Here is a 44,264-nt window from a genome sequence, read left to right as displayed (position 1 = left end):
CGACATCGATGTCGGCATGGCGCTGCGGTCGGGCTCCCACTCCATAGAACTCATGGAAACCAAGGAACAGATAAATGCCAACCATACGCTCCACCCCGATTCCTGGTATCTCTCAGCGACAAGCTTGATCGCTAACAGATTCAATGACTTTCCATTGTGCTGGGTTGGTTTCCACGAACCGGGCGTTCCCATAATGTCGGAACAAAACGAGGTTTGGGGAGTCCCTCTCTTAACGCTGAATCCGTCTAAGAAGCTGCATAGAGATTGGATTATGGATTGAGGTATCGGCCACGCACTTTTAACCCATAAACCCAGAAAACTCAGCCGTGGAGCGCGCCAGGCGTTCCAAGCGGGATTCGGTCATCGAGGCGATCTGGTCCACGATGACGCGCTGGCGCTCCGCGTCAGTTTCGGCGCGGTTAAACCAGAGCCTAAACATCGGGTCGAGCGCACCCGGCGCCCCCGCGGATAAGTAGTCAAAGACGCGGTAGATGCGCTCACGCTGGCGGTCCTGGCGAGCCAAGTGCACCGGTTCGTCCATGACGTAGAGCACCGCGATGGTCTTGAGCAGCTTGACCTCCCCTTGCGCACGCACCGGCACTGCCAGATTGCCGTGCTGGCGGCCCAGCTCCAGCTGTGGCTCTTTGGCCGCGCGGGTGGCCTGCACCGTGGCCCCGACATAGCGGCCCACGAGCTCGGAGGTCATCTTCTTCAGCGTGGTGTAAGAGCGCAGGGAGAAATCGAAGTCGCTGACCTCCCGGATGATGGGCAAGGTGCGGAGGGAATCGGCGGCGTCGAGAAGCTCGTCTGCGGTGCCGCCGAAAGCCTTAGCGCCCTTCTCCGCAAGCGCAGCGAGTTCCACCAGGTCCCACAGCACCGCGAGTGAAATGCGGCCGGAAACGATGCCGTCCTCCACGTCGTGAACGGAGTAGGCGATGTCATCGGACCAGTCCATGGCCTGCGCCTCCATCGAGGGGCGCGCGTCAGTATGTCCCTCGCGCAACCAGGCCAGGATGTGTGCGTCCTCGTCGTAGCAGCCGTACTTGCGGTTGACCGTTCCATCCGCATTGGTCTTGGTGCGTGGGTACTTGCAGGCGGCATCGAGCGCCGCACGCGTGAGGTTGAGCCCGTAGGAGTTGTCCTGCGCGTCCACCACCTTCGGCTCTAGCCGAGCCAAGATGCGCAAGGTCTGCGCGTTTCCCTCGAATCCGCCGCACTCTTGGGCCACCTCATTGAGAGCGTTCTCTCCGTTGTGCCCATAGGGCGGGTGGCCGATGTCATGGGTCAGGCCCGCCATGTCGCACAGGTCGGGGTCCAAACCAAGCCCGGAGCCGATGCCGCGGGCAATCTGCCCCACCTCCAGTGAGTGGGTCAGTCGCGTGCGCGGGGTATCGCCGTCGTGGGGGCCGACTACCTGCGTTTTGTCCGCGAGGCGTCGCAAAGCAGCGGAGTGCAATACGCGAGCCCGATCGCGAGCAAAAGCCCCTCGGTGCTCTTCAGCGGCTGGGGTGCCTGGCTCGCTGAAGGCCGATCCTTTGGGGCTCTCATCAAAAAGACGTGCTGCGTCGTGCGCGCTGTAGGAATAACTCACATCTAGCAGTTTAGGCGCTAAAACTGCCATGGTTCATCCGCGGCATACCACCTAAGGCATAAGAAATCGCCCCCGCCGCCTCTCCGAAGAAAGGCAGCAGGGGCGAGAACTCAATGTTCGAGTTTACTTGCTAGACAGTGCGCTCCACAGGTCCTCCACGAAGTAGAAAGGCGCGTTTACCAGATCCTGGAGAGCGGTCAGCACGACATCAATGACATTCTTGAATACGTCCATCACAAGTATTCCTTTCGTTGTTTGCACTTGCGCAATCCACTTTAATCTATCGACAGTCGTATTGGAAGCAAAACCGACTAGGAATTTCCTGCAATTTTTGTCAATTGCCTGATTTTACACCCGCACGCTGGAAGATCATGGTCTAGATTTCCTGCGAATTTCCTCATGCCGAGCTCTGCGGGAGGGCCTCATCATCGCTTCCACGCGGTGCAGCGCACTCCGCAGACGCTCCGCGGCCTTCTCACCTAAGACTTTGCGCGCGGCGAATACGGCGAGCCCGCCCATCTCGTGGGCAAGGTAGCGCCACCAGGCCCGGGCGAAGGTTGGGGTGGGATATCTCGAGGCGCCGCGCACCTGGGTGCTCATCCCCTCGTCGCGCGCGATGAGCCACACCCGCAACCGGTGTAGCGGATCCGTAATGACGATGGCGTTCGCATACCCGTAGCGCTGACGCACCTCCCGCAGGGACTCCACGGTGTCGTTGCCCACGGGCACCGCCAACACACATGCGTCCGGTACGCGTTCGCTGAGGTAGCTCTGCCCCACCTCAGCCTCGGTAAAACGATCCCCTGGCAGCTTGCCGCCCACGGTGACAATAGGGATCTGCGGGTATACCGCATGCGCGTCGACGGCCTCCTCGAGGCGCGCAGAAAGGATGCGGGAGGGGCGACCGTCGTATTGCGCAGCCCCCAACACGATGATGGCTTCAATGTTGGCTTCTAAGCTCAGCGCAGGTTTGGCTCCCCGTTGTGCTGCGCGGCGTAGCAGAGGCACGCAGCGAATAATGCGTCTCACTCTCACCAGGCTAACTGTATTCTGGTGGTCATGAATTCTTGTGCGCGTATTGGCCGTGCCGCAGTAGCGGCGTTGTTCGTGGGTCTGGGAACCCTAGCTCCTGGGATTACCCAAGCCGGAGCTGCCCCCTCCCCGCAGCAGATGGTGCTGGCACAGGCAGATCCCTCGAGTGTGACGCAGAAGGTCACGGATAACGCCGGAGTGTTGTCCTCGAGTGAGAAGTCCCAACTACAGGAGAAGATTACCTCCCTGCAGAAGGATGAGGGACTGATTCTTTACGTGGTATTTGAAAACACGTTGCCGGGTACCGCGCAGGACTATGCAGACGAGTTTATTGACGCCAAGGGCCCCAACTCCGCGGTCTACGTGGTGTCAGTTGAAGACCGCACGGTGGGCGTGCAGACCGGCAACGCTTGGTCTTCCGGGCGCTCGGACGCTATGTACGACGCCGCATCCGCGCACCTCGCCGAGGACGACTTCGGGGGCTCTGCACTCGCGCTTGCCGACGCCGCCGTGAGCGGTTCCACCGGATCTTCCGGTTCCGCAGGTGGCGCAGGTTCCGACTCCGGCTCGGGGGCCGGCTGGCTGGCGGGTGGTGCAGGTGCTCTGGCAGTAGCCGGTGGTGGCATCTGGGCAGCCTCGCGCCGCAAGACCAAGAAGGACAACGCGCAGAACCTCGAATCAGCACGCGCCATCGAGCCGGGCGATACCAACTCGCTGTCATCCCTTCCCACCGAGACCCTGCAGGAGCTGGCCCGCGAAGAGCTGGTCTCCACCGACGAATCCATCCGCCGCGGCAAGGAGGAGCTCGACATCGCCACGGCCGAGTTCGGCCCGGAGCGCACCCGCCCGTTTACCCGCGCGATGAACCACTCCACCACCACGCTGCAGAAGGCCTTTGCCTTGCAGCAGCGCCTGGATGACTCCATCCCGGAGTCCGAGGCGGAGCGCCGCCAGATGCTCATCGAAATCGTCTCCTCCTGTGGGCAGGCTGACGACGCCCTCGATGCCCAAGCCGCCGACTTTGCCAAGATGCGCGACCTGCTCATCAACTCCGACTCGAAGCTCGACGAGCTGACCCAGCGCACCGTGGACATCCGCACCCGTATTACACAGGCCGAGCAGACCTTGGCGGGCTTGGTGTCCAAGCACCCAGCCGAGGCGCTGGTCTCCATCGAGGACAACCCACACATGGCCACCGTGTCCGTGGGCGAGGCAGAAAAGCTACTAGAGCAAGGCCGCACGCTCGCCGCGCAGCCGGCCGGCCAGCAGGGCGGATTGGTAGGCATCATCCGCGACTCCGAGCACGCCATCGAGGTGGCAGACCGACTGCTCTCCGGCGTGGAAAACGCCGAGGCTAACCTGGCCGCAGCGCACTCCAACTTGAGCGCGCTCATCGCGGAGGTACGCGGCGAGATCGAGGAAGCACAGCAGCTCGAGGCTCAAGGCAAGAAGCTGGGCACCGACGCTGACTGGGAGGCCCTAGGCGACGTCACTTCCCGCGCCCAGCAGGCCGTCAGCGCCGCCGAAGCCGGCCAGGCCACTGACCCGCTCGGCCACTACACCACGCTGATTGCCATCGACTCTGAGCTCGACGAGCGACTCGACGCCGTGCGCGAGGCGACCGCCACGCAGGCCCGCCAGCTGGACCTCTACACCCAGCAGATGCAGGCGGCTGAGTCCAACATCCAGGCCGCCGAGGACGTCATCTCTACCCGCGGCCGCGTGGTCGGCGCGCAGGCCCGTACCGCGCTCGCGGACGCCAAGCGTCTCTATGCGCAGGCGATGCAGCTTAAAAACAGCAACCTGCGCGGTGCCATCGACGCCTCCCGCCAGGCTGTCGCGGCCGCCCAGACCGCAGCCCGCCGCGCCCAGGACGACATTGATTCCTACCGTCGCCGCCAGCAGCGCCAGGCTGCCGGATCCACCGCAGGTGACATCATCACCGGCATGGTCATCGGCCAGATGCTCGGCGGTGGCCGCAGCTACGGCGGTGGCTTCGGTGGTGGCTTCGGTGGCGGCGGCTTCGGAGGCGGCGGAGGCAGCAGCTTCCGCGGCGGCTCCTTCTAGCTCTGCCTGCGCGCCTTTAACCGCGCAGGCGCCTCGGGGCATCGACAAGCAGGCAGCAATAAGTAAGAAATGCCACGTCGATGTCCGGAACGTTTTCCGCTGCGATGTCAAAAATCTCCAGCACCCCCTTGAACGTAGGGCGGGTGCGTAGGACCTCATTTCCTTCGGCATCGCGAATACGGCGCTCGCGACGGAAGGGGTTCGGCCGGTCCAGTGTGTACTCACGGTCCAGGCACTTGGCCTGCATGTGGCTGACAGTTACGCCCTGCTGAGCCACGTGCAGGGTCTTGCCCGTCGTGGCCGTACCGCGCACCCAAAAGCGCTGGCTACCACTATCCACTGAGTGCTCCAGCAAAATGCGCTCCTGCGCCGCGGCCAATTGTGATTCCTTCACGTTGAGCACATCAGCGCGTACCGTTGCCCACACAGTGCCCTCGGCATCGCTAAGGGTTTCATTTTCCCAGGTTAATTGCTTCCTGTCCATCGGCTTTAAGCAGTACCTAGCGCAAACTAGAAGACGAACAGGGACAACACAGCCACCACCGATGCCAGCACCAAAGTGGCGATGATCGGCATGGCCTTGCCCTGGGTCTTGGCCTCCAAGATGAGGCGAGTAAACCAGCTGAGCGCGACTGTCTCGGCGTCGGAAAGCGCATCCGCGGCAGCCTCCGCATCGAACTCGAGGATGGCCTTGCGCACACCCGAATTCTTGGTGGAGAACTGCGCTACCTTCAACCCGGCTGGGTTCTCAACAATCCAGTCACCGCTGTTTTCATTGATGAAGGCAAAAGATCGGCCGTTCAAGTCAGCCTCGATGCGCTTGTCCCGACCCAGGTTGCCTGTCAAGGCGTAGACACGGTCCTCCACTTGGGCGGTCGCGCCCGTGGAGAAATCACTGGCAAGCTCCCAGCGCTGGCCATCAACGTCCGCGGAATCCGCGGAGAAGACGCCATACGCTGCAGGGCCTGCCTCCATGAGGAGGACGGGGTGCTCGCGGTCAGTGCGGTCCCAGCTGGTGTATTCCATTAGCAGCCAATCAGGCGGGCGGCCAGGTAAGCCTCGAGCTCGTCGATCTTCACGCGCTCCTGCTCCATCGTGTCGCGCTCGCGAACGGTGACGGCACCGTCCTCGAGGGAATCGAAGTCGTAGGTGACGCAGAACGGCGTACCGATCTCATCCTGACGGCGGTAGCGGCGGCCGATAGCACCGGAGGTGTCGTAGTCGACGTTCCAGTTCATGCGCAGCTTGGCAGCCAGCTCACGGGCCGGGTTGGCCAGCTCTTCCTTCTTGGACAGCGGCAGAACCGCAACCTTAACCGGAGCCAGACGGCGGTCCAGGCGCAGAACCACGCGCTTGTCGGTGCCGCCCTTGGAGTTCGGAACCTCTTCCTCGTCATAAGCGTCAACCAGGAAGGCCATCATGGAACGGCCCAGGCCGGCTGCCGGCTCAATGACATATGGAACCCAGCGCTCCTCGGTGGTCTGGTCGTAGTAGGACAGATCCTCGCCGGAGCCCTTCGCGTGCACGGAAAGGTCGTAGTCGGTACGGTTTGCCACGCCCTCGAGCTCGCCCCACTTGGAGCCAGTGAAACCGAATGCGTACTCCACGTCAACGGTGCGCTTGGAGTAGTGGGACAGCTTCTCCTTCGGGTGCTCGTAGAGACGCAGGTTCTCTTCCTTGATGCCCAGGTCCACATACCAGTTGTAGCGATCATCAATCCAGTACTGGTGCCACTGCTCGTCCTCGCCCGGCTTGACAAAGAACTCCATCTCCATCTGCTCGAACTCGCGGGTGCGGAAGATGAAGTTGCCCGGGGTGATCTCGTTACGGAAGGACTTACCGATGTTCGCAATGCCGAAAGGCGGCTTCATGCGAGCAGAGGTCATGACGTTCTTGAAGTTCACGAAGATGCCCTGTGCGGTCTCCGGACGCAGGTAGTGCAGGCCCTGTTCATCATCGACCGGACCCAGGAAGGTCTTGAGCAGACCGGAGAATGCCTTCGGCTCGGTCCAGTCACCTGGCTGGCCGGTCTCAGGATCGTTGATGTCCGCCAAGCCGTTTGCCGGCTCGTGGCCATGCTTTTCCTCGTATGCCTCGAGCAGGTGGTCAGCGCGGTAACGCTTACCGGTGTGGCGGGACTCCACTAGTGGGTCAGTGAAGACCTCAACGTGGCCGGAGGAGACCCATACCTGGCGCGGCTGGATGACAGAAGTATCGACGCCAACAACGTCCTCACGGGACTGCACCATGTGGCGCCACCACTGGCGCTTGATGTTTTCCTTGAGCTCAACACCGAGGGGACCGTAGTCCCACGCGGAGCGAGAACCGCCATAGATTTCACCTGCCTGGTAGACCAATCCGCGGCGCTTGCACAGGCTTACAACGGTATCGATGACGCTTGCCATTATAAAAAGGACTCCTCTGTTAAGGGATAGTCGTGGACAATATTCTCAGTCTATCGTGCCCCATAACGCCCGTGGGCGCTGGGGGGAAAATATATCTGTGGCCTAGGCGACTTTAAGCAGCCTATAGAGTATCGTATAAATATCAAACGATTAACAGAAATTAGATAGAAGGTGATCTGCGTGGCGAAAACCACCGCTGCAGTTTCCCCCTTTGATGTCGGTGCAGCCGCAACGGTTATCAGCGCTTTGGATTCCCCGTTGCGAATTCGCTTGGTGCAGGAGCTGCACGAGCGCGATCACTACGTACACGAGTTGGTCGCCGCCACCGGAAAATCTCAGCCTCTCGTTAGCCAGCACCTGCGAGTACTTAAGAAAGCAGGCATCGTCGATTCGGAGCGCACCGGCCGCGAAGTCCTCTATAAACTGGTAGCCCCAGGCGTGCTTACGCTGCTCGCTGACGCTTCGGCACTCATCAGCCGTTAACTTTATTGGAAACTAGTTGATAAACTAGCGGTCATGGCTCTCCACGAAAGCATCCCTAAGCTTGGGGCTCGTAACACCAAACAACGCACCGCAGTTGTTGAGGTTCTGCGTGAACTTGATAAATTCGCCTCTGCCAAGGATATTCACCATGCCTTGCAGGAACGCAACCACAAGGTCGGTCTGACCACCGTCTACCGCACGCTGCAGTCTCTATCGGACATCGATGCTGTCGACGCACTGCACATGCCCTCCGGTGAAACGCTCTACCGTCATTGCGAATCCGCTAACCACCACCATCACCTGGTGTGCACCAAGTGTGGCCGCACCGAAGAGATCGATGGCGGCCCAATCGAGAAGTGGGCCAGCTCCGTCGCTGCTGAGCACGACTTTGAGCTCACCGGCCATGATGCCGAAATCTTCGGCATCTGTGCAGACTGCCGCGCCTAACGACCACGAAAAAGCCGTATATCCACAAAATAGCCGTATATCCACAAAATAGCCGTATATCCACAAAATAGCTTCAGCTATTTTGTGCCCCCGAAGCGACGGTCGCGTCGTGCATATTCTTCAACTGCGGCGTACAGGTCCTCCGGCGTGAAGTCGGGGAACAGCTTGTCCTGGTAAATCATCTCCGCGTACGCGGACTGCCATAGCAGGAAGTTCGACGTTCGCTTCTCCCCCGACGGGCGCAGGAACAAATCCACGTCCGGCATGGTGGGGTCATAGAGAGCCGCGCTTAGCGACGCCTCATTAATCGCACTTGGCTTCAACTCACCCTTGGCCACCTGATCGGCGAGCTTGCGAACGCCGTCGACAAGCTCGGCGCGCCCACCGTAGTTCACGCACATCGCCAACGTCATGCGCGTGTTGTTCTTGGTCAGCTCCTGCGCGGTCTCGAGCTCCTTGATAACCGAGCGCCACAGGCGCGGGCGGCGTCCGACCCAGACCACCCGCACGCCCTTCTCGTTGAGCCACTCGCGCTGCCGGCGCAGCACGTCGCGGTTAAACGCCATGAGGAAGCGCACCTCTTCGGGGCTGCGGCGCCAGTTCTCGGTGGAGAAGGCGTAGGCAGACAGGTACGGGATGTTCATGGACAGGCAGGCATCGACGACGTCGAGAAGCACAGCCTCCCCGCGACGATGCCCCTCGGTGCGCTTCATGCCGCGCTCCTCGGCCCAGCGGCCATTGCCGTCCATGACCAGCGCGATGTGCTTGGGCAGGAACTCCTCCGGGATGGCGGGTGGGTTAAGGACTCGGTTCGGGTCTGGCGTAATCACGCGCCTTATCTTACTGGTCCATAACCCCTAACGCGGTAACCTTGCGCTCTAGGTGCCATTGCAGGTGCGCGCGGGTCAGCTGGTGTGCCTCTTGACGCTGCTCATGGGTCGGATTGCTGGGGCACCCGTGCGCCAGCAACCACATGTGATGCAGCGTCTCCGGGTCCACCTCCGCCGCGCCCGGTGGGCGGCACTCGTGGCAGGCCGCACCGCCCACAGCCGGGTGGAAGGCGTGGTGGGGCCCTGGCTTTTGGCACTGCGCGCAGTCAAAGAGGCTGGGCGCCCAGCCGGCGTGCGCCATCGCCTGCAAGAGGAAGGCGTCGAGGGCCTGGAGTGGGTCGTCGTACTGCATGACCTGCAGGGTGTGGACCAGCGCGGTGTAGAGGTAAGGGTCGGAGTCGGCGTCGGTGAAAGCCAGGCGCTCGGCCGATTCGAGGGCTGCGCACGCCGCGGTATAACGCTCGTAGTCCTCGATGATGTTGGCGCCGAAGTAGTCCACGGTGTCGGCCTGGGAAATGGTGTAGAGATTGCGGCCGGGATACAGCTGCACGTCGAGGTTCACGAACAGCTGCAGACGGGAGCCGAAGCGTGACTTGGCGCGGCGCACTCCCTTGGCCACTCCCCTGACCAGGCCATGGTTGCGGGTCAGCAGGACGATCACGCGGTCGGCCTCGCCGAAGTCATAGCTGCGGATGACCAAGGCGCGGTCGCGGAAGTTTTCCCTCGCCACGGGCTTAGAAGCCGAGGCGGCCGAGCATCTTCGGGTCCGACTGCCAGTTCTTGAGCACCTTGATGCGCAGGTCAAGATAGACGTTCTGGCCCAGCAGCTGGATGATCTCCTTGCGGGCGGTGCCGACTATGCGCATAAAACGGCGACCGTCCTTGCCCTCGATGATGCGCTTCTGGCCGGGGCGCTCTAGATAGAGGACGGCGTGGATGTTGAGGACGTCGGGGCGAGTCTCATCCGGCAGCATCTCGTCGACGGAGACGGCCACGCTGTGCGGCAGCTCGTCTTTGAGCCCAGCCAGCGCAGCCTCGCGGATGAGCTCGGAAATGCGCTTTTCCTGCTCTTCGTCAGTGATGTGATCATCCGGGTAGAACTTAGGCCCCTCCGGCAGGTGATCGACGATGACCTGGGTCAGCTCATCCAGTTGTACGCGCTGGGTGGCCGAAACCGGGATGACCACGGCGTCGGGGTTGTCCTCGCTGAGCAGCTCATGCAGCGCCAAAAGCTGCGCGCCGACCTGGTCCTTGCTGGCCTTATCCAGCTTGGTCACGATGCCGATGATCGGGGTCTTCGGCGCTACCTTGCGGACGTTCTCCAGAATCCAGCGGTCACCTGGGCCGATCTTCTCGTCGGCGGGGATGGTCAGGCCGATGACGTCCACGTCCGCGTACGTGTCCTTGACCATCTCGTTGAGGCGCTCGCCCAACAGGGTGCGGGGGCGGTGCAGGCCCGGTGTATCCACGACGATAACTTGGGCGTCTTCGCGGTGGACCAGGCCGCGGATGGGGTGACGGGTGGTCTCCGGCTGGTTGGCGGTGATGGCAATCTTCTGGCCTACCAGCGCGTTGGTCAGAGTCGACTTGCCCGTGTTAGGGCGTCCCACGAAGGACACGAAGCCGGAGCGGAATCCCTCCGGGGTGTCGGTGTAGTCGGTGTAGTCGAGGGCCTCCCCGTCGGCGGGGAGGTTCTCAAAGGCGGCGTCAAAATCGGTACTCATTGCTAGTCATCATAGCCCAGCCGCGTCACAGTAGTACATACGCGTTTGCGGCTGCCCGTGGGCCTCTTCACCGGCGTTCTCCTCTCGCAAATACCCAGGGCTGGAAATGCAGCTTTCTGGTGGAATGGAAGGCGTCGGCAAGCGCGGCGAAACGCGAACAGGACCTCTGGGTTTCCAGGGCTGGGTAACTATGCGGCGCGCCTAGGGCCCATCGCCAACATTCGGCGCACCGTCGCGACAAACTCCTCCGGCCGGGCGCGCAACTCCTCCGGGCTAAAGCGCAGGACCACATAACCCATGTTGAGCAGCTCCTTCTGGCGGCGGTGCTCCGCGCGAATCGCCTCCACAGGCTTGTCTTGGTATTTGACATCGCCGTCGATTTCAATGAGCAACCAGCCGTCAATTGCCAAATCAGCGCGGTACTTGCCCACAACGTACTGCGTGCGCACGTTTATGCCCGCACGCAGCAACAACGCGCGGGCATAGGACTCCCACGGCGACTCAGAATCAACCACGGTCGCAGCCACCACGGCGCGTGCCGTCGCTACGCCCTTGACGCGGCCCAGCGCGCCCAACGTATCCTGCATGCGACGGCGGCCCACCTGTGCACGCACATAATCCGCGGCGACCAGCCCCTCTTCGAAGCCGTGCAGGCGGGCCATGTCAATCGCGGTACGTTCCAGCGAGGTGAGCTTAATGCCGTGCACAGTGGTGGTCTGCCCGTGCAGGCGGGCAGCTTTATAAGCGAAGAAATGCCCCTTGGATTTCTGCGGTACCGAGCCCGAGGGCAGCACTGCTGGGTAATCGGTGGGGCGGCTAATGGTGGGAATGCCGTGTATCAGAGCCGCGGGCTTTCCGATCAGCACAGCTTTATGCACGGTCCGTGCGTGGATATACACCCGCGCTATGTCGCGTTCCCAGGGTTTGAGCCGATTCCAGAATTGCTTCGACAGCGCGAAGCACCAGGCCGCGCGCACGATTTTGCCGTGGTGCATCTGCAGCCAGCACGGGTCTTCGTTGGATAGTTGGCGAAGGTCAATAAGGTGGGCGTCGATTGTGTCAAAAAGTAACGCGTTGTCCATGCCTTACTTTTAACCGGCGGTGGGTGCTGGCGCGCGGCAAGTGCGGCCAGGATGGTCAAATCCCCAGGGCTGGGCACCCAGACCTCCTGCTCGCTTTTCGCCGCGCTTGCCGACGCCCCGCTTTCCACCAGAAAGCTGCATTTCCAGGTCTGGGTATTTGCCAAAAGGCGTGGGACGGGTGCGCTAGAGCTCCTCGACGTGGAACTGCAGCTGCGGATTCGCAAACACGTCCTGGGACTCAATGAGCTGCAGCTCCTGCGAGTCTGCCTCATAAGTGTTGTGCAGCAAGTCGTACACCGAAGACGCGGTGCGCTTCAACGCCAGCTTCGCGTCATGGGTTTCGACGTAGTGGCCGGTAAACAGCGCTGCAGTGACGTCGCCGGAGCCATTGCGCTTGAACGGCAGGAACGGGGTGGCCACGATGAAGGCGCGGTCGCCGTCCACGGCGAGCATCTCGATGGTCTCCTCCGGGGTCTCCGGGCGCTTTACTGAGGTGACTAGCACGGTCTTCGGGCCGATTTCCTGCGCAGCCTTCACGGCCTCGAGGGTCTGCTCCAAGGTGCCGACCTCGTGGTCAGTCAGGTAACCCAGCTCGAACTGGTTCGGGGTGATGATGTCAGCCACCGGCACGACCTTATCGCGCAGCAGCGGCGGAATCTCGTCCGAGACGAAGCAGCCCGACTTCGCGTTGCCCATGACTGGGTCGCACGCGTAGAGGGCCTTGGGGTTGACGGCCTTGATGCGGGTCACGGCGTCGACAATAGCGCCTGCAATATCCGGACCACCCTGGTAGCCAGAGAGGATTGCGTCGATCTTCTCAAAGGCGCCGCGCTTCTCGATGCCGTCGATAATGCTAGTGACATCAGCAGCTGGGATGAGTGGTCCGCCCCAATCGCCGTAGCCGGTGTGGTTGGAGAAGTTCACCGTGTGAACCGGCCATACCTCGTGGCCCGCACGCTGGAGCGGGAAGACTGCAGCAGAGTTGCCGACGTGGCCGTAGGTGACATGGGACTGGATCGAAAGAATATTCATGGCATCCATCTTGCTCCATTTCACGGACCTCACAAAAGAAATCGCAGATTTAATTTTCTCGGGTGCCCGCAGGAGAGGGAGGACGACCTCGTCTACGAATTCGACTAAGCCACGGAAGTTCGGGGACGTTTGCCTCGCTCATTCTTGAAATCTCTTGACCTTGACGCGGCGTCATAGTTTATAAAAGCCTTATGAGGATCTCAGAAGTCGCCCGGGCACTGGGCTGCAGTGTGCGCACAATTCGCCACTATCACCAACGGGGCGTAGTTCCGGAGCCGGAGCGTAAGGCAAACGGATATCGCGACTATTCGCTCGCAGACCTTGCTGCGTTAGTGAAGGTTCGGCAGCTGGCCGTGGCAGGGATTCCGCTCAAATCCCTGACCGCGGAGCCCGAAGATACGTTGTACGATGCGGCGCTTGCAGAAATAGAGCGACGAGTCGCAAATCTGGAAGAACAACGTGCGCGACTCATTCGGCTCAGGGATAATCCGCCAGGGCCAGCTCCCCACGGATTGATGGTTCTTATGAAAGAAGTTCTCGCCGAAAGTGGGCTGTCGGAAGTCGAGATTGCGCAAGAAGTTGATGCATGGGAACTCATGGCCTATTCGGGAGTTGCTACGGCTCAGACGTGGCGCGTGCTTGAGACAAATCTGAGTTCGCCTCAATGTGTCTCAAGGATTAGGGCGCAGCATCAACGGTGGAAACAGCTCGGTGAGACCGAACCTGGTCCGGAGTGTGATGAACTCGCAGAACAGTGGTTCAAGTCCTATAAGGAAGGCGTCATGAACGGAGTTTTCGCAACGTTGCGGCCCGGATATTTGGAGCTCCAGCCGCGCGACATCTCAGCCCGTAAAGGCCAATTGGTGGCCTTGGAATTGGTACGGCGATGAAGGCTAGATCGCTGGTTTTCACGGTCCTCATTGGTGCCGTCCTGGCGGCAGAACTCTATGTCCTCAATGCTGGCGGCGGAAGAGGAACCGTGATCGTTACGGGAGTCATCGCTCTAGAGCTTCTTCTGGCTGCCGCTTTTCTTTTCATCAACCGCGACGAGGATATTGCGCCGGTACAAGCAGTGAGGGCCGAGCTCCGTATGTTGAAGACATGTGTACTCGTACTACTACGGCAGCGGCGGTATTCGGGCAAAGTGCTCGACTCCCATCGCGGTTGGTGGGTGATTCCGGCTGCGGTTACAGGAGCGACTGGGATTGAATGCATTGCGATCGAGCTTCTGGTGCCGTGGGCATGGCTGCGCGCGCTAATCCTCATTGTTTCCCTCTATTCGCTCATCTTGCTGTGGGGAATCTTTGGCGCCGCCTACACCTATCCACATTTCGTTGATGGGACGTTGGTGCTGCGCCATGCGGGTAGGCAAGTAGTGAGCATTGCCGCGGGAGAAATCGCGAACATCACCCTGTCACGGGGTTACTCCCATGAGAGATATGCAATTGATGAAGACACATTGATTTTAGGAAACGGCGACGGGAGCAACGTTCACATCGAGCTTGCATCGCCACTGCTCGTGCCAGCGCCAAAGTGGCCGTGGCAGAAGGAACAGCTTTCGCATGTCAACCACGTGCAGGTCTGGTTTGATGCTCCGTCAGAAGCAATCAAGGCTATTTCACGATCTGTGTAGCGGGTCACTCTAACTACCGCCATGGTTCAAGCCCATGTCCGCCGCTTTAAGCCACTCGACTAATCCTCGCGGCGCGGCTCGGCAACTGGGGGGATTCCACCGCCCGGCACCTGCTTATCCAGATTGGCGCGCTCGGCGGCATCCGGGAATGCCTTCGGGCCAGACGGCTTCGGTTGATAGCTCACGCCGCGGGCCGCGAGGTCGTCGTACCAATCAGCCAGCAGCTCGTTCTGCAGGCTAAACATCTCTTTTTCCTCCGCCGGGGTGGCGTGGTCATAGCCCAGCAGGTGGAGGCAACCGTGCACCGTCAGCAACGCGAGCTCGTGGCCCAGCGAGTGGCCCGCCGCATTGGCTTGGCGCAGGGCAAACTCAGGGCAGAGCACGATGTCGCCGAGCATGGCCGGGCCCATTTCGGGGGCGTCGGGACGCGTGCCCAACGCGCCCGGCGTGATCTCATCCATGGGGAAACTCATGACGTCGGTTGGGCCCTCGAGGTCCATCCAGCGCACGTGCAGGTCCGCAATGGTCTCCAAGTCGACCGCGGTGATGGTGCACTCGGCGTCCGGGTTGATGTCCATGGCTCCAAAGGCAAAGGATGCAACGTCGATGAGCATCTCCTCGTTGACGCCCTCAAAGCCGGACTCGTTGATGAACTCGATGGACATTTATTCGCCTTCCTCTACGTACTTGGACGCTGCGTTCTTAGCGGCGCTTTTCGCCTCAGCGGCATCATAAGCGTTGACGATGCGGCCCACGAGCTGGTGCCTAACCACGTCTCCCGAGCCCAGGTCCGCAAAGTGAATATCCGGCACGCCTTCCAAAATGCGGCGCACTAAGCGCAGGCCGGAGATCTGACCGCGTGGGAGGTCCACCTGCGAGATGTCACCCGTGACCACGATCTTGGAGCCAAAGCCCAGACGGGTCAGGAACATCTTCATCTGCGCCGGGGTGGTGTTTTGGGCCTCATCGAGGATGACGAAGGCGTCGTTCAGCGTGCGGCCACGCATGTACGCCAGCGGGGCGACCTCGATGATGCCGGCCTCCATGAGCTTCGGAATCATCTCGGGGTCAAGCATGTCGCGCAGGGCGTCGTAAAGCGGGCGCAGGTACGGGTCAATCTTGTCATTTAAGGTTCCCGGGAGGAAGCCCAGTTTCTCTCCCGCCTCGACGGCCGGGCGGGTCAAGATGATGCGCGAGACCTGCTTGGTCTGCAGGGCCTGAACCGCCTTGGCCACGGCCAGGTAGGTCTTGCCGGAGCCGGCTGGGCCGATGCCGAAGACCACGGTGTTGTCATCGATGGCCTGGACGTACTCGGACTGGCCTACCGTCTTCGGGCGCACGGACTTGCCGCGGCGTTTGACGATGTCCGCCGCCAGCGCAGCGGAGACCGACTGCGGGGCGTCAACAGCCACCATGTCCACGGTGTGCTTAACGGTATCGGTGCTCACGGAGTGGCCGCGGCGCGCGATGGCCTCGAGCTCCTCAAGGACCTTTGCGGCGCGGGCTACCTCGTAGTCAGGGCCGGTAACCGTAACGGTGGTTCCCCGGGCGAATAGGTCCGCGTCCAGCAGGTTATTGAGCACGCGCAGATTATCGTCCGCGCTGCCCAACACGGTGGCTACGTAGGCGGAGTCGAGCTCAAACTTCTTGGTGATAATAGGCACTCTCACAGGCTACCAGCGGTCAGTGCGGGTGCCGATTGCAGCAAGGGCCACCATGGCTGCCGACGCCGTGCGCAAGACCTCAGGACCAAGCTTGATGGACTGCGCGCCGAGGCGCTCCAGTTCCTCCGCACCGATTCCACCTTCTGGGCCGACGAGCAGGTAGACAGTGCCCTCCAGCGGGACGTCCTTGATGGAGGCGGTGGCCTCCTCGTGCAGCACGTAGGCGGTTTGGCCGGCGATGAGCTGCGCGACCTGCGGCGTGGTCAGCGGTCCAGAGACCGCCGGGATGCGGTCGCGCCGGGACTGTTTCGCGGCAGCAATCGCTGCCGCCTCCCACTTGGCCAAGGCCTTAGGTGCCTTTTTGGCATCCCACTTGGCCACGCAGCGATCGGCTTGCCACGCGATGATTTCGTCGGCGCCGGCCTGGGTGGCCAAGTCCACGGCGAGTTCGGCGCGCTCCGACTTCGGGATGGCCTGCACCACTACCACGCGGGGGTTGGGCTCGGGCGCAAAAGTCACGGCGTCGACAAGCGCGGCCAAATGATCCTTGCCCGAAATGGACTGGATGGTGGCCAGGGCGGCGGTGCCCGTGCCGTCGATGAGCTTGAGCCGCTCCCCTACGCTAAGGCGCTTGACCGTCACCGCGTGGCGGCCCTCCGCGCCGTCGAGCCCCACCGGCTCGCCCACGCGGGCCTGCGAAAGATCGGGGTGGATAAAGACCGGCAGCGACATTAGCGGCGGAACCTATCGCGGATGCGGGAGAAGAAGGATTCTTCCTGGCCGTCGCCGGACTCACGCACGCGGGCGCCCTCGTCGCGGGAATCGCGGACCTTCTCGAGCAGCTCGCGGGTCTTCTTGTCGAGCTCCTTCGGAACCACGACATCAACGTGGGCAAACAGGTTGCCAAAGCCATCGGTGCGCAGGCGCGGCATGCCTTTGCCCTCGACCTTGATGGACTCGCCCGGCTGGGTGCCCGGCTCGATGTCGATGTTGAGCTCCTCGCCATCTAGCTGATCGATGGTGAAGTTGGTGCCCAGCGCTGCGTCCACCATGGGCACGCGCACCGTCAAGTGCAGGTCGTCGGCGTTGCGCTCGAAGACTGCGTGCGGCTTGGTGGAGACCTCCACGTACAGGTCGCCAGCAGGGCCGCCGCCGTGGCCGACCTCGCCTTGAGAGGCCATGCGGATGCGCATGCCGTCGCCGATGCCAGCCGGGATGTTCACGGTGAGATCGCGGCGCTTCTTCACGCGGCCGTCGCCGCCACAGTGATTGCAGGGGTCGGTGATGACCTCACCGAAGCCCTGGCACTGCGGGCACGGACGGGTGGTCATGACGTTGCCCAGGAAGCTGCGCTGCATCTCCTGGATTTCACCCATGCCGCCACACCCCTGGCAGGTAACTGGCTTGGCCTTGGAAGCAGAGCCGGTGCCCTCGCAGCGATCGCAGATCACAGCGGTGTCCACGGTGACCTGCTTCTTCAGGCCGGAGAACGCTTCCTCCAGGGTGATGGTGGTGCGCAGCAATGCGTCGTTGCCCGGCTGCACGCGGGAACGCGGGCCACGCGAGCCGCCGGCCGCGCCGCCGAAGAACTCAGCGAAGATATCGCCAAGACCGCCGCCACCGAAGCCACCGCCAAAGCCTGCTCCACCGCCGCGTTCCTCCATGGGGTCGCCGCCCATGTCCACGATTTGGCGCTTTTGTGGGTCGAGGAGCACTTCCTGCGCGAGGGAGGCCTCGCGGAACTTCTCGGCAGCTTCGTCATCTCCCGGGTTGACGTCTGGGTGGTACTTGCGCGCAAGTTTGCGATACGCCTTCTTGATTTCGGCGTCGGAAGCGGATTTTTCTACACCAAGGATTCCGTAATAATCACGAGCCACTTAACAAAAGTCCTTCTAAATATAGAGTCACGGGGAAAGTATCCGTGCCAGCTTACTCGCCGGCCAAAATTTCGCTTACATAGCGTGCAACAGCAGAGACCTTGGAGATTGTTCCCGAGTAGTCCATATACGTGGGCCCCACCACGCCAAGGCCGCCGAGTGTTTCACGTCCAGCGCCGTACGCAGTCGCGACCACGGAGGCCTGCCGCAGCTGATCCTCTTCGTTTTCCTCGCCAATCACCACAGAGACGTTGCCCAGGTCCGGCACGCGGGCCAAAAGTTTCAACACCACGACCTGCTCTTCAAGGGCCTCGATGAGTGAGGGCAGCCCCTCCGGGAAATCGCGCGCTATCCGCGTGAGATTAGAGGTACCCGCCAGAATCAGGCGGTCGGAGGGACGCTCCACCAGTGTTTCGATAAGAGTCGTGGCCGCATTGAGCACGTGCGGGCGGATATCCGGCGGGGAGTTCTCGACGAGGTCGGCCAGCTCTACGGAGGCGTCGGTAAGCGTCTTGCCCTCCAGCGCTTTATTGAGAGACTCCCGCAGACGCGCGGTCTGCATTAGGTCGATGATGCTGTCGAGCTCGACGTTGCGCTGATCGACGCGCCCGTTATCCGTGATGAGCACCAACAACAGGCGCACTGGGGAAAGCGCCACGACCTCGCAGTGCTTCACGCGCGAAACCTTGAGGTTGGGCATCTGCACCACCGCCGCCTGCTTGGTCACCTGCGCCAGCAGCTGCACGCTGCGGCGCAGGACGTCCTCCAAGTCGACGCCGCCTTCCAAGAAGGTCAGCATGGCGCGGCGCTCGGAAGCAGACAAGGGTTTTACGTCGTGCAACGAATCGACGAACTGGCGGTAGCCCTTCTGCGTGGGCACGCGCCCGGAGCTGGTGTGCTCATGAGCAATCAGCCCCTCCGATTCCAACACCGCCATATCGTTGCGGATGGTGGCAGAGGAAACGCCCAGCTGATAACGCTCCAGCAGGGATTTGGACCCCACGGGTTCCTGGGAGGCAATATAGTCCGCCACAATGGCGCGCAGTACCTCGCGGCGGCGAGCATCAGTGGAATTGGACATGCGTCCTATGTTACCTACCTTCACTGTGGCCTATAAGGTGGCCTTTAAGCTTCCTCGGCAACCAACAAGTCGGTGATGATGCCGTCTGCCAACAGGCGCCCGGGCTTGGTCAAGCACAGCCGGTCGCCGGCGCGCTGCAGCAACCCACGGCAGATGTAGTCCGCGATGACCGGCTCCGCGCCGCTGCCCAGCCAGCCAGCCGGGATTCCCTCGCGCAGGCGCAGGCCGAGCATGACCTTCTCCATGTGCCGCTCGGCGTCGGTTAGCGTCTCGCGTTCCTTCACCGGCAGCTCGCCGCGACCCAGCATCTCGTTGTAGCGGCGCGGCAACTTCACGTTGTAGAAGCGCTCGTTGCCCAGGTGCGAGTGAGCGCCAGGCCCCGCCCCCCACCAGTTGCCGTCCACCCAGTAGATGCGGTTGTGCTGGCACTCCCCGCCGGGCTTGGCCCAGTTGGAGACCTCGTACCACTCGAAGCCTTCCGCTTCGAGCGTCGCAGAGACGGCCTCATAGCGTCTTGCAAGCACGTCCTCGTCGGGGGCAGGCAGCAGGCCCTTGTTGACCTTGCGCGCCATGCGGGTGCCATCTTCCACGATGAGCGAGTAGGCGCTGACATGATCCACGCCGGTCTCCAGCACGCGATCCAGGGTCAGGCGCACGTCGTCGTCGGTTTCGGTGGGCGTGCCATAAATCATGTCGAGGTTGACGTGCTCAAAACCTGCGGCGCGGGCCTCGCGGGCGGCGTCGAAAGCCCGGCCCGGGGTATGCGCACGCTCAAGCACTCGCAGCACGCTATCCGACGCCGATTGCATCCCCAACGACACCCTCGTAAAGCCCGATTCCAGCAGGCCCTCGAAGTACTCGGGGCTCGTAGACTCTGGATTGGACTCCGTGGTCACCTCGGCTCCAGGCGCCAAGCCAAAGGTCTCCTTGACGCGGCCTAGGATGCGGCCGAGCCCCTGCGCTCCCAGCATGCTTGGGGTGCCGCCGCCGATGAACACGGTCTCGGCCGGCCTGCCTACCTGCTGCGCGGCCATCCCCAGCTCGCGCTCCAAGGCGTCGAGGTACTCCGCCGTCAGGTCGCCGCCCAATTCGCCTGGCGTATAGGTATTGAAATCGCAATAACCGCAGCGTGAGGAGCAGAATGGGACATGGATATAAAGGCCAAAGGGAGCGGTCATGTACTAAAGCCTAGCGCGGCCGGGAACTAATGAGACCACCGCGCCGTTTAAGCATGTAGTCTATTCAGCAGTTTCTCACAAATAGAAAGGCACCTTCAGTGGAACCTCCGAGTCGATGTCCCCGCCTTAAAGATTGGCAGGCGGGGTAGGCCATGTTGCAAGCAATCCTTTTAATCCTTGCGGGATTTGTGGTCATTGGCCTGATTATCGTCGCGAATGCGTACTTCGTTGCGCAGGAATTTTCATTCATGTCCGTGGACCGCACGCAGTTGCGGTCGAAGGCCGCTGAGGGGGATAAAACCGCAGCTAGAGCGCTGCACATCACCCAACGCACGTCCTTCATGCTCTCCGGCGCGCAGCTGGGTATCACCATCACCGGCCTATTGATCGGTTACGTGGCAGAACCCCTTGTGGGCCGTGGTTTGGGCGAGCTGCTTGGCGACGCCGGCGTTCCCGTCGCCGTCTCCGTCACCATCGGTACGGTGGCCGCACTGTTTATCTCCACCATTGCCACAATGCTCTTTGCGGAGCTCTTCCCCAAAAACTACACCATCGCAGCACCGATGAAGACCGCCCTGTGGCTGTCCACCTCCACCATGTGGTACCTGCGCATTTTCGGCTGGCTCATCCACTTTTTCGAGTACTCCTCGAATGCCATTCTGAAGCTTTTCGGCATCGAGCCGGTAGAGGACGTTGACTCATCTGCCACCACCGATGACCTCGAATCCATCGTGGATGCTTCCCACGAGGCCGTCGAGCTGGACGAGGCCACCTACTTGGTCCTCGACCGCCTGCTGGACTTCCCAGAACACGACGTGGGACACGCGATGATTCCGCGCTCCCGCGTTGACGTCATCGATCCGGAGACCACCATTGGCGAAGTCCGCGAGATGATGTCCGTGAACCACACCCGCTACCCCATCATCGACGACGAGCACAACCCCATCGGCGTGGTCCACCTCTTCGACGTATTGGGCACGCAGCTTCCCGACGCCACCGCAGCCACCGCGGTCATGCAGGAACCCGTTGTGGTTCCGGAGCTCATGCCGCTTCCCGACGTCGTGAACGAACTACGCGACGCCAGCGAAAAGCTCGCCTGCGTCATCGACGAATATGGCGGCTTTGTGGGCATCGTGACCATGGAGGACCTCGCGGAAGAAATCCTGGGCGACGTCACCGACGAGCACGACCTAGAAGAGACCGAGGAAATCACCGAGCAGGATGACTCCCACTGGTTGGTCGACGGCGATACGCCAATCGACGAGATCGAGCGCGCCATTGGCCACGACCTGCCGGAAGGCGACTTCGAGACCGTGGCCGGCCTGCTGATTTCCCACTCCGGCGCGCTGCCTGAGGAGGGCGAGGAGTACACGATTGAGCTCGAGGCGGAGCCGGATGACTGGGTAGAGCGCGACGACGCCCCAGTGCGAAAGCTGCACATGCGCGTCGAGGAGATTGACCGCCACGTGCCGTCGACCTTAGCGCTGGAGCTGATTGAGGAATACCCCGACGGACACGAGCCGGAAGAGGAGAAAGCATAATGACTGATACCTGGTGGTTTAATGTCAGCGTCACGCTGCTCATCATCGCGGCCTCAGCCTTCTTCGTCATTATCGAATTCTCCTTGATGGGTGCGCGCCGCAACCGCTTGGAGGAAACCGCTGAGTCTTCCCGCGCCTCGCGTGCGGGCCTGCGCTCGCTCAACGAGCTGACCATCATGTTGGCCGGCGCCCAGCTGGGTATTACGGCCGCAACCTTCGTGTTGGGTGCTGTGACCAAGCCGTGGGTTCACCACCTTCTGATGCACCCGTTGGAGGCTGTCGGCCTGCCGCTGGGCGTGGCCGACGTGGTCTCCTTCATCTTGGCCCTGTTCGTGGTCACCTTCCTCCACTTGGTCATCGGCGAGATGGCCCCGAAGTCCTGGGCTATTACCCACCCAGAGACGGCCCTGCAGCTCATTGCTGTGCCAGCCCGCGGCTTCATTTGGCTCTTCCGCCCGCTGCTGAAGTGGATCAACTCCATGGCAAACAAGATGGTCATCTGGGCTGGCGAAGAGCCCGTCGACCGCGCTGGCGCCGCCGGCTACGACGCCGAGACCCTGCGCCACTTGGTGGAGCACTCCCGCGAGACCGGCACGCTTGACGACGACTCCGCGAACCAAATCACCGGCGTCATCGAGCTCGAGGCCTCCACCGTGGGTGCGCTGGCCCGTGAGCTCGGCTCGCAGGTTGTCCCGCTGCCATCCGACTCCACCGTGGCCGACCTACATGACTTGGTGCGCCGCAAGTCCATCATGCGCGTGCTGGTCTTCCCTAAGGATTCCCGTGTCCCGCGCATTGTGCACGTTCGCGATACCTTGCTAGCCGAACCCGAAACCCCAGTCCTCGAGTTCTCCCGCCCGGCGCTCACCGTGTCCTCGACGCTGACCGTCCAGAAGACGCTGGACCACATGCGCGCTCGCAACGAGCAGCTCGTGGCCGTGGGCAAGGCTGACAAGGACAAGGCAATGTGGATCCTGACCTGGGACGACATCATGGGTCAGCTGTGGCCACAGATTACCGAGCAGCTCGACCAGGTGGCTCCGGGCCCGCAGGTCTAACGCTTGGCCCCGCAAATACCCAGATCTAAAAGCCGCCTTTTGTTGACGTACACAACAAGTTATCCACAGCTTTAGAAACTGGGTCTAGCGCCAGCACCACAACGCGCGCGAAGCTAAGCCCATGACGCTTTTAGAGACACTTCACCGCACCAAGCCCCACGTCCACGAAGAAGTCAAGACCGGCTCACTCCTACAACTAGCACCCCGCATGGCCGTCGACCGCGACGCCTACCTCGCGCTCAACGCCTGCGAACGCAAGCGCCTCGAGTGCATCGCCGTCGCGCGCAGCTCCTATTCCGCAGTCCTCATTAGTAAGTCCGCCGCCCGCCTCCACGACCTCTGGCTCTTGCCCACCGACTCCGCCAAGGAGCCCGTCGAACTCGCGCTGCCCGGGCGCAGCTTGCCCCGCCACAACCGCAATGCTCCTGGCCGCCACTACCGCAAGACCACAGTGGGAACGCCACTTAGCATTGACGGCGCGCGGGTGGTCACGATGGAACGCGCGGTCGTTGACGTCGCTCGCTACCACGGCTTCCACCCCGGCCTGATCGCAGCAGATTCAGCCCTGCGCATGGGCACCACGAAGCAAGCGCTGCGCGACGCCCTATCGAGCCTCGGCCGCGTGCATGGCGCAGCAGTCGTACGCCGCGTCATCGACGCCGCCAACAGCCTGCCCCGCTCCCCCTATGAATCATCTGCCCGCGCTCTTGTCCTTGACGCAGGCTTTGCCGCAGTTCCACGCACGCACGTGGCCCCAGGAATCGAGGCGGAACTGCTCGTCGAGGGCAAGATCATCATTGAGGTCGCACACCACGGCGTCTTCCAGCGACGCGCCCAGCGCACGGAGTATCTGCGCGCACTGGGTTTCCGGGTGCTGCAGTTTACGCCGGAGCAACTGCTGGCCGAGCCGGAGTCTTTGCTCAAAGCGCTGCGTATGGTGCTGCGTGCGAAAGCTCAGGTCGCCTAAAGGAAGGAGAAAAGACAAACACCGCCGAAAGAGGGATTCGGCGGTGTTGCTGTCTCCTTGTGTGTTGGCAACAAGGAAGTCTATTTCTGGCACTGTCTACGCGCCCTACGCGGTGGTCGCAGCCTGGCGGGCGGCCTCACGCTTGGCACGCACGCGGGCGACTACCGCGTTGATGCGAGCACGCTCCTCGAGGAAAGGCGGCGAGTTGCGGCCGCGCATCGTACGGACATAAGCCGGGTGGGCCTCCACAACCGTGTGGCGCCAAGCCTGAACCGCGATGAGCGCGGACTGGCCGGCACGCTTGTAGAGGTGCGGCAGGGAGACCATGTCGAGGTTGCGGGCCACTGCGTCGGTTTGATCGAGCACGTAGTCCACTAGCTCGCGCAGATAAGCCGCCACGGCTTCGGTGCGGCCGCGCAGGGTGGCTGCCAGTTCAGAGACCACGATGGTCGGAGAATCGATGGAGAACTGCGCGTCGAGGCTGCGCGCAGTGAGCTGCTCTGGCTCGGCGATGTCGTTGTTGCCGGAAGCGGCAGCGGAAATGGTGCCGGAGCGGACTCCGGAGACCAGCGCGTGGCGCAGCCCGATGAGCTCACCTACGCAGCGGCCGGAATCGACGCGGGCGTCCTCGACGATGTCGCCGAGTTCTGCCAAACAGTCGAGTGCAAGTTCATCGTCCCAGTCCTCAATCGCTTCGATGAGGTGCTCGATGTACTCAACTACTTCGTCGCCGATGTTGTAAATCTCTTGGGTCAGCTCGCGGTGACGTAGTTCGGCGGCGATTTTGTGCATGCCGGTCCTTTCCGCAAACTAACCTCTAGTTGAGGTTGAGACTTTCTGTAACGAGTGCTGACTTTATTCCAGATCCTGTGAAGGATCTGCGCGACACTCCGAAGAAATTCACAGGCGTGATTTTTGCGGGACCGGCAAGCGGTAGGAACCTCAGCTATTTCGAGCTGGAGTAGATCTGGTCAATGGCAGCCGCATAACGCTGCGCCACCACGTAACGCTTGACCTTCATGGTCGGGGTCAGCTCGTTGTCTTCCTCAGTCAGGTCGGACTCCAAGATGAAGAACTTCTTGATGGCCTCCGCATGAGAAACGGTGGTGTTGACCTGGTTAATGGCGTCCTGAATCTCGGCGCGCAGGGTGGCGTCGGTAGCCACTTCCTTCATCGTGCGGTTGGCCGGGATGTTGTGCTCAGCCTTCCACCGCTTCAACGCGTCCTCGTCCAGGGTCAGCAGCACGCCAATGAACGGCTTGCCGTCACCCACCACCATTGCCTGGGAAATAAGCGGGTGCGCACGCAGCATGTCTTCCATTGGGCCAGGCGAGACGTTCTTGCCGCCCGCCGTCACGATGAGGTCTTTCTTGCGGCCCGTAATCACCACGTGCCCAGAGTCCATGATTTCACCCAAGTCACCGGTGTTGTACCAGCCGTCCTCGAGAGCCTCTGCGGTGGCCTCCGGATTGTTCCAGTAGCCCTTAAACACGATGTCACCCTTGATGAGGATTTCGCCTTCATCATTGACGCGAATGGTGGTTCCCTCCAGCGGTGGGCCCACGGTGCCGATCTTTTGGTTTTCAAAGTCCACGGCTGCCGCCGCGGCAACCTCGGTTAGGCCGTAGCCCTCATAAATCGTCACGCCGATTCCGCGGAACCAGTGCAGCAGGTCATGGCTCATCGCCGAACCACCGGTGATGCAGTACTTTACCTCGCCGCCCATCGCTTCACGGATGGTGGAGTACACCAGTCGGTCAAAGAGCTTGTGCTTTGCACGCAGCACGCGGTCTGGCCCCTCCGCTGTGTCCAACGCACGCGAGTACTCGATGGCCACTTTCTCCGACTCGCGGAAGATGGCCCCCTTGACGGCTCCGCCGTCTTTAGCCTTGGCAGCGGCTCCGTTGCGCACCTTTTCAAACACGCGCGGCACGCCCAGAATCAGGTTCGGGCGGGAGCGCTGGAACTCGATGGTGATGGTACTGAAGTCAGACCAGTGATTCTGCGAAGCACCACTCATGGCAACGGCCAGGGATACTGCACGTGCCAGCACGTGTGCCAGCGGCAGGAAGGTCAAAACGTGGTTGCCTGGAACCGCAATGCCGCCAATCGGGTTGGTCAGCAGACCTAAGGTCTCAGCCAGCCAGTTGCGGTGGGTCAGCATGCAGCCCTTCGGGCGGCCGGTGGTACCGGATGTGTAAACCAGCGAGGCAAGGTCGTCGGTCTTGGTGGCAGCAATGCGCGCATCGACGACGTCGTTAGAAAGCTCGCGGCCCTCAAACATCAATGTGTCGATGGCCGAGGAGTTGATCTCCAGGATGCGGCGCAGCTGCGAAGGCGAATTCTTCAGCGCCGGCTTGCCGTCATCCTGCAGCTTCAGGTGCGCTACCAGCTCGGAGTGCTCGCGAGACTCGGTGATGGCCAGGACAGCGCCGGAGTCCTCCACGATCCACTGGATCTGGGACAGTGAAGAAGACGGGTAGATCGGCACCGAAGCCGCACCAGCAGCCCAGATAGCGAAATCCAGCAGCGACCACTCGTAACGGGTGTTCGACAGCAAGACCACGCGATCCCCCTGCTCCACGCCGGCGGCGATAAGGCCCTTTGCCACTGCGTAGACCTCTTCGACGAACTGCTTGGCAGTGACGTTAACCCACTCATAGCTGGCCGGGCGGGTAAACATCACGCCGTGTGGGCGCGCCTTCGCCGTGGCCATCATGCGGGTCAGACAGGTTTCGCCGTCTTCGATTTCAAACTTCGCAGGAGTGTGCGCTTCTTGCAGTGTCACGGGTGTCCTTTCGCACAGCTAGGTAATTCCAGCCCACTCTACCAACCGATCCCCAGGCACGCGCTGTTAAGCCATGGCAGAATGTGGCGTTGTGACTACCCGTGAACTGCTCGAAGAACTAGCTCAGCGCCATGGCGTTGCCAGCTCGTATTCCTCCCAATCCGGCTACCCCGTTCATGTAACGGATGAAACTATTACCTATACCCTGCGCGCTTTGGGCGTCAGCGTAGAGGACCGCGCCGACGAGTCCCGCCTGACTTCACTGCTCTATGAGGACTACCTCGAGCGCTCCTCCCGCCCGCTACCCCCGTGCGTGGTGAGCAAGCAGGGCGTCGAGAAGCAGTTCGACGTCCACGTGCGTGCCGGCCAACCGGTGGATATCCACATTGAGCTCGAAGAGGGCGGCGCGCGCGATGTCTACCAGGACCCCAACGACGCGCCAACTGCCAACGTCGCCGGTACCCACTGGGGCGAGGCCACCTTTCACATCCCAGGTGATCTGCCGCTGGGCTTCCACGAGATCCACATGTCCTCCCCGGAGATCGGGTCCTACTCTTGCCCGCTCATCATCACCCCGGCGCGACTGACCACCGCGGACCCCTACCTGGACAAGCCCGCAGCCGGCGTCATGGCGCAACTGTATTCGGTGCGCTCGGCGCAGTCCTGGGGAATCGGTGACTTCCACGACCTGGGCAGCCTCGCGGAGACCTTGGCACCGTATTCCGACTTCCTGCTCATCAACCCTCTGCATGCCGCAGAGCCACTGCCGCCAGTGGAGGATTCGCCGTACCTGCCCACCACCCGCCGCTTCATCAATCCGCTCTACCTCCACATCGAGGACATCCCGGAGCTGTCGCAGCTAGACCCGGTCCTGCAGGACGACGTCCGCGAGCTCGCCGCCGAGTTCCGCGAGCGCAACCGCAGCGCCGACGAAATCGAACGCGACACAATTTTCGAGGCCAAGCTGCAGGTGCTCAAGGAGCTCTTCTCCCTCAACTTCACCCCGCAGCGCCAGAACGAGTTCATGGAGTACCAGCGCAGCGAGGGCGAGGGCTTAAGCGCTTTCGCTCTATGGTGCGCGGAGCAGGAGCTGGCGCGCCGCACCGGCCAGCGCCATGCCATCGAGGAAGAAGCCAGCGAGCTTGCCCAGTTCTACGCTTGGCTGCAGTTCCTGTGCGACGAGCAGCTGGCCGCCGCGCAGCGCCGCGCCAAGGAGGCGGGAATGCGCATCGGCTTGGTCACCGACCTTGCCGTGGGCGTGCACCCTGGCGGCGCGGATGCCATCAACCTCGCTGAGTACCTCGCGCCGCAGAGCTCCGTGGGCGCTCCCCCGGATGACTACAACCAGCAGGGCCAAGACTGGTCCCAGCCGCCGTGGCACCCGGTGCGCTTGGCGGAGTCTGGCTACCGCCCGTGGCGCGAGATGCTGCAGACCATCCTGCGTCACTCCGGTGGCGTGCGCGTGGACCACATCTTGGGCTTGTTCCGCCTGTTCTGGATTCCGCGTATGACCTCGCCGCTCAACGGCACCTACGTCTATTACGACCATGAGGCCATGCTCGGTGTTCTCGCCCTCGAGGCAGAGCGTGCCGGCGCGGTGCTCGTGGGCGAGGACCTGGGCACGCTGGAGCCATGGGTACAGGATGTGCTGGCTGAGACCGGCGTGCTGGGCACCTCCATCGTGTGGTTCGAGCGCTCCGAGGACAACGAGTCTCCGCTTCCGCAGCAGGAGTACCGCCGCCTAGCGCTTTCCTCTGTGGGCACGCACGATCTTCCGCCGACCTTGGCTTACCTGCGCGGCGATCACATTTCGCTGCGCGCTCGCTTGGGCGTGCTCACCCGCTCTGTCGCGGAGGAAGAAGCCGACGACCGAGAGTGGCAGGCCCGCGTGTTGGACCAGGTGGCGGCGGCCGGCCTCCTGCCGCAGCGCGACTTCCCCACGGCAGAGCGCAGCGACCGCGGCAGTGAGGCGGATCTGGTGGTGGCTTTGCACAAGTACGTCGCGGGAACCCCCTCCGCGCTGACGTGCACGAGCCTGGTGGACATGGTGGGTGACGTGCGCGCGCAGAACCAGCCAGGCACCACGAAGGACCTCTACCCTAACTGGTGCATTCCGCTTTGCGACGCCGCCGGGACCCCCATCCTCATCGAGGACCTAGCGGGCAACGAGCTGTTCCAGCGCGTGGCTGAGGCCAGCGCTAGGTAAACAAACCGATAAGCGCCACCACGACGACGAGCGCGATCATCGCCCACAGGGTCAGACTCACGCGTGACTTGGGCAGGGCGCGCTTGCGCGGGGCGGCAGGGACGGTGCGTTCTGGGTCCCAGAGCCCTTCGCGCGGATCGTCGTGCCGCGGTTGTTCTGGCGTTGACATGATTTATTACCTTAGCGCGTGGAGTTGGTTTTCTGGATTTCGGGCCCCGTTGCGGCCCCACGGAAGCGGGGGCGGCCCACGAAATCGATGACGAACATCAGGCACCACGCCGCGATGGCCAGAAGCGGAACGGCGATGACGATGAGCACGGATATCTGCACCCACACGGGCGCTTGCACCATGGCTTGCGAGAGCACGCCAGTAAGATTTGTCCACCATTCCATAAGGCGAGATTCTAGCCCAGTTCGCTGCCCGGTAGTCTGACGGGTATGTCTAGCACGCCAGTTCATGTCTCCTGCCCCGCCGGCACCATCACCGGCTACACCGAGGGCGACGTCAACTATTTCCACTCCGTGGATTACTCCCTCATCCCGGGCGATTTTGAGAACGCAGTAAAGCTCAACGCAGCCCGCGACCTAGACGCACGCACGCCGCGTCCCGACGCCGTGGCGCTGACAATCACCGCGCCCCAGCAGGCCACTGACGCGCCGGTGTTGGTCTACATCCACGGCGGCCGCTACGAGAACGGCACCCATGAGGATCCCCGCGCGGAGGGCACCGCCAATGCGCGCGCCGGCATCATCCAGGTCCAGGTAGGCTACCGCGTGGGCCTGCAGGGCTTCGCGCAGTTCCACGACGATGAGTCCTTCCGCTTCCGCGGCATCGACGATTGCCAGCTGGCGCTGGAGTGGATTCAGAGCAACATCGAGTCCTTCGGCGGCGACCCCACAAACGTCACCGTCATCGGCCAGTCCGCCGGCGCCACCACCGCCCTGTGGCTGATGCGCCGCGACCACTACAAGGGTGCTTTCCGCCGCGTGGTGGCGCTGTCGCCCGCGTTTCCTCTTGAGTCCAATGAAAAGCGGAGGGCCAGCCTGCGCCGCGCACTCGGTGTTCCTGTCACAAGAGAATCCTTGGCAGCGCTGCCGCAAGACAAACTGGCGGACGGCTATTCCAAATTCCGTAAAAAACACAATCTTGGTATGGCGTTGGGGCCGGCACCTTTCGATGCCACTGAGATGGTCGACATTCCCCTAGTGGTTGGCTCGACCCGCGACGAGTTCTATGGCATTCCCGTTGCACAAAAAATCGACTCCAGCCCACTACGTGGCCTTGCATTACGCCAGATGGCACCTAAATTTGGTTTCCCACCCAACTCGTTGGGTCCGTGGCGCCAGATCGCAAGCTACATCGACAAAGAACGTCCCTTGGGACGCATGATTGGTGATGCCAACATTCGCCGCTGGGTGGCACAAGCAGCTGACGACGCCCCCGGGCCGACCTGGATGATCGAGTTTACCCGCAGTGGTCGTCCTGCTTTGCACTGCGAAGAATTACGTTTCATCTTCGGCGTCCGCGACGGCGAGTCTGCGCGCACGCTCAACTCGTGGCTCCACAACTTTGTGCGCACTGGACACACGGGATTCCCCGATTACCGCCCTGACCACGCTATATGGGAATACAACCTTGATAGCGGGAACGAGCGCGTAGCGCATGGCAGCTTGGATTACGTCGGGGCTGCTTTTTCCGGCTAAGCCTTCTTACTACTCATTTGAGTGTTACCGAAGCGCCGGCAGCGCTTGGGAACCTTGCCTGTTTACGCAGCTACGGCGGCCAAGTAGCGCTGCCGCAATGAACAAAAAGTCGCAGCAGAAGTTTCTTCCCCTGGCGGTTAAAAGTTGGGACGGCTCAAACTTTCAAGGCAGATAAATACATTTACTAAAACCACACTGAGCATCCGACCGCTAATCCTCACAACCCCGCCTCGCGCAGCGCTCGGTGACTCAATTCAAGATCTAGAGCAATGATCTTCCACTGGCCCAGTAGCAACATGGACGTCATCAATGTATGCGAAGATAACCAACGTCGCTTCGACGCTGTATAGGGTTTCACCCCAGCACCATGTTGCATTTCTTCCAACAGACTCGAGTACGTCCAGGTCATCCGCTTCCTCTGCGAAAACATAAATGGGGATTGCTCGTATCTTGTGATGAGGATGTAGGGACCGTGTGGTCCGATTTTGAAAACTACGTTCCGCAGAAAACACTCTTCCAAATCCGCGGAAAACTGTGGGGCAAACGGGTATTTCTTAACAGAAAAATCTTATCCCCACGTTTCACAGGTCAGACTTTCTTTCTGTACCTTCCACAGCAGAATGGAAGCGCTCTTCCCCACTTACGCGGGGCGGACAGCGGCTGCACGCCAGCTACGCGGGTCTCCGGCGGCTCATCCCCGCTTACGCGGGGCGGACCTACCCGGCATCCCGTACGCGCACACAAGCGTAGGCTCATCCCCGCTTACGCGGGGCGGACAGCGCGCATCCAGACCGAGAGAATTTTGTGAAGGGCTCATCCCCGCTTACGCGGGGCGGACCGCGTATTCATAAGACATGGCTTCTCCGCCTGGGGCTCATCCCCGCTTACGCGGGGCGGACCTGGTTGAGCTTATCCAGTTCCATATCGCGTAAGGCTCATCCCCGCTTACGCGGGGCGGACCAGATCCGTTTTCGCATCTTCGAGTGCCGTGTGGGCTCATCCCCGCTTACGCGGGGCGGACCTAATAAGATTTCTTCCGCATGGGATACCGCTGGGCTCATCCCCGCTTACGCGGGGCGGACAGTCTTTGCTAGAGCACCGTTCCAGCCGGTCGCGGCTCATCCCCGCTTACGCGGGGCGGACGGACGGTTGCCGCCGTCGCGGGTGCCTTTCTTGGGCTCATCCCCGCTTACGCGGGGCGGACCCTGTCGGTAGGTGGGGCTGGTGCAGGCGTAGAGGCTCATCCCCGCTTACGCGGGGCGGACTCCGAGCAAATCCTATCCAAGGTTGCCGGAATGGGCTCATCCCCGCTTACGCGGGGCGGACGCTCCACAACAGCTGTGTGGATGGCCTGCTTGGGGCTCATCCCCGCTTACGCGGGGCGGACGCCAGCTCACGGCCGGACGTGGACGGCGCATTGGGCTCATCCCCGCTTACGCGGGGCGGACAACTCCACGCCCTAATCACAGGTAAACCAACCCGGCTCATCCCCGCTTACACGGGGCGGACGTCATTTCTACTTTCCCACGCGTCGGTGCTGAGGGCTCATCCCCGCTTACGCGGGGCGGACCGGATTCAGGTTTCGCCCCGTATGGGTATTGGGGGCTCATCCCCGCTTACGCGGGGCGGACTGGGGAGCATGTACCAGCGGGCGCGGCGGGGTGGGCTCATCCCCGCTTACGCGGGGCGGACTTCACGCTCTTTTAGCTTCTGTTCGCGTGGGGGGCTCATCCCCGCTTACGCGGGGCGGACGTGCCGATCTTGTTGGCAGACAGGGCACCCTCCGGCTCATCCCCGCTTACGCGGGGCGGACGATGACATCGTGTCCTGGGGCCAAGTCGTGGGGGGCTCATCCCCGCTTACGCGGGGCGGACGGTTGATACCACACTCCTAAACGCCCTACTCAAGGCTCATCCCCGCTTACGCGGGGCGGACCCCCATTGGAAGCCAAAAAGCAGCTCAACAGGGGGCTCATCCCCGCTTACGCGGGGCGGACGACGATAGCCGCGTCTTTCTCGTCTACGAATCGGGCTCATCCCCGCTTACGCGGGGCGGACTTGAGGGTGCGTGCGGTCGGGTCATTGCCCTGGGGCTCATCCCCGCTTACGCGGGGCGGACAATCGAGTCCATCAGGCACCTCCCCCTTTTACGGGCTCATCCCCGCTTACGCGGGGCGGACCATGCTTCCTCCCATTTCCAGTTAAAGCCGGTGGGCTCATCCCCGCTTACGCGGGGCGGACTCGTACTCCTTGATGGTCGGTGCCGTCAGAGTGGGCTCATCCCCGCTTACGCGGGGCGGACGTTTTCATGACAGTCGCCAGTGATTGCGTCGAGGGCTCATCCCCGCTTACGCGGGGCGGACGGGGAATCGGTCGGGGGCTAGTTTTTTGCCGAGGGCTCATCCCCGCTTACGCGGGGCGGACGGTAAGCAGATTCAGAACAGCGTCGGTGCTGTGGGCTCATCCCCGCTTACGCGGGGCGGACTTGGCACGTACCCGAATGCGGCGCTTAAGGATGGGCTCATCCCCGCTTACGCGGGGCGGACCTCGGTACGGTACTTCGCGTTTTCCTTACGGAGGGCTCATCCCCGCTTACGCGGGGCGGACTCTGGCGCGGCGGATGCTGCCCGCGAGCTGGGAGGCTCATCCCCGCTTACGCGGGGCGGACGAAAACATCACAGATTGTGCAGGCCGCGTGGCCGGCTCATCCCCGCTTACGCGGGGCGGACGCGGGCTTCAAACACGGCTCGCAGTCTGAAGTGGGCTCATCCCCGCTTACGCGGGGCGGACTGAAACGCGGTTCCAGCTTCATCAGCTGAAGCCGGCTCATCCCCGCTTACGCGGGGCGGACCTGGGGTCATGTCTGCGAGGGTCTTAGTCATGGGGCTCATCCCCGCTTACGCGGGGCGGACGGCCACGTCTCCCAAGATGTTGCAGTCGCTGCGGGCTCATCCCCGCTTACGCGGGGCGGACGAAGCCATCTAAAGCCTCGGACAGTGCGCCGACGGCTCATCCCCGCTTACGCGGGGCGGACCCGATCGTTTCCCACAGGCGTCGGCTGAAGTTGGGCTCATCCCCGCTTACGCGGGGCGGACTGGTGAGTCTCATGAGCAGTTGTTGCGATTGTGGGCTCATCCCCGCTTACGCGGGGCGGACTCGGCAACCACGACAGCCGCCCCCATCGTCGGGGGCTCATCCCCGCTTACGCGGGGCGGACGCATTCAACGTCTCAAGCATGCGCGAACCAGACGGCTCATCCCCGCTTACGCGGGGCGGACTTCATTTTTACTCTCCCCATCCCCAGCGGAGGAGGCTCATCCCCGCTTACGCGGGGCGGACACCCAAAAGCTATACACGCAGCTACGGCGAGCAGGCTCATCCCCGCTTACGCGGGGCGGACGCTCACGCCGGACACCGCCGGATTTACCCATGGGGCTCATCCCCGCTTACGCGGGGCGGACCGGTGAAGACGGTGGGGGCGGCCGGTGTGATGGTGGCTCATCCCCGCTTACGCGGGGCGGACCTGATGCCGTGGCGTGGGTCTGCTCCCAGGTCGGGCTCATCCCCGCTTACGCGGGGCGGACACCCATCAGGAACACCCAAACGGATGCCAGTAGGGCTCATCCCCGCTTACGCGGGGCGGACGGCAGGTTGCGCGACAGGTAGTGGTACACCACGGGCTCATCCCCGCTTACGCGGGGCGGACTCAATACCTAGGATATGGCCCGCCGCTTGTGGCGGCTCATCCCCGCTTACGCGGGGCGGACGAGGGCTTGGAAGTCTGGGCCTTGTGTGGTGAGGGCTCATCCCCGCTTACGCGGGGCGGACGATGCTCCCGCCGTCGAGCGCCGCGCACATGCTGGCTCATCCCCGCTTACGCGGGGCGGACTGGCTGTGCTTATGGGGCCGGTTGGCCTCATTGGGCTCATCCCCGCTTACGCGGGGCGGACCCTGGTCCTGCTGATGGGTGGAAGCAGCGCCCGGGCTCATCCCCGCTTACGCGGGGCGGACAGTACGTTGGGTTTCACACGGTGGAATGCGATGGGCTCATCCCCGCTTACGCGGGGCGGACGGCCGAATCACCAACGGGGTGACCGCATCCCTAGGCTCATCCCCGCTTACGCGGGGCGGACTTAAATTTGTGTTCCCGGTCTTTGTGTTTTTAGGGCTCATCCCCGCTTACGCGGGGCGGACACCTTTCGGCCTGCCCAGTACATTTCCTTTACCGGCTCATCCCCGCTTACGCGGGGCGGACGCTATCAGTCTTTCCACCGCCCCAACAAAAAGAGGCTCATCCCCGCTTACGCGGGGCGGACGTGTAGGACGTCGCGGTCTGGCCGCCGGTCAGGGGCTCATCCCCGCTTACGCGGGGCGGACGAGGCGCAGCAAAGCAACTCACGCGTGAAGACCGGCTCATCCCCGCTTACGCGGGGCGGACTCTCTAAGACGTCGTGCGCTACCTCATCCAGGGGGCTCATCCCCGCTTACGCGGGGCGGACTGGTGGGCTGGGCCTTTCCATTTCCAGAACCCGGGCTCATCCCCGCTTACGCGGGGCGGACACTGGTTGTTCCGTGAACTGCGCAACGCGGGTGGGCTCATCCCCGCTTACGCGGGGCGGACTCACGCTCCTGTTCCGGCGTAAGGGTGAGAACGGGCTCATCCCCGCTTACGCGGGGCGGACTATTTCCATACCAAGGAAATAGCCCTTTTGGTGGGCTCATCCCCGCTTACGCGGGGCGGACAATCTCCCCCACACGGCCCGGCATCTGCTCAAAGGCTCATCCCCGCTTACGCGGGGCGGACTCACGCTCCTGTTCCGGCGTAAGGGTGAGAACGGGCTCATCCCCGCTTACGCGGGGCGGACCTATCTGTGTGTGGGAACTACCGAGCTTTAGTGGGCTCATCCCCGCTTACGCGGGGCGGACAACTACCGAGCTTTAGTGTTCATCGGCTCGGTGGGCTCATCCCCGCTTACGCGGGGCGGACGGGCTAGCCGGTAGCAGTGCCACTAACAAACTGGGCTCATCCCCGCTTACGCGGGGCGGACGAAGGCCTCCTAAAGGCCGTGGCCCTGGTCCCGGGCTCATCCCCGCTTACGCGGGGCGGACCGCATCCTTCTGCTTCTGGCTAAACCCCATCACGGCTCATCCCCGCTTACGCGGGGCGGACGTCTTACCTGAACGCACAGACCCATCCCAAATGGGCTCATCCCCGCTTACGCGGGGCGGACACTTACTGACCAGCGTGGAAGAGCCAAAAACGAGGCTAGCAGATCCGACTTATGGTGTAACGGTCAGTGTCGACGAGCATTTCGGGCAGCGCTCCAGCCGGTACGGCGTTGAGCTTTTGATGGCGCAGTGGTTCTTCGCATGAGGGTGACACCATCAAAATCCACAGGCTCCCACTCATGGCGATGAACGCGAAAATCCAACCCCTGCTCATTATCGGAGCTAAAAACCAAAATAGCGCGGCCATCTTTGCACAAACTTACGCAACGTTCCCACAACAGATCACGAATGCGCCCTGATGGACGACCCACAAACACCCCAGGTGAAATCTCAAGTAACCACTTAGTAAGGTCACCGCGCAGGCCGGCGGGACATGCAGTAACGACGAGCACCATCATGGAGAACTCCGATCAAAGTCTGACCAATTAGTACCAGCCGCAATATTTTCAAGTTCGTTCCACAAAAGCAGCTCTACATCGATTGACTCGGCGCTATTGTCCACTCCCATTAGGCGATAGAGGTCCTTTACGATCCGTGGCAATAGCCGTTTTTCAATGATTGCATCCCGAACTAGTCGGCGAACCTGTCCGCTAATATCGTTCCTTGGCTCAGAGGCTGCTGCGAAAGCAGCTGGGATCGAAACCTCCGCTTTGTAGAGATCAGCGATGTCATACACAAAAGCACGGTCCGTGCCGTTATGAACCACACCCAGTGCAGGGACAAAACCTAAGGCCGTAATCACCGCTTGAGACACACCATACAACGCAGCATTCGCCACGGTGAGTGCTTGATTAATAGGATCGCCACCAGCAAAGTCATTCGGGTCGTAACGCCGCCGATCCCAATAAACTCCATAGAGATCTGCATACTTACGATAAATCGCTTTGACACGTGCGCCTTCACGCCCACGTAGTTGCGCCATAGTTAATCCGCTCACGTCTTCGTCGGGAAAGCGCATGGAATACATTTCTCGAGCGCAGTCCAAACGGGCCCGTTGGTTGGTAACAATTCGAGCCTGTGCTTCAGCGAAACGCGAAGTCTTGGCAGGAGGGCGTCCGTGGGCGTAGTAACGCACGCCCTTTTCTCCCACCCACACAACAGATACGCCAGTATCGCCCAGCAAAGCCATTGCAGCGTATGTCACTTTAGTCCCCGGTCCCAGCAACAACGCAGCAAGCGTGGTTGCTGGAACATGTACCGTGCCATTCTGATCCGAAATGGTCAGTGCATTGTTATCCCGGTTGACCACGGCACGCTCAGCGTAGAGAAATGAAATTCTCTCACTCACGCGCGTCAGTTCTTGCCGATCAACAGGTACCTTTTGCGGTTCCATTTGCAGACTTTCCTACTCTGCCGGAGCTAGCGTTAAAAGGCCACAACCATATGCCCTTGCACGTCCAATTCCTTGCTGGAGCGACTTATTCAAGGCTTTGGCATTGGTGACTACGAGTTGCCCACGGAACCGTGCGGTGCGGAGAGAAACGCGTTTAGCACCATCTCTCTTTGAAAACCGCAGGTTATTACGTTCAACCACAGAAAGCATAGGCTCCTCGTTCTCATCGACTGCGATGGAAAAGCCTGCTGCCATCGACTTTTTCAATAACCACTCGCATTGCTGAGCAGCCGTGACGTGTGGAACAACTTTTCCCCTCGATTTCCCTGGAATAGTGATTGACTCAACGGGATTTCCCACCAATTCAAAAGCCCATTTTTGCCCATTGACAATCTGTTCCAAAAACCTTGAATAGTCCGCCGATTGCGCGGGCCGGGTGCCCCAGCCAGCCTGCTCAACGATGTGCTGGGCATCCGGTTTTTCAGGCCCCACAATATAAAGAACATGCTCATGTTCCCTGTGGTCCACGCGCCACAGCACCCGCGACTGTGATTCGTCGATATCTGGTGGAAATGCTCCACGAACGGCCGCGTGCATCGCTTGTGGGTTCGCCAATAGCTTTGCAGCGCCACGCTTCAAGGGGTTGAGATACAACTTCGTTAACGTACTCATGCGCGAATCACCGCTTCAAAAAATGGATCAGACTTAGTAGCGAGAGGATTCTCAAACGGAGCGCCTGTCGCGTCCTGCACAACTTCACGCCACGCATACTGCCGATGCTCTTGGGCAAAAGAAATCGGAACATCGCGGCATGCTATTCCTCTCTCCCCTTCTCTTGCGTCGCGGTGTATCGGTAATACAACGTTTCTCGCTCGAGCTTGCCGATGACTTTTGGAGGCGTGCCATTCTTCGCCTTGCAGAGCTGTGATCAAATCACTATCGCGGATCCCCAGGACTAGATCAGCTGGCGCAGGACACGATCGGCGACCAAGGAACAACGGGAAGCGGGGACGTCGCAGAGCTGATTCAATGTTCTCTAAGAGGGCTCGTTCCTCAGACTCCACAGCAGCAACGAACACAGCATCACTAAGAAAGTAGCGGGTCACCAGCTGCGCGTTAGAAGCGCCCTCCGGTAGCGCGGTCTGGAAATCCTTTAGCAAGGTACCAGGTTGGTCCACTCGCACTCCGAAACTCAATCCCGCAAGATCTTCAATCGGATCGACTCGTCGGCGGCCTAGAGCTGCAGCGAGCATACCGATCACCCCTGATTTGGTCGGCACCTGTCCCGTCTTGCGCTGTTTATAGCGGGAATCATCGCCCCATGATTGCATGGGACCTTTAAGAAGTAGTAGCAAGGTGCTAGTCATTTTCTATTTCTCCGAAATGAGGGAGTTGAGAACATCTGCCACCCGCTCTTCAAGCTCAGGAATAGTGACTGAGTCCGCAAATTCGGTGAAATACCCGTCAAGTCCGCGAATTCCAGCGACGAACTGGGCAGTTGGCTTGAGTCCATACATTCGCTGAGTTTCGATAGCCTCTTGGGCGAGCTTTTCCGCACCAAGCTTGCTGCGCCCCGCAGCACCCGCCTCGACGGGCTCCTCAAAAGCATTGACCAACGACACCGAACGATCGTCACTAATCGTGACATAAACAAACTCAGGGAGCGTGTTGTGTGCAAAAGTGTTCTGCTTACCTGTTGGAAGGGATTTGACGAAGGAATCCACGAATGCCGCCGCAGAGTCGACCGCAGTTTTCACGTCATTGAGGTTGGAAGCAAGGGATTCAAAGTCGACCGATGCGAAGCGATAAAGAGTTGAAGACATCATTTGTACAGTGCCGATCATGCCTGCACCTGTCTCTTCATTGTCAGCAGTGGCGTCATCGACTGCCGTGAAGTAGTCGAATTCCGGCTCAGTCTCGTGAATACCCAACGCGTGCGCGACCTGGACGGAAGCGTCGACGTTGAAAGCAGCGTCATCAGCCACCATACGGCCAAACATTGCGATGTCAATGGAGTGCTCAGTGTCAAGAATTGCCTGAGCTTCATTTTTCTTAAACTTCTCCCCATCTTTATCGATGATGGCGCGAGCGGCACGATCAATCTGATGGTTGCCCAGGAACAACAAGTAACCGAGCTCTGGGTATGCGATTTTCGCGTCCTCTTCGGTCTCGTCGTTCTTGCTCTTGGCATCCTTGAGCTTCAGCTTGGCACCGGTAAAGAGGTTCTTTACCCCATCAATCGCACGCTGGGTTTCCCACTTCTCTCCTGCCTCCTCGGTGATTTCGAAGATGCGCTTGCAGATGAGTTCTCCCACGAGACGGGTGCGCTTACCCATCACCTCTGCGGGGAAGCGCTTGGCGAAATCCTGGCGGACGGCACGCTTCCATGCTTGCGACGAGACACGTTGGCGCTGAACACCACCATAACGTGCGGACTTTGGTGCGCCCATATCGTCACGGTTGATGAGGCTTGGTGGGATGGTTTGAAGGACATGGACGTCAACAGTTAGGGACATGATATTGAACCTTTCTTGATTATTTTTCGGTCTTTTTAGTGAATGGGGCGGTGGCAAAATCTCGTCCCCATCGAAGGAGAACGGAATTTCGGAATTTCGGATTGCGCAACGTCTTCAAATCCTGAGCGAATGCTCCATAGTCAAAGCCAATATTCTTTGAACGAAGAATACTCACCAGGGAACGTGCGTGATACAGCTGCGACTCATAGCCAGCTGCGGTTAAGATAGCGTCGAAACGAGGCTTCAATGACTCGGATTCACTCTGGGTGTACATCAATCCACATGCTCGTGCGAAACTACATCCTTCTACATGTACCGGCTGGGTAGCAGATTGCATGTGCGATGCGAAAAGCGTCAATGCATAAAATGCCGCTTCCTCTTCGCGAGTTGCAAATAATCCAGGTTCTTCATCGAGCAGCGCAGGATACATGAGGTTCATGACCCGTTGGAATGCCAGAGGCGCCTTTTCCGGACTCCGGCCAGCATACCGACGCATCTCTGATAGTGTGCTCTTTGCTGCGGCCTCGCTACCAGGCTTCTCTCCGTGCTGCAGGTACGCATTCTGTAAACGCTCTGCGGCATTGCTCACCGCCAAAGACAAGCGAGACCGCCTAAGCTGATCAGTCATTCGTGTTTACCATTTCTTTCTTTTTCGATTCTTCCGACAAGAGCGGCAATGAATTATCGAGCCTCCGGCCAAACAATGAAAAATAGGACGCTGCAGTGACAATTTGCGGTTTCTCAGTCGTCGAGCTGAGAAGGGGTCGACCTATCATCGCTCTCGGTCCTGCAGCATGCAGCATGGCTTCTCCACGAGAGAGCATGAAAGACCGCACTTGTTTCTGCCATTCGATTGCGTATTCCTTAGGCTCAGGGCTATCACTCCATCCCGCTACCCACCGATTGAAAGCAGGCTCCAATTGCGCGAGAGCCGAATCCATGGGTTCAGCTTGAAACTCATAGGTACCGCCTGCGGCAACAAGTAAGTTTCCGCCAAACTGTCCAAGCGCAATAGCTGCATTAAGAGTGACATCAGCTGCGTTTAGGGCTGCGCGCCGAACAGCGTCATTTTCCAGAACTGGAAGGTTCAACGTGGTGCGAGCGGTGACACTCGCCGCCACCGATGACGACTGAGCACCATATTCCACGGTGACCATGCCCACGTGTGCTACGGATGGAGGAAGAACATCTGTCCGCCAGTAGTATGCGAGCTGATCCAGAATTTCCGGGCGTTTCGGGGCTTGCGCTCCCTTCCCTGCTGAAGAAGTACTCCGAAGGTATGGCGCATCGGACTCCATCGCAATGAGCGGCTCAAGAGAACGCCACATAGTTCTTCCCGCATCGTATGGACGCGGATAGAAGGCAACAAAGTCCTTCTTCGACTGGTTCTTACTGTAGCGGTAGGGTGTCATCGGATCTCCGAATGCGTTAAGGCCGGCATCGGGGATACGGTCACCATTGCTCACAAGAACCGCAACAACCTCATTGTTCTCACGATGAAGCCGAACTCGCCTAGTTTGCCACGTTGCTAGGTCTGCTGGACCACCAATGTGAATAGCTCCTCCATTGCGCTCAGCCGCGGTGTCGGGCTCGCGTTCCCACACTGGTTTGTCATTTGGTGTACGTAGGCACGCCTCAGTGGTGTTCAGCGCCAGAGTCTCGCGCAAATTTGCACCTATCAAATAGGTTCCACCGGTCATTCCGGTCCACCCCGTGCCAATTGGGTATCCTCTTCCACCCTTAACCCTAGAGTCGCCAACTGCACCAGATTTGATTCCCGAATAGTCGTATGCATGAACGTACACAAGCCAGCGCGCAGCCTCTCCGAAACTGAGCGTCTCAAGGGGTTTACCGGCCCGCATCGTGAAGAACTCATTTTCTGCTTCGGGAATGATTCGGTTTATGGGAGAAACTGATCCCTTCTCTGTGTGAAGGTCAGCGACCTGCATGAAGGGATGGTCGGAATCGAAAAGGTTGAACCGGTTTGCATAACCGTCCAAGTACGAAAGCACCTTAATGTCAGCTGCACCTTCAAGAGCATCAGCCCTCGCCTTGACAAACCACTCAGCCATAGAGAATTTAGTTTTTCCCGCAGGCTTAGCCACTGAATGTGCCCGCCAAAATATCGCGAGCAAAACGCGGAGAACCGCGTAATCCTGCGCTGGCGAGTCCCCACGCAGCTCCGCAATGTCGTGTGTGCCATCGAATATCTGTCTAATACTCACCAAGAGCGGTTCTCCATGACTGCCGACAGCCGCAATCCACGGTTCATCGAGTAATGAGAACACATCACTGTCTTCGCGTGACATCTTTCCTCCTTAAAAGCGATAGAGATTTATTTGGGACCTAAATCACGATTTTCAGGGCGGGCCTCGGGTTCTCCAGTTGGACTTTATAAAGTTGTCTCGACTCACGATCCTATTTCACCTCCAAGCCCAGTTCCGGCGAATACTTCACATCGAAACCAGCAATGTTTGCCTCCCCAGTAGAATCCAGCCGCAGTGCAACTTTGTTCTTAAGGAGAAAGCTGTCTACCCACCCAACAGGGGTTTCTTTTTCAAGTTGATCGATTACTCGGTCGAATACAGATTCGTGCTTGCTCATCCGGGTGGGGAGTCGAACGGTAGCGCCGGCGAGATGTCGGGCCAATGAAAACTCCGGACTCTCGTCGTCGAGCACGTACTCACTTTCTGTTCCCCATGGGCGATACCCGAAGTCCCCCGTCTCGATAGGAATAACTTCGATGGTCGGATCAGCGTCTCTAACTTGAGCAATAGCTGCTTCTTCCTTATCCACAGCTGACCCCTTAGACTCAAAGTAACGTGCAAAAAGTGCACGATAATTGCCTACGTCGGGATCCGGATAACGGAACGTCTCCGATCGATTGATTGCCAAGTTTTGTAGCTTGCGGCTTTCTTCTCTCGCCTCGTCCCATGCAGGCTGCCAGTCCGCCACTGGTGACTCTGGATCAGCGACCGTTGCGTAAGTACCGCGGACTATGCCAGCAATGTCCTCTGGGCGCCGATATCCCTCACTCAGCCACTTCCGTGAAACCGCAGCAGCAGAAGCTAGAAGTACTGCAGGGTCATAAATAGCGGCCGTGCCAGAGTCGAAAACGGGCATCTCGTCCCATCCCTCTGCCCCTCTTATGAAGAGGCGGGCGCGACGCAGTTTTTCAGGCCGATCTTCCAGTGGCCGCTGGTGACGGTGCAGGCGGCCAGCGCGTTGAACGAGCAGATCGATAGGCGCCATGTCAGAAATCATGACGTCGACGTCAATATCCAAAGATTGCTCGACCACCTGGGTAGCAACATAAATACGTCGATACGGGCGAGACCTCCCGCGCCTAGCCTCTGGTCCAAGTTGTTGAAGCATCTTGCCCTCCTTCACCGCGCGCTCATGCGCGATGAAAGCTGCATGATGCAGTTCAACCTCGTCTGGGAACTTTTTTACCAGCATCGAATAGGAATTCTGCGCTCGCCGGACGGTATTGCACACGACAAGCGCGCAACCTCCATCAGTGAGTAACTCCTCGCACAACGTTAAGAGCTCACGATCAGTGTCTCCAATCACGGACACGTCCGCGTGAATCTCATTAGGGCCGATATCGAGTGATTCCTCACGCACTCCATTTGCATCCGCAATCGTAAGTAGCGGATACCCATCGCTTACCGACTCCCAGTCCTCTTCGCCCAGAACTGAACGATAGGCTTGCACCAGACTTTCCTTCTTATCTACCGGCAAAGTCGCCGACAACAAGATGACCGGTACCTCATACCAAGCGAGCCATTTCAAGGTCGACTCTAAATACGCACTCGTAAACGAATCATATGCATGGACCTCGTCAATAATGACGACTTTTCCGGCAAGACCAAGGTGGCGAAGCATGTTGTGGCGGGATTGCAATGCCATCATCAAAACTTGGTCTACTGTCGACACAGCGAAGTTAGAGAGCAGCCCCTTCTTGGGAGAAGCGAACCATTCCATCGCGGTGACGCTCCCATTACCCGAAGTATCGGTGCTGACTCCTTTAACTCGCAGTCTCTGATACTCCTTGACCAAGCTATTCATCGAATGTGCAAGGTAGGCCGCAGTCGTATCACCTGCGGGAACGACATTCTGTGCCCACTGAATCACCCTGTTGAAGAGGCCATTAGCTGTAGCCATCGTCGGCGCAGCGAAAACTACCCCATGGCAACCATGCTTTTCTGCGTACGCATGTGCTGCGGCTAAAGCTGCCTCCGTTTTACCGCTACCAGTAGACGCTTCAATAATGTGCAGTGAAGCCCCATCGGATCCGCGGGCCAGGGCAAAAGCCCGCTGTTGAATGGGCCGCGGATCCCACTCATCAGGCCAACCAAAGGCCGCAGCAAAGTACTCCGCAACGTCAGGTTTCATTGTCTTAGAAGCGTTCCACAAGCCTGCAAACCCAATCGACGCCAGCCCATCCTGAACCCGTTGCTCTTGTTCACAATCGAAAACATATGGAAAAGCCCGTTCATTTGACGCACACCAGTCAGCAGCAATGACCAGTCCTGTAATCAGTTGGATCGTAGGTACAAACAGCTCTGATTGAATCTTTCCTATGATCGGCTTCACCTCAGTGGCATCGGCCATTGCTTCAATAACAGCAGCCTGAACTAACAACCAGTTCTCTGGGTACTCACGGAGAATTGCGCGAGCCCTGTCGTAATCCACTGTTCTGGCAGGAATTCCGTGGTGCGACTCGACGACACTCGCAATAGTTTCCGCAACTGGCCCCCACATTCCCTGTTTCAAAAGCCAGTCATAAAGAAT

General features: G+C 60.5%; 39 protein-coding genes and 1 CRISPR repeat array. Of the genes, 11 read left to right on the top strand and 28 right to left on the bottom strand.

Features of this window, described 5'->3' with window-relative positions; genetic code table 11:
• The coding region (locus HMPREF0308_RS13985; RefSeq protein WP_005528465.1) for a hypothetical protein at positions 1-280 on the top strand (280 nt) is incomplete at its 5' end.
• 18 nt (positions 281-298) lie between these two features.
• Here the strand turns inward: HMPREF0308_RS13985 and HMPREF0308_RS02750 are convergent.
• A complete protein-coding gene (locus HMPREF0308_RS02750) occupies positions 299-1,591 on the bottom strand; it encodes a deoxyguanosinetriphosphate triphosphohydrolase (RefSeq protein ID WP_034656761.1) in 1,293 nt (430 codons plus the stop codon).
• 369 nt (positions 1,592-1,960) lie between these two features.
• Positions 1,961-2,599 carry a YdcF family protein gene (locus HMPREF0308_RS02745; protein WP_005528461.1) on the bottom strand — a complete coding sequence of 213 codons (639 nt, stop codon included), beginning with the start codon at positions 2,597-2,599 and terminating at the stop codon, positions 1,961-1,963.
• A 51-nt stretch (positions 2,600-2,650) separates the two neighbouring features.
• Here HMPREF0308_RS02745 and HMPREF0308_RS02740 point away from each other — a divergent pair, with 51 nt between their 5' ends.
• The gene (locus HMPREF0308_RS02740; RefSeq protein WP_034656923.1) at positions 2,651-4,690 is read left to right on the top strand and encodes a TPM domain-containing protein; all 2,040 of its coding nucleotides are present in this window, start codon (positions 2,651-2,653) and stop codon (positions 4,688-4,690) included.
• Positions 4,691-4,706: 16 nt separating this feature from the next.
• Here HMPREF0308_RS02740 and HMPREF0308_RS02735 read toward each other — a convergent pair whose 3' ends face one another.
• Genes HMPREF0308_RS02735 through HMPREF0308_RS02725 form a run of 3 tightly spaced genes read right to left on the bottom strand, consistent with a single transcriptional unit; the run spans position 4,707 to position 7,095 of the window.
• Complete coding sequence (locus tag HMPREF0308_RS02735; RefSeq protein WP_005528457.1) at positions 4,707-5,174, bottom strand: hypothetical protein; 468 nt, start codon at positions 5,172-5,174, stop codon at positions 4,707-4,709.
• A 26-nt stretch (positions 5,175-5,200) separates the two neighbouring features.
• Entirely contained in the window at positions 5,201-5,716 is a 516-nt protein-coding gene (locus tag HMPREF0308_RS02730) for a hypothetical protein (RefSeq protein WP_005528456.1), read from the bottom strand.
• Entirely contained in the window at positions 5,716-7,095 is a 1,380-nt protein-coding gene (locus tag HMPREF0308_RS02725) for a glycine--tRNA ligase (RefSeq protein WP_005528455.1), read from the bottom strand. Before HMPREF0308_RS02725 ends, HMPREF0308_RS02730 begins: the two co-directional genes overlap by 1 nt.
• Before the next feature lie 180 nt (positions 7,096-7,275).
• On the opposite strand from HMPREF0308_RS02725, the gene HMPREF0308_RS02720 reads away from it, so the two are divergent.
• The gene (locus HMPREF0308_RS02720; RefSeq protein ID WP_034656759.1) at positions 7,276-7,578 is read left to right on the top strand and encodes an ArsR/SmtB family transcription factor; all 303 of its coding nucleotides are present in this window, start codon (positions 7,276-7,278) and stop codon (positions 7,576-7,578) included.
• A 33-nt stretch (positions 7,579-7,611) separates the two neighbouring features.
• Positions 7,612-8,025 carry a Fur family transcriptional regulator gene (locus HMPREF0308_RS02715; RefSeq protein ID WP_005528453.1) on the top strand — a complete coding sequence of 138 codons (414 nt, stop codon included), beginning with the start codon at positions 7,612-7,614 and terminating at the stop codon, positions 8,023-8,025.
• Between the two features lie 77 nt (positions 8,026-8,102).
• On the opposite strand, the gene HMPREF0308_RS02710 is transcribed toward HMPREF0308_RS02715, so the two are convergent.
• From HMPREF0308_RS02710 to pdxY, 5 genes are all read right to left on the bottom strand, one after another.
• Positions 8,103-8,855: an isoprenyl transferase gene (locus tag HMPREF0308_RS02710; protein WP_005528451.1), complete on the bottom strand. Its 753-nt coding sequence runs from the start codon at positions 8,853-8,855 to the stop codon at positions 8,103-8,105.
• 10 nt (positions 8,856-8,865) lie between these two features.
• On the bottom strand, positions 8,866-9,585 hold the full coding sequence (gene recO, locus HMPREF0308_RS02705) for a DNA repair protein RecO (protein WP_005528449.1): 720 nt from the start codon (positions 9,583-9,585) through the stop codon (positions 8,866-8,868).
• A 4-nt stretch (positions 9,586-9,589) separates the two neighbouring features.
• Positions 9,590-10,579, bottom strand: coding sequence for a GTPase Era (gene era, locus HMPREF0308_RS02700; RefSeq protein WP_005528448.1), 990 nt, complete (start codon positions 10,577-10,579; stop codon positions 9,590-9,592).
• 188 nt (positions 10,580-10,767) lie between these two features.
• The gene (locus HMPREF0308_RS02695; protein ID WP_005528446.1) at positions 10,768-11,661 is read right to left on the bottom strand and encodes an endonuclease domain-containing protein; all 894 of its coding nucleotides are present in this window, start codon (positions 11,659-11,661) and stop codon (positions 10,768-10,770) included.
• A gap of 183 nt (positions 11,662-11,844) precedes the next feature.
• Entirely contained in the window at positions 11,845-12,693 is an 849-nt protein-coding gene (gene pdxY, locus HMPREF0308_RS02690) for a pyridoxal kinase PdxY (RefSeq protein ID WP_034656918.1), read from the bottom strand.
• A 191-nt stretch (positions 12,694-12,884) separates the two neighbouring features.
• Here pdxY and HMPREF0308_RS12935 point away from each other — a divergent pair, with 191 nt between their 5' ends.
• Together HMPREF0308_RS12935 and HMPREF0308_RS02680 are read left to right on the top strand one after the other, a co-directional pair.
• Positions 12,885-13,583 carry a MerR family transcriptional regulator gene (locus HMPREF0308_RS12935; RefSeq protein WP_005528442.1) on the top strand — a complete coding sequence of 233 codons (699 nt, stop codon included), beginning with the start codon at positions 12,885-12,887 and terminating at the stop codon, positions 13,581-13,583.
• Positions 13,580-14,326: a hypothetical protein gene (locus tag HMPREF0308_RS02680; protein WP_005528436.1), complete on the top strand. Its 747-nt coding sequence runs from the start codon at positions 13,580-13,582 to the stop codon at positions 14,324-14,326. The genes HMPREF0308_RS12935 and HMPREF0308_RS02680 overlap by 4 nt, the downstream gene beginning before the upstream one ends.
• Before the next feature lie 59 nt (positions 14,327-14,385).
• On the opposite strand, the gene ybeY is transcribed toward HMPREF0308_RS02680, so the two are convergent.
• The 6 genes from ybeY to hemW are packed head-to-tail and all read right to left on the bottom strand — an operon-like array spanning position 14,386 to position 20,126.
• The gene (ybeY, locus tag HMPREF0308_RS02675) at positions 14,386-14,991 is read right to left on the bottom strand and encodes an rRNA maturation RNase YbeY (protein WP_005528429.1); all 606 of its coding nucleotides are present in this window, start codon (positions 14,989-14,991) and stop codon (positions 14,386-14,388) included.
• On the bottom strand, positions 14,992-15,990 hold the full coding sequence (locus HMPREF0308_RS02670) for a PhoH family protein (RefSeq protein ID WP_005528428.1): 999 nt from the start codon (positions 15,988-15,990) through the stop codon (positions 14,992-14,994).
• A 9-nt stretch (positions 15,991-15,999) separates the two neighbouring features.
• On the bottom strand, positions 16,000-16,722 hold the full coding sequence (locus tag HMPREF0308_RS02665; protein WP_005528426.1) for a 16S rRNA (uracil(1498)-N(3))-methyltransferase: 723 nt from the start codon (positions 16,720-16,722) through the stop codon (positions 16,000-16,002).
• Entirely contained in the window at positions 16,722-17,867 is a 1,146-nt protein-coding gene (gene dnaJ, locus HMPREF0308_RS02660; protein WP_005528424.1) for a molecular chaperone DnaJ, read from the bottom strand. Before dnaJ ends, HMPREF0308_RS02665 begins: the two co-directional genes overlap by 1 nt.
• A 52-nt stretch (positions 17,868-17,919) precedes the next feature.
• Positions 17,920-18,948 carry a heat-inducible transcriptional repressor HrcA gene (gene hrcA / locus HMPREF0308_RS02655; RefSeq protein ID WP_005528422.1) on the bottom strand — a complete coding sequence of 343 codons (1,029 nt, stop codon included), beginning with the start codon at positions 18,946-18,948 and terminating at the stop codon, positions 17,920-17,922.
• 44 nt (positions 18,949-18,992) lie between these two features.
• Entirely contained in the window at positions 18,993-20,126 is a 1,134-nt protein-coding gene (gene hemW / locus HMPREF0308_RS02650; protein WP_034656756.1) for a radical SAM family heme chaperone HemW, read from the bottom strand.
• Positions 20,127-20,278: 152 nt separating this feature from the next.
• On the opposite strand from hemW, the gene HMPREF0308_RS02645 reads away from it, so the two are divergent.
• From HMPREF0308_RS02645 to HMPREF0308_RS02635, 3 genes are all read left to right on the top strand, one after another.
• Positions 20,279-21,667, top strand: coding sequence for a hemolysin family protein (locus HMPREF0308_RS02645; RefSeq protein ID WP_005528419.1), 1,389 nt, complete (start codon positions 20,279-20,281; stop codon positions 21,665-21,667).
• Positions 21,667-22,725 carry a CNNM domain-containing protein gene (locus HMPREF0308_RS02640; protein ID WP_005528417.1) on the top strand — a complete coding sequence of 353 codons (1,059 nt, stop codon included), beginning with the start codon at positions 21,667-21,669 and terminating at the stop codon, positions 22,723-22,725. Before HMPREF0308_RS02645 ends, HMPREF0308_RS02640 begins: the two co-directional genes overlap by 1 nt.
• 121 nt (positions 22,726-22,846) lie before the next feature.
• Complete coding sequence (locus HMPREF0308_RS02635; RefSeq protein ID WP_005528411.1) at positions 22,847-23,692, top strand: DUF559 domain-containing protein; 846 nt, start codon at positions 22,847-22,849, stop codon at positions 23,690-23,692.
• Between the two features lie 105 nt (positions 23,693-23,797).
• Here HMPREF0308_RS02635 and HMPREF0308_RS02630 read toward each other — a convergent pair whose 3' ends face one another.
• Both HMPREF0308_RS02630 and HMPREF0308_RS02625 read right to left on the bottom strand, forming a co-directional pair.
• Positions 23,798-24,484 (bottom strand): hypothetical protein, encoded by a 687-nt coding sequence (locus HMPREF0308_RS02630; RefSeq protein WP_005528395.1) that lies wholly within the window; start codon positions 24,482-24,484, stop codon positions 23,798-23,800.
• Between the two features lie 154 nt (positions 24,485-24,638).
• Entirely contained in the window at positions 24,639-26,480 is a 1,842-nt protein-coding gene (locus HMPREF0308_RS02625; protein WP_005528394.1) for an AMP-dependent synthetase/ligase, read from the bottom strand.
• A 91-nt stretch (positions 26,481-26,571) separates the two neighbouring features.
• On the opposite strand from HMPREF0308_RS02625, the gene malQ reads away from it, so the two are divergent.
• Positions 26,572-28,686: a 4-alpha-glucanotransferase gene (gene malQ / locus HMPREF0308_RS02620; protein ID WP_172465263.1), complete on the top strand. Its 2,115-nt coding sequence runs from the start codon at positions 26,572-26,574 to the stop codon at positions 28,684-28,686.
• On the opposite strand, the gene HMPREF0308_RS13845 is transcribed toward malQ, so the two are convergent.
• Entirely contained in the window at positions 28,679-28,855 is a 177-nt protein-coding gene (locus HMPREF0308_RS13845) for a hypothetical protein (RefSeq protein ID WP_005528392.1), read from the bottom strand. The two genes, malQ and HMPREF0308_RS13845, sit on opposite strands and share 8 nt — an antisense overlap.
• Positions 28,856-28,866: 11 nt before the next feature.
• Positions 28,867-29,052, bottom strand: a complete 186-nt coding sequence (locus HMPREF0308_RS02615; protein WP_200973420.1) for a hypothetical protein — start codon at positions 29,050-29,052, stop codon at positions 28,867-28,869.
• A 72-nt stretch (positions 29,053-29,124) separates the two neighbouring features.
• Between HMPREF0308_RS02615 and HMPREF0308_RS02610 the strand changes: the two genes are divergently transcribed.
• Entirely contained in the window at positions 29,125-30,390 is a 1,266-nt protein-coding gene (locus tag HMPREF0308_RS02610) for a carboxylesterase family protein (RefSeq protein ID WP_005528390.1), read from the top strand.
• Positions 30,391-31,017: 627 nt separating this feature from the next.
• Positions 31,018-35,620: a CRISPR direct-repeat array (repeat unit 28 nt; unit sequence GGCTCATCCCCGCTTACGCGGGGCGGAC).
• Positions 35,621-35,683: 63 nt separating this feature from the next.
• On the opposite strand, the gene cas2e is transcribed toward HMPREF0308_RS02610, so the two are convergent.
• The 8 genes from cas2e to cas3 all read right to left on the bottom strand — a co-directional run.
• On the bottom strand, positions 35,684-36,016 hold the full coding sequence (cas2e, locus tag HMPREF0308_RS12930; RefSeq protein WP_049151744.1) for a type I-E CRISPR-associated endoribonuclease Cas2e: 333 nt from the start codon (positions 36,014-36,016) through the stop codon (positions 35,684-35,686).
• Positions 36,013-36,951: a type I-E CRISPR-associated endonuclease Cas1e gene (cas1e, locus tag HMPREF0308_RS02600; protein WP_005528375.1), complete on the bottom strand. Its 939-nt coding sequence runs from the start codon at positions 36,949-36,951 to the stop codon at positions 36,013-36,015. The genes cas2e and cas1e overlap by 4 nt, the downstream gene beginning before the upstream one ends.
• A 12-nt stretch (positions 36,952-36,963) precedes the next feature.
• The gene (cas6e, locus tag HMPREF0308_RS02595) at positions 36,964-37,623 is read right to left on the bottom strand and encodes a type I-E CRISPR-associated protein Cas6/Cse3/CasE (RefSeq protein ID WP_005528372.1); all 660 of its coding nucleotides are present in this window, start codon (positions 37,621-37,623) and stop codon (positions 36,964-36,966) included.
• On the bottom strand, positions 37,620-38,318 hold the full coding sequence (gene cas5e / locus HMPREF0308_RS02590; RefSeq protein ID WP_005528370.1) for a type I-E CRISPR-associated protein Cas5/CasD: 699 nt from the start codon (positions 38,316-38,318) through the stop codon (positions 37,620-37,622). The genes cas6e and cas5e overlap by 4 nt, the downstream gene beginning before the upstream one ends.
• Positions 38,319-38,321: 3 nt before the next feature.
• Positions 38,322-39,467, bottom strand: a complete 1,146-nt coding sequence (gene cas7e / locus HMPREF0308_RS02585; protein ID WP_005528368.1) for a type I-E CRISPR-associated protein Cas7/Cse4/CasC — start codon at positions 39,465-39,467, stop codon at positions 38,322-38,324.
• A 19-nt stretch (positions 39,468-39,486) separates the two neighbouring features.
• Entirely contained in the window at positions 39,487-40,095 is a 609-nt protein-coding gene (casB, locus tag HMPREF0308_RS02580) for a type I-E CRISPR-associated protein Cse2/CasB (RefSeq protein WP_005528367.1), read from the bottom strand.
• Positions 40,088-41,776, bottom strand: a complete 1,689-nt coding sequence (gene casA, locus HMPREF0308_RS02575) for a type I-E CRISPR-associated protein Cse1/CasA (protein WP_005528366.1) — start codon at positions 41,774-41,776, stop codon at positions 40,088-40,090. Before casA ends, casB begins: the two co-directional genes overlap by 8 nt.
• 109 nt (positions 41,777-41,885) lie before the next feature.
• A partial coding sequence (gene cas3, locus HMPREF0308_RS02570; RefSeq protein WP_005528365.1) for a CRISPR-associated helicase Cas3' occupies positions 41,886-44,264 on the bottom strand: 2,379 nt, incomplete at its 5' end.

The organism is Corynebacterium striatum ATCC 6940 (assembly GCF_000159135.1).
Taxonomy (GTDB): domain Bacteria; phylum Actinomycetota; class Actinomycetes; order Mycobacteriales; family Mycobacteriaceae; genus Corynebacterium; species Corynebacterium striatum.
This window is presented reverse-complemented; position numbering and strand designations above follow the sequence as displayed.

Bases quoted from the DNA above. Each gene is read 5' to 3' on its own strand.
- HMPREF0308_RS13845 (WP_005528392.1), bottom strand. From the start codon at position 28,855: ATGTCAACGCCAGAACAACCGCGGCACGACGATCCGCGCGAAGGGCTC.
- HMPREF0308_RS12935 (WP_005528442.1), top strand. From the start codon at position 12,885: ATGAGGATCTCAGAAGTCGCCCGGGCACTGGGCTGCAGTGTGCGCACA.
- cas1e (WP_005528375.1), bottom strand. From the start codon at position 36,951: ATGGAACCGCAAAAGGTACCTGTTGATCGGCAAGAACTGACGCGCGTG.
- era (WP_005528448.1), bottom strand. From the start codon at position 10,579: ATGAGTACCGATTTTGACGCCGCCTTTGAGAACCTCCCCGCCGACGGG.
- cas2e (WP_049151744.1), bottom strand. From the start codon at position 36,016: ATGATGGTGCTCGTCGTTACTGCATGTCCCGCCGGCCTGCGCGGTGAC.
- cas7e (WP_005528368.1), bottom strand. From the start codon at position 39,467: ATGTCCCTAACTGTTGACGTCCATGTCCTTCAAACCATCCCACCAAGC.
- HMPREF0308_RS02735 (WP_005528457.1), bottom strand. From the start codon at position 5,174: ATGGACAGGAAGCAATTAACCTGGGAAAATGAAACCCTTAGCGATGCC.
- hrcA (WP_005528422.1), bottom strand. From the start codon at position 18,948: ATGTCCAATTCCACTGATGCTCGCCGCCGCGAGGTACTGCGCGCCATT.
- cas6e (WP_005528372.1), bottom strand. From the start codon at position 37,623: ATGAGTACGTTAACGAAGTTGTATCTCAACCCCTTGAAGCGTGGCGCT.
- HMPREF0308_RS02695 (WP_005528446.1), bottom strand. From the start codon at position 11,661: ATGGACAACGCGTTACTTTTTGACACAATCGACGCCCACCTTATTGAC.
- HMPREF0308_RS02630 (WP_005528395.1), bottom strand. From the start codon at position 24,484: ATGCACAAAATCGCCGCCGAACTACGTCACCGCGAGCTGACCCAAGAG.
- casB (WP_005528367.1), bottom strand. From the start codon at position 40,095: ATGACTGATCAGCTTAGGCGGTCTCGCTTGTCTTTGGCGGTGAGCAAT.
- hemW (WP_034656756.1), bottom strand. From the start codon at position 20,126: ATGACCGCTCCCTTTGGCCTTTATATCCATGTCCCATTCTGCTCCTCA.
- ybeY (WP_005528429.1), bottom strand. From the start codon at position 14,991: ATGTCCATCGAGTTCATCAACGAGTCCGGCTTTGAGGGCGTCAACGAG.
- HMPREF0308_RS02730 (WP_005528456.1), bottom strand. From the start codon at position 5,716: ATGGAATACACCAGCTGGGACCGCACTGACCGCGAGCACCCCGTCCTC.
- HMPREF0308_RS02715 (WP_005528453.1), top strand. From the start codon at position 7,612: ATGGCTCTCCACGAAAGCATCCCTAAGCTTGGGGCTCGTAACACCAAA.
- HMPREF0308_RS02645 (WP_005528419.1), top strand. From the start codon at position 20,279: ATGTTGCAAGCAATCCTTTTAATCCTTGCGGGATTTGTGGTCATTGGC.
- HMPREF0308_RS02635 (WP_005528411.1), top strand. From the start codon at position 22,847: ATGACGCTTTTAGAGACACTTCACCGCACCAAGCCCCACGTCCACGAA.
- HMPREF0308_RS02640 (WP_005528417.1), top strand. From the start codon at position 21,667: ATGACTGATACCTGGTGGTTTAATGTCAGCGTCACGCTGCTCATCATC.
- HMPREF0308_RS02680 (WP_005528436.1), top strand. From the start codon at position 13,580: ATGAAGGCTAGATCGCTGGTTTTCACGGTCCTCATTGGTGCCGTCCTG.
- HMPREF0308_RS02740 (WP_034656923.1), top strand. From the start codon at position 2,651: ATGAATTCTTGTGCGCGTATTGGCCGTGCCGCAGTAGCGGCGTTGTTC.
- pdxY (WP_034656918.1), bottom strand. From the start codon at position 12,693: ATGAATATTCTTTCGATCCAGTCCCATGTCACCTACGGCCACGTCGGC.
- HMPREF0308_RS02610 (WP_005528390.1), top strand. From the start codon at position 29,125: ATGTCTAGCACGCCAGTTCATGTCTCCTGCCCCGCCGGCACCATCACC.
- HMPREF0308_RS02665 (WP_005528426.1), bottom strand. From the start codon at position 16,722: ATGTCGCTGCCGGTCTTTATCCACCCCGATCTTTCGCAGGCCCGCGTG.
- cas5e (WP_005528370.1), bottom strand. From the start codon at position 38,318: ATGACTAGCACCTTGCTACTACTTCTTAAAGGTCCCATGCAATCATGG.
- HMPREF0308_RS02725 (WP_005528455.1), bottom strand. From the start codon at position 7,095: ATGGCAAGCGTCATCGATACCGTTGTAAGCCTGTGCAAGCGCCGCGGA.
- casA (WP_005528366.1), bottom strand. From the start codon at position 41,776: ATGTCACGCGAAGACAGTGATGTGTTCTCATTACTCGATGAACCGTGG.